Origin of the sequence: Actimicrobium sp. CCI2.3 (genome assembly GCF_035019065.1) — a bacterium.
Classification (GTDB): domain Bacteria; phylum Pseudomonadota; class Gammaproteobacteria; order Burkholderiales; family Burkholderiaceae_D; genus Actimicrobium.
On sequence record NZ_JASJWR010000023.1, the window covers coordinates 1 to 57671 of the forward strand.

Here is a 57671-nt window from a genome sequence, read left to right on the forward strand (position 1 = left end):
AAAGCGCTGGTGTGGATACCTAGAATTTTCCCACGACGATTCATGCCGTGGGTTGAAGTCCGACAAACTGCTAGGCCGCCATCACATCGATACTGGCCAATTCCGTCAGTGAAAAGGTACGCGCGACATCCAGAATGATCACGAAGTGACCGTCGATCTTGCCCATGCCTTCGATGAATTCGGACCGGACTTCAGTACCGAAGTCCGGCACCGCTTCGATTTCGGCAAGCGGGATATCGACGACTGCCGAGACCGCATCGACCAGCATGCCGATATCGTGCGATTCGCCATCATGGGTAATTTCCAGCACCACGATACAGCTGCGCTTGCCGACCCGCGCCGCCGCGCCGCCGAACCGCAATGCCAGATCGATCACCGGCACCACCGCGCCGCGCAGATTGATGACGCCGCGAATAAAGGCCGGCATCAGCGGCACGGTGGTCAACTGGCCGTACTGGATGATTTCCTTGATCACCAGTATGCCGACGGCGAACAAGTCCCGACCGAGCGAAAAGGTCAGGTACTGCCTGGCCTGAACCTTGGCGTCGTCGGCAACCTCAGGCGCGCCTTGCGACAGGGAAGTTTGCATGCGCACACCTCCGTTCAGAAACGTTTGAAATGCGATTCATCGACCAGCGCTGCCGACTTGCGTCCGGTACTGGCACCGCTCAGTTTGCGAATCGGCTCTTTCGACGCACGCTCCTTGGCGGCGCTGGCGATCTGGAAAAATTCCATCAATTGCTGCAATTGTTCGGCCTGACCGGACATCTCTTCGGCCGTCGCCGCCAACTCTTCGGAGGCGGAGGCGTTCTGTTGCGTGGCCTGATTGAGCTGGCTCATGGCGGTACTGATCTGCGACAGGCCGGTGGTCTGCTCTTCGGACGCGGCAGTGATTTCCTGAACCAGGTCGGAGGTCTTGCGAATCGATGGAATCATCGCATCGAGCAACTTGCCGGCACGCTCGGACATCGTCACGCTGGTGATGGCCAGTTCGCCGATTTCCTTTGAAGCGACCTGACTGCGCTCGGCCAGCTTGCGCACTTCGGCGGCGACAACCGCAAACCCCTTGCCGTGTTCGCCGGCACGCGCGGCTTCGATGGCCGCATTGAGTGCCAGCAGATTGGTCTGGTAAGCGATGTCGTCAATGATGCCGATCTTGGCTGCGATCTGTTTCATTGCTTCGGCCGTGCGCGTGACGGCGTCGCCACCCTCGACCGCTTCCTTGGCCGAGGTCGAGGCAATGCCGTCGGTGACCTTGGCGTTCTCGGTATTTTGTGCCACCGAGGCCGACATCTGTTCGACCGAACTGCTGGTGCGCTCCACACCGGAGGCTTGTTCGGACGCCGATTGCGACAGACTTTGCGCGGTCGAACTGACTTGCTCGGACGCCGAGGTCAAGGCATCGGCGGCATTGCGGACATCGCCGATAATGCTGGCCAGTTGCTCGCTGGTGGTGTTCGAGTATTCCTTGAGCTCACCAAAGGTGCCCGCATACTCACGGGTAATGCGCTGCGACAGATCGCCGGTCGACAGGGCCTTGAGCATGCGCACCACTTCATTGAGTCCGACTTCGCTGGTATCCATCAGCTTGTTCATGCCGCCCGCCAGCACCGCAAAAAAACCATCCTTGCCAGCAGCATCAATCCGATGCTTGAAGTTGCCCTCGGCCGCGCCTTGCACCACGTTTGCGATCTCGCCTTCGACCACCACTTCGGCAGTGCGGTCCTTCCATTCGACCACGGTACCCAACCGCTCGTTGGCGGCATTGACGATCGGACTGGCCACCAGTGCCATCGTGCGGCCGCCGATCTTGATCTCGGTATGGTAGGTGTTGCGCAAGGCGCCGAGCATGTTGCGCTGGTACGAAGGATTCTTGTGAAAACGGTCGAAACTGCCGCCAACGATTTCGCGCACACGGAACTGCGGCAAGTCCTTGCGGATATCGTTTTCGGCGCTGTTCATCATGCTGGTGACTGATTCATTCATGTAGATGATATTGCCCTCAACATTGGCGATCATCACCGAGGTCGAGCATTTGTCGAGCGCTTGCTTGATGCGGGCATTGCCCATCGATTCCGCCGCCGCAGCGATTTCTGCCGCCCGGTCTTTCCATTCGACGACGGTACCCAGACGCTCATTTTTTGTACCGATGATCGGGGTCGCGGTCAGCCCGAAGACACGACCACCGACGTTAATATCAACCCGGTGCGTACCGTGCAGATGTGCCAGCAGATTGCGCTGGTGCGAGACGTTTTTGTGGAAGCGGTCGAAGCTGCCGCCGATGATGTCGCTGGCGCGAAACTGCGGCAAGTCCTTGCGGATTTCGGTTTCGGCTTCACTGAGCAGGGCCGTCACCGAACCGTTCATGTAGACGATATCGCCATCGGCATCGGCGATCATCGTCGAGGTCGACGTCGCATCAAGCGCCATCCGGATACGTGAGTTAATCACCGAGTCACGGGCGCTCTGGCGCATCTGGTCACGTGTCAGATCGAGGGCGGCGGTGATGGTGGCTTTCTTGCCCGGCAACCGGTCCATGTCGCGCGAAAAATCGCCCTTCGCATAGGCCGTGATGATGGTGACGATCTGCATTTTCACATCGATATGCGACCGTACGAGCTGGTTGATGAGGTCGGCAATGGCTTTGTAGTTGCCGGTCAGTGTCGTGCTATCGATCTGCTCGTCAATCCATCCTTCGGCATGTTTGTTGGCCATGAGTTGCTGGCCTGACTGCAAGCGCTTGAGCGACTGTCCGACGTCATTGAGCGCCTTGCCCAGCACACCGACCGCATCCTCACCGGCGCTGGCAGTGACGGAAAAATCGCCCTGCGCGAGCGCCTGCGCCACCACGACCGATTGCTTGAGTTCGTCGCGCTGGGCGCTGTTCAACCAGGCAAACAACACGGCAGCAGCCAGCACCAGCACGATTTGCGGCACGCCGAAGGCGGCTGCGCCTGCCGCCATGAAACCCGGCGCCAGCCCGAGCACCACCAGCACCAACAATGCCACCCCTGTTTTTTCTGCCATACCGAATCGTTTGAACATCCTGTTCCCCTGTTGGATTGTGGTTCCTGACCTGCACCTGACTGCGTTGCTGCTGCTTTACTCCATGACGATTACTTCACGACGACTTCTTCATTCTTTTTGACCGCTGCCAGCTTCACCATTGCGCCCACATCAAGGATCAATGCCACTTCACCGGAACCCAGTACGGTCGAACCGCTGATGCCCCGCAGGTTCTGGAACAGCTTGCCGAGTGGCTTGATGACGGTCTGGTATTCGCCCAGCAAATGGTCGACCAGCAAACCGGAACGGCCGCTTTCGCTCTGGACGACGACGATGCTGCGCTTGGCCGAGCGCGTACCGGCAATCGAAAACACCGCACGCAAATCAAGGAAGGGAAGCACGCCGCCGCGCAGTTCAATGCGACCGGCCGCGCCATGATGGAGGTGCAAGCGCGACTCGTCGGCATCGATACACTCGACCACCGCATTGAGCGGAATGACGAACGAACTGTCACCGATGCGCACCAGAAATCCATCGATGATGGCCAATGTGAGTGGCAAGCGGATTTCGATCAGCGTGCCCTCCCCGATGACGCTGTGCAGACTGATCGAACCGCGCAGCGCCTCGATGTTCTTGCGCACCACATCCATGCCGACGCCGCGACCGGACAGGTTGGTGACGGTCTCGGCAGTCGACAAGCCGGGTGCGAAAATCAGGTTCAGCTTGTCGGCTTCGGTCAGGACCTGGCCAGGGACCACCAGACCGGACTGCAGTGCCTTGGCCAGCAGTTTTTCACCATCAAGGCCACGACCGTCGTCACTGACTCGGATCAGGATATTGCCCGACTCGTGCTGTGCCGAGAGCCGGATGGTGCCGGCGGCGGGCTTACCGGCGGCCAGTCGCACCTGCGGCAGTTCAATGCCGTGGTCCAGCGCATTGCGCACCAGATGCATGAGCGGATCGCCGATTTTTTCGACCACCGACTTGTCGAGTTCGGTCTCGGCACCGTCGATCTCCAGTTGCACCTGTTTGCCCAGTTCACCGGAGACATCACGCACGACACGCCGGTAGCGGGCAAAGGTTTCGCCGATCTGCACCATGCGCAGTGACAGCGCGCCATTGCGAATTTCTTCGACCAGACCACTCATTTGCTGGGTGGTACTGATCAGGTCGGTATCGTTCAGGTTCAGCGCCTGCAGGCTGGCGCTGGAGCCGCAAATCACCAGTTCACCCACCAGATTGATCAGTTCGTCGAGCTTGTCGGCCGGCACTCTGACAAAGCGGGCATCATCGCTGCGCGCATCACGTGACTTCGACTGCCGGCACAGCGCGGCATCGACGACTTCGGGTGCCACCTGCTGTTGCGCGATCAGGATTTCGCCAAGCGGCGCGGTTAGTCCGTACTCCTGCCGCAGCAGTGCCTCGTCGAGCGCCTGACGGGTGACGGCACCGCAATCGACGAGGATATCGCCCAACCGGCGCTCCTCCGGCAAAGCCTGAATCAGCGCGACAAAATCGGGCATGCTGCAGCCCGGCGCAATGATCCGAACCACGCAGTCGTCATGCACGAACTCAAAAGCCCCATCGATGTCGGCCCGTGATGCGCCGGAGCGCAGCGATAGTTCGAAGCCGAGATGGCAAGACTCCGGATCGAACAACGCCCACTCGGGCACGCCATTGTCGATCGTTGCGAGCGCAACGATGGACCCCAAGGTCTTCAGATACTGGATCACGGCCAGCGGATCGAAGCCGTTGCGAAAGGCGTCCTTGCCAAATCGCAGCGAAATATGCCAGTGGTGTTCAGTGAGATCCGCCTCCGTCACGAGCGCAGTGGATTCCGCCAGCGCGGCGGCACCGGGCATAAGTCCAAGATAAGCGGCGAGCTGACCGGCCAGTCCGGCAGCATCCCGATCGAGTTGTGCCAGCGCTTCGGGCGGGTGGATCGGTTGCTCGGCCTCGGCCAGCAGTGCCGCCATCATGTCGCAACTTTTAAACAGCAATTCGCTCAGCTTGCCGTCGATGTTCAGTTCATTTCTTCGCACGCGTTCGAGCACGCTTTCGACCTGATGAGTGAAGAGGACCACACGGTCCAGGCTGAATATGCCCGCCGATCCCTTGATCGTGTGGGCTGCACGAAACAGGGCATTGATAATTTCAGTATTGCCCGGTTCCTGCTCCAGGGACAGTAATGCCTCTTCGATTTGCTGCACCATTTCGCGCGCCTCATCAAAAAACAGCGTCAATGCTTCGTCATACTTCCCCGCCGTGCTCATGCTGCAACCGTCGGTGCGTACTCCGCAAACCGGCTGCCAAGACCGTATTCGCCCAGCAAATCGGCCAGAAATGGCGCGACGTAGCACAACACCAGGTCGGTACCGAGTGCGGACACCGCCTGCGAAAATGCGAGCAATAATTGCAGGCCGGCACCGTCGCACTCGGTCACGCCAGCCAGATCCAGCATCAGTTGATCGCTGCCGTCATGGTCGGTCAGTGCACGCTGCAACAACGAACGGGTCTCTGCCACCTGATAAATCGTCAGTTCACCGGCAATCGTGATCATCACGGGGTTCATCGTCGCTCCTTGGGGTCAGGGAAGAATCAGTTTGGCAACCGCGTTGAGCATTTGCGGCGGGTTGAACGGTTTGAGAATCCAGGCCTTGGCACCGGCAGAACGCCCCTGTTCTTTCATGTTGTCCTGGCCCTCGGTCGTGAGCATGATCACCGGCGTAAATTTGTAGGAGGCGTTGGCTTTGACCTGCCGGACAAACTCCAGTCCGCCCATGCGTGGCATGTTGACGTCGCTGATGATCAGGTGCACCTTCTTGCCGTTGAGCTTAGCCAGCTTGTCGAGGGCATCGAGTCCGTCCCCGGCCTCGATCACCTCGTACCCGGCACCGGTCAGCGCAATCGCCACGACTTTGCGCAAGCTGACCGAATCATCAACAATCAATATGGTCTTTGCCATTGGTTACCGCTCCGGGTCGTTACTGTTTAAAAAAAAGTTACTTCGTCATCCGTACCGGCGGCCGGTCGCCCGATCGTCCGGCGCTTGGCCGGCACGTGGCCATGCCGCTCTTCTTCCATCGTGTAAGTGCTGTCGAGTACCGCCATCCAGGCTTGCGGCGTTGGCAAGGACGTCTGGTCATCCGCGAGCGCTTGACGCATGCGCAACATGTCATCGTCGAGTACCGACAGAATCTGTGAAATACGGTCCTGGTATTGCAGGCTCACCAGCAGGTTTTCGACATCGGACCGAATGATCGTGCCCTGATAGCGCATGCTTTCAGCCGACTCGCCGAGCTTGCGGACGTGGTCGAGCACGTCCTTGATCTTGTTGCCGGCCACGGTGATGACTTGCGCATCGCTGTCGGCTGCGGCGGCAGCGCCTTGCAGGGTCTTGTCGGTGATGACGCCAATCTTGCGCACCCGGTCGCCGATACTTTTGCCGGTTTCTGCCGACATCAGCGACAGTTTGCGTACCTCGGTCGCCACCACCGCAAACCCGCGTCCGGCCGCACCGGCACGCGCTGCCTCAATGGCTGCATTAATGGCGAGCAAGTTGGTTTGGGCCGCAATCAGGCTGACTTGCTCGGCCATGTCACGCAACTGGTGGGTCTCGCTGGCCAGCGCCCGCACGCTGTTCAACAGCGTGTCCTTGCTCGCGATGATCTGCTCGAGCGTGACCACCACCGGCGCAAGTTCCTGCTCGCACACTGCCAGTAAATTGATCGTCGACGGACCACTTGCCCCCGCGTGCCGCTGGTCGCCAAAGCCAGCCTTGTCGAACTGAGTGACGATGGACGAAAAGCTATTCACCAGTTGCACCACGGCGTCTTCGGTTTGCGATTTGACTGATACCACATGGCGTTGCCAGACCGGGACGACGCAGCCGGCCAGATCGTACAAGCCGGTAGCCGATTCCTGCTCAGCATCGTATTGTTCGACGTCATTCCGGCCACTACTTGCCAGACCGTACGCGAACCAGCAACACCCGCCTGAAGTAAGCAACACACCGATGGCAGCGACAATCTGCCACGTCCCGCCTTGCTGCAACAAGGGCAAACCGGAAAAACAAACCGCAAGAAAAGATAACCCGTAGCAAGCCAGCAGCCGGTGACTGCTGGCGAGAGGGTCTTGTCGACCTGACGTGGACGACAAGTGAGAAGACAACATATCAGAATCGGCGTGGCGCATTTTTTATAATGGTGATAAAGAGGCTTCAGTGCCTGATAACGAAGAAACCAAATAAAATTGGATTGGACGTTACACCATTTCATGCGTAGAACTGCTATTAATTTTTAATAATTAATTGAACCACCAAAAAATAATAAGAATGTTTCTCTTGGAAAACTTTAGTCACAAATAATTAAAAAATATTCTCGACCAATAATCTTTTTTTATTAAAATATCATCATTCTTTTATTGCATATAATTCTATTGGGAAATTATTTTTATGGTGTTGGAATGAAGATTTCTTCAGAAAAAAAATCTGCATAAAGCTTATTTTTAAGGTTAGAAAAAAATCGCTTTTTTGTTATTGAGTTACCCAATCACTTTTTACATTTATTTTGTATAAAGTATTTCTGACATAGACATAAAGTCCATGAAGATGAGATATTAACTCTAGGTTTTTTAATAATTTAAAAAATGAGCTGATCTTCCGGATTGACGTTTAGAGCAGGGACGATGGCGTGCAGCGCCGGGACGGACGAAAATGCCAGGACGCTTAAGAAATCCAGAATCTTGAAATTTTCGTGGATTAAGGCGCAGAACTTCCATTGAGCAATATCAGTTGCTCGAGCAACATCTCCATCAACTGATCAAGTTCAGCTACCCTTGCAAGCTCCTCAGTGTTCTGGCTCGGGCTATGAAGCTCCAGGAGTTCTGCCGCAATGTCATGTATCTTCAAATGCAATGGTGCGATGGCTTTGATAACCGGTTGCATTTCATGGCGCGCAGTGGGCACGGCATCCAGCCAGGCACCAAAACGGCAGGCATGGTGATCGAGCGGCATAGGCGCTACTCGCTCGCCCCTGAGAAAACTTTCAATCGTAGCGACCCAGGCGCGATGCTCGGTGCTGGCAAAAAGTAGAGGCAAATCAGCGTGAATAACGGGGAGCAGATTATTCCACGCAGGTTCATTGCGCCAGTTGAGCACCCAGCCGGGCAGCGCTGCTGCCGGTATGGGGCGTGCGATTCCATAACCTTGCGCCAGCTCGCAACCGAGTTGCAGCAGCATTGCACCATGCGCCACTGTCTCCACGCCTTCGGCGATCACCTCACGACGAAAAGCCTGAGCCAAGCTCAGCACGCCCGTCAATATGGACAAGTCGTCCGGATCATCGAGCATATCGCGTACGAAGCTCTGGTCAATTTTGAGCCATTTGACCGGCAAGCGTTTCAGGTAAGTTAGCGATGAATAGCCCGTGCCGAAATCGTCCAGAGCAAACAAAACGCCCAATGTCCTGCATTCATCAATCACATGAGATACCCGGATCAGATCTTGTAGCGCGCTATTTTCAAGTATCTCCATTTCAAGAAAACCGGGGATAACTGTCGGGTGCGCTGCAAGCAGGCTACGCACCCGATCGACAAAACCTGCCTGTTGCAATTGACGGGCGCTGATGTTGATACTCACAGATAAGAACAGGCCATGCGCAGCCCATATTTCTATCTGCATCAGTGCGTTATCAATCACCCAGTCTCCCAGTTCCACAATCAGCGGATGGTCTTCTATCAGGGGCAAGAATTCTGCGGGCAGCAACAGTCCTTTTTCAGGATGTTGCCAGCGGATCAGCGCTTCTGCACCGATGACTACTCCCGTGCGCATATTCACTTTTGGTTGGTAATAGAGGACAAATTCGCGGTGAATGATCGCTCGCTGAATGCGTTCCAAACTAACGTGGTAACTCCGAAGGGACGTATCCAATGTAGGGTCAAAGACACAGAAGCGGTTTTTACCCGTAATTTTTGCCTGATACATCGCCTGGTCAGCCTGACGGACGAGTTGATCCGCTTGAATATCTGCCTCTTGCGGATAAATCGTCACACCCAGACTGGCCGTGACTTGGAGTACAAGATTGTCGATTTGCACGGCTTGCGCAGTTGCTGCAAGCAGGCGCTTAAGCGTCGGTTCGCAACCGGCGATGTTATCGATATCAAGCAACAGGGCAACGAACTCGTCACCGCCTATTCTTGAGAGCGTGTCCCCTTCGCGCAAGGTGGCTTTCATGCGGGAGGACAAAGTGATCAGCAATCTATCGCCTACCGCGTGGCCATGCTTGTCATTGATCGCCTTGAAGCCATCAAGATCGAGAAACACGACCGCCAGCGGTCGCTCGCGCCGCAGTGACTGGACCATGCCTTGTTGCATCCGGTCAGAGAGCAGCACACGGTTGGGCAAATTGGTCAGCGAGTCATAGTAAGCGGTATGTTCAAGGTATTTCTCATGCTCTTTCATCGCCGTGATATCGGAAAACATGCCGATATATTGCAAGACGGTGCCGTTGTTGTCGCACAGGGCGCTTATTTTTAGCATTTCGACATACATCTCGCCGTTTTTGCGGCGGTTCCAAATCTCTCCAGACCAGTGTCCTTTCTCTTTCAGATCTCCCCACAGTACAGTGAAAAATTGCTTGTCTTGGCGGCTGGTGCCGAGGATTTTTGGGTTCCTTCCCAGAACCTCCTCTCGCGTATAGCTGGTAATACGGGTGAAGGCAGCATTGACATCGACGATATTTCCGCACGCATCGGTGATCAGGATACCCTCGCTGGCATTGGTAAATACGCTCGCAGAGCGTGTGAGTTCCTGCTCTCTTTTTTTGAATTCATTGATCTCCGACAAGTCGGTCACCAATAAAAAAATAACATGGTCTACACCTTGAATGGCCGGGAAGCTGGCGGAAACTTGCGTCGGCAATTCGAGATTATCGCTGGCAACAAGGTGAAGTTCCCGGCGGCTGTTGTTACCCGCGCCCATGGCCAGCAGGGATCGAAGAATTTGTTGACTGCCTGACGCTATCCAGAGGTAGAGGGAGGTACCGATCACTTTCTCGAGTGGCACTTTCAGCATGTCGGCAAAGCGCTTGTTAGCGTAAATAATCATGCCGTCGGGGTTGACTGTCAGCGCACCTTCGCTCATGTTTTCGACCAATATCCGATAGGCTTGGTCCGCCCCTTGGAGCGTAAATATCTGTTCGCCTGCGTCGCCCATAATCACCAGGGAGTCCACTTGACCGCTGCGAATAGCGTGCAATATTTCTTCGCTGTCTTCCAATTTCACCCGAAGCGCTTCGTTTTCAGCGATCAGTGCGCTGACGGATTTGCCTGTCATTTTCGCTTCGGAAGCAGATCAAGCCCCACCAGCACCCGTTCTTCGTTCGACATATCACCGATGATGCGACGCAGCGGGAGGGGTAATTTTTTGATCAAAGTGGGCGAAGCGATGATCTGCTCGCCTTGTGTCAGTTGCGGCTGTTGATAAAGGTCGATGACTTCCAACTCGTAGCGACCTCGCAAATGTTCTTCGCAGATACTTTTGATATTGTTGATCGCGCGCACTGATTGCGGCGAGGTGCCGACAACATATAAGCGCAGAATATAGTTTTCATTCTTTGAATCTTTTTGCGCGCCCTCAAACGCTGCAGTTGAATCAATAAGATTTTTGTTCGACATGATCTTTTCCTATTGCTTGAACTTCAGGTCGAGGCCAATCAAAACGCGCTCGCTATTGGATAGGTCGCCGATAATTTTACGCACCGGTTCAGGCAGTTTCCTTACCAGTGTCGGGATGGCAAGGATCTGATCGCCGCTTGCCAGCGTCGGATTTTCCAGTAAATCGATGACTTCGATCTGGTATTTTCCCGCCAGATGTTCTTCGCAGATTTTCTTCAGATTGACAAATGCCTGCATGCATTTTGGCGTTTGTCCTGCGACATACAGCCGTAACAGATAGCACTCTGCGGGTTGGGTTAATTTATCTTCCATGGAGGCGTTTCCGTTTCATGCGAAATTGCTGTTTTTTTCTATTCGTATCTCATTAATCCGCTCCTCGACTCAGCCCCATTTCTTCGCGCTCCTGTAATAACTGTGTCGCTTGCGCCTGTTCTTGGGTAATGATTTTCATCCACCCGGCTTCCCGCACATCGAACTCGGCACGCAGCGCTGCAATTTGCGCTTCCAGCGCCCGGCGCGACGCTGTCAGCTCGATTTGCTTGCGCTCGATCTCCTGCTTGCGCGTCAATTTCAAGGCCAGTTCCTGCGCTTCTTGCGCTCTGCGAGCGGTGCCTGTCAGCACGCCGCCTGCGCCGACATAGACCTCACATAATTCCACGCCATGATCGGTCAGCAGACATTCGCGTACCTGGTTCGAGTGCGCCATGCCACGCGATTTGATAACAGACAAGCCTCGATTGCGTTCGCCACCGATTTCAATGTCACGCAGCAGCAGCCATGTGTCGATCATCGAAGAAACGGCCATGTCGACGCCCTCTTGGGCCCTGCCACTCGAAATCAACTGGGTAAACATGCTGGTGATCTGCTTCGTCTTCAGGAAATCCGCGAGCCGCGTCAGCATCGACTTCACTTCGGTTGTATTGCTCCCGATGATGAAGCCGTTCAGCGGATCGACGACCACGACCTGTGGAGCAAAGCTGACCGTTGCCTTGTGCATCATCGTTAGTTGCATTTCAAGACCGGCAAACGCGGGGCGGGTCGCCTGAAAACGCAACAGTCCCTTATTTACCCAACGCTCAAGGTCGATCCCTATCGAATGCATATTGCGCATGATCTGGCTGGGGGATTCCTCGAAAGAAAAATATAAGGCGCGCTCGCCACGGCGGCAGGCGGCGTCAACAAAATGGGCCGAAATACTACTCTTGCCAGTGCCAGCCGTGCCTGAGACAAGCACGCTGCTGCCCCGGAAAAAGCCTTTTCCGGCCAACATCGCGTCGAGGCGCGCAACGCCGGTCGGAATGCGATCGGTCGTCACGACATGTTGCAAGCCGAGCGAGGTGACGGGGAGAACAGAGATGCCGTCTTCATCGATCAGGAAGGGATACTCGTTGGTACCGTGCGTTGACCCGCGATACTTGACCACGCGCAAGCGACGTGAGGATGCTTGATCACTCACCCGATGGTCGAGAAGGATCACGCAGTCCGAGACATACTCTTCCAAGCCCTGGCGCGTCAATGTCTCGTCGCCACGTTCGCCCGTGATAACTGCTGTGACGCCTTTTTCTTTGAGCCAGCGGAACAGGCGGCGCAACTCCGCTCTCAATATGAGCGGGTTAGGCAGGCCTGCGAAAAGAGATTCAATGGTGTCAAGCACCACGCGCTTCGCGCCGACGGCATCAATCGATTGCCCGAGACGGATGAACAAGCCTTCCAGATTGTATTCGCCGGTCTCCTCGATTTCGCTGCGCTCGACATAAATAAAATCCAGCACCAGTTTTTTGTCAGCAATCAGACTATCGAGCTCAAAACCCAGCGAAGCGACGTTCAAGGTCAGGTCTTTGGTCGTTTCCTCAAAAGCCATGAACACCCCGGGCTCATCGAACTCAATTGCGCCGCGTACAAGAAACTCCATCGCCAGCAAGGTCTTGCCGCAACCGGCGCTACCGCACACCAGAGTTGGACGGCCTTTTGGCAAGCCTCCGCCGGTGATTTCATCAAGTCCCTGAATACCGGTCGGCGCTTTGAGCAATTGAGGCCGGGATAGGGGGACTGGCTTGGGTTTATTTGCTGGCCTGGGTTGAGTCATGGTGTCTCTCTGTTTGCCCGTCTGATCCTGCAATGGGTTAGTGCCGCGGTGACTGAATTCAATATTCCGGCTTCATCGTATTTATCTGTTTGAAAATGCGTCAGCCATCAAACTGGCCAGCATCGATTTCTTTCTGTAGCCACTGGAATAAACGAGCGAGGAATTTGCATTTTCTCGCCCGATCCGAGGTAAAAATTTTGTATCAAATTCCATTCCCGTACACTTTTCAAAAGAGAATAACCTTCCTATCTTTGAAACAATGAGTTAAGAACGATCTGATTACTCCAGTACTATTAGGATAACGATAAAATCACTAATAATTACAAAAACTTAACGAGTTAAATATGTGTATGAAGATAATTTCGTATCGTAAATAATGCAATCAAAGATTAAAGTTTATTATTATTAATATAAAAAAATTTGGCAATGCCAACACCTAAAAAAATCTCACCAATTATTCGACTGTGCGGGTGCTATGGTCAAGTAATTTCGGACGTAATAAGAGGCTCGCACGCTGCCATTTTGAGCCAATCTACCGAAGTTAAGAGTTGATTTGATTAATAACAAACTACGTCCACTTGCGACTTGACACCGAACATAAATAATCTACTGACAGTGCGTTTTTTATTGCGTACATTCAACTATGATTTTTTTCCACGGTTATTTCTGACTTTGCCGATTATTTGCGCGCTGGACTAGACGACCTGATCGTTACGCTGCGCCTCCCTGAACAGCTCGGTGCATGCGACTACGAGTACTGCCGTCAGGCAGTATGCGGTGCGACTTGTGCGTACCGCCACCAGTAACGACCATGTGGGTTTATTGATGACCTAATCTGTGATTAGGAGTGGGTGGTTTGACTTGTCATCACCCAGATGATTCGATTAAATTTCACCCAACAAGAAGGAAAAAATAATTAACCATTCAGAAATAATATTCTTCACGGTGACTTGTTTATTATTATTTCTGGATTCTTCTGGTAAGTTAATTTTTTCTCGGTTCAGTTTTCCGGCATATCCGGCATGCTGCATCGCGCTGTCTGCTTGCAGGCCGGATCACACCGGACTTCGCTCGACTGGCAACTCGCAGGCATACACCCCTCCGGATGATTGGCCAGTGTGCAGGTACTCACAACGGGGTGCGGAACGGTCAGGCGTTCAATCGCATCCGATTGCATCGGCAACGTGACCGTAGTCACCAGCGGGATCAACCCTCTGCCGAGCAAATCGGTATAAGTCGGATCGCGATGATTGTCCTGCATGGCGAGGTAACGGAGATAAAGCCATCCCATCCATGGGACGGTTGGCTGATATCCCTGAATGACGCGTAGCCTGATGAGGTTGGCTTCACGGAAACTTTGGCTGGACAAGCTGCGACTATCCGAGGCGTGCAATCCCCGGCCAGTGTGCGGAATCACCCGACTGCCGCCGCCGATGGTGTATTGCAAGAGCGGACTATTCCAATTCGAGAAGCTCTCCGGTGTGGGATTTTCCAGAACAATACGGGCATAACTGCGATGCGGATTGTCACCGCCATCGTTGCGACCGGTCACGACATCCTTTGCCCTGATCCTCGCAGCGATCAACTCGTCAATGCTTTGGCCACCGCCGACCAGTGGCACCAGTGCGTGGATATAGGTTTGCTGGATCGTCTCAATATTCGCGTGCGCCGATGCCCCGGCTCGGGCCGCCATGAATACCGCATGATTGAAGTGATGCCGCACAACATACAGCATGCCAAATTGCACAATCACCATGCCGAACAGGATAACGAGGACGCTGGCAAACGTGACACCGAGCAGGCCGACACCGCGCTGGCGATACGGCGACGGCGTGCTGCGTCGATGTCGCAGTGTCCGGATGGTATTTACAAGAAACAAAATCGCAGTCATGACATCAACTCATGGAAAACTCATCGTGCGAGTGATCACGATCCGGCATGCAGGAACTGCATCACGATCGGAAAAAAAAGCACGACAAACGTACATGGGAAAATGAAGGCGATCAGCGGCAACAGCAGTTTTACCGGCGCTTCGAGCGCTTTTTTTTCGGCGCGCTGAAAACGTTCCGTTCGACGCTGGTCAGCCTGTGCGCGCAGCACCGGACCCAGGTTCATCCCCATGCTTTCCGCCTGGATGACGGACGTGACGAAGCTGGTGATGCCGGGTTCGCGCAAGCGCTCGGCCATCGCACGCAACGCCTCGGCACGGGCCTTGCCGGCACGCACATCGCGCAACACGCGCTGACACTCTTCGCGAAACGCACCCGGCGGTCCCTTGTCGACCGCCTGGCTCAATGCCCCCTGCAAGTTCAGTCCGGCCTCGACGCACAAGGTGACGATGTCGAGGAAAAACGGCAGGCTCTTGAGGATTTCGCGCTGGCGCAATGCGATGCGGTCATGTAACCAGAAGCGCGGCAGGGCCCAGCCCAAAACCATGCCGGACAACGCCGCTTCGCCATAGGCGACCATGCCCAACGGTTGCGCGCCGACCCGCAGACTTGCCAGCGTGAAGAGCAACCAGCAGCACAGCGCAGCGGCAACGCTCATGGTCAACAGGCAGGCGGCAAGAAACTGGCTCGGCGTGAGCATGTAATCGAGTCCGGCGCGACGTATCCGCAACCACGACTTGTCATCGGATGAGGTGATGCCGAGCTGGACAAGGTGATGACTGACCCACTGGATCGGCCACCACACCAGCCGGAAACCCAGCGGCGGCGCATCCTTGTAGGCACGGTTTTCGGGCGGCACCTCGACCACAGACCGGCCCACCAGCCAGCCGATCAGTGCGACCGACAACCCGACGGCGAGCGCCAGCAAAAAGGTCACCGTAGAATGGGACAAGGCGGAAATCATCAGACGTCGATCGCCACGATCTTGCGGATCAGGACGATGCCCATGATTTCAAGGAAGGCAATCACGGCCAGCGTGGCCCAGCCGATCTGGCTGTGCCACAGGTAGCTCATCGACTCCGGCTCCATTTTATTGAGGATGGCCATCAATGCCAGCGGCAGCATGCCGACGACCCAGGCCTGCAGCTTGCCCTGCGCAGTCAGCGCATCGATCTTGCCCTCCATTTGCAATCGGCTGCGTACCGTCTGCGAGGTGCGCTCCAGCGCTTCGGCCAGACCACCACCAGTCTCTGCGGCAATCCGCATGGCGGATACGACGAGTGTGGTCGTCGTCGTCGGGATACGTCGACTGAGATTGGTCAGACTGTGTTCCAGCGTGACGCCGAGGCGCTGTTCGCGCAGCATCAGCGAAAATTCCTGCGCCAGCGGAGGCTGTGATTCGGCCACCAGTTGCTGGGTCGCGGCATTGAGACCGATGCCGGCGCGCAAACCGCCGGAGAGCATCAGCAGAGCATCGGGCAGCTGCGCATCAAACTGCTGTAGCCGGCGTGACCGCAACCAGCGGTAGAGCGCACGCGGCAGCAAGCCCAGTCCGAAAAATACCGGCAAAGCCAGCAAAGCGCTGCCGGTCAGCAGCCACGCAATGACACCACCCAGCAACATCACGCTGAGGTTGGCAACAAACAGTTTGGCCGGGTCAATGAACAGAAAAAATTCCCGGGCCTGAAAGCGGGTGCGATCGGTAAAGCCGGCACGATAGCGCTGCATCGCTGCGCCGCCTTCCTTCAGAAGGACCCAGCTCAGCAAAGCCGCCGCCAGACAGACCACCCCGCTGATGGCCACGACCAGCAGATTCTGACTGCCCGCCGCGCTCATGCCATATCCCGTGGTGCCGACGCCAGTGTCACGTCGGGCTTGAAAATCGACAGGTCCGGCGTGATGCCGGCGGCGCGCAACTCATCGTAAAAAGTCGGCACCAGATCGCAACCGGTAAAGTAACCGCGCACCTTGCCGGCCTTGCTGTCGACACCCTGACTGGCAAACCGGAACAATTCCTGCAACAGGATCTTGCCGCTTTCCATCCCGGTAATTTCAGTGATGCTGGTGACCATGCGGGTGCCGCAGGCAAAACGGGTCTGCTGCACGATGATGTCGACGGCCGAGCTGATTTGTTCGCGGATGGCCTGCAACGGCAAATCCATCCCCGCCATCAGCACCATGGTTTCGAGCCGGGCCAGTCCGTCGCGCGGCGTGTTGGCATGCAGCGTGGTCAGTGATCCTTCATGGCCGGTGTTCATTGCCTGCAGCATGTCGAGCGCTTCCGCACCGCGGCACTCGCCGACGACGATGCGATCCGGTCGCATCCGCAAGGTATTACGCACCAGGTCGCGGATCGTGACGGCACCCTTGCCTTCGACGTTGGCGGGCCGCGCCTCAAGGCTGATCAGGTGCGCGTGGTGCAACTTGAGTTCGGCCGCATCCTCGACCGTGATCACGCGCTCGTGGTCGGGGATGAAGTTCGAGAGGATGTTGAGTAGCGTGGTCTTGCCAGAACCGGTGCCACCGGAAACCACAATATTCTTGCGTCCGACAACACAGATGCGCAGGAACTCCGCCATCGCGGCACTGATCGATCCGGCCCGGGCCAGGTCGTCGGCCGTCAGCTTGCGACGGGCAAATTTGCGTATCGTCAGCGTGGCACCCTTGAGTGCCAGCGGCGCGATGATGGCATTGACGCGCGAGCCGTCCTTGAGCCGCGCATCGACCATCGGCGAGGACTCGTCGATACGCCGGCCGAGTGGCGCGACAATCCGTTCGATCACGCCCAGCACTGCCCGTTCGCCCGTGAAGACCAGCGGATGCCGATGCAAGCGGCCGGCCCGCTCGACGTAAATTTCATCGTAGCGGTTGACCATGATTTCGCTGACCTGATCATCAGCGAGCAAGTCCTCCAGCGGACCCAGGCCGATTGCTTCGTTGAGCACTTGCTGACGCAACAGGTCGCGATCGAGCTCGCTCGGAATATCGGCGTCGCGGGACACCATGATTTGCCGGATCAATGCATCAGTATCGTGTCGCAATTGCTGGTCGGACATCGCCGAGACATCATGGCGACGCAGATCCATCGTCTGCAACAATTCGGCATGCAGGCGACGTCGCCACTCGAACTCCAGTTCGCGCTGCGCCGGATTGGCGGTCGCATGCAACACCAGCGCACCGGCCGGCATCAGGGTGGTGCCGGTCTCGGTTGGAGAATTCTGCTCGGACGTCGCCGCGCCATTGTGTGCGGAACTGGCGGACCTGGCGGACCTGGTTGCCGCTACCGGTTCGCTGTCGGATACCAATGGCGCAACCTGCAACCGGTACGGACCGATCCCAATCAGGTCGTGCCTGTGCAGCGGACCGGCATGGACATCAATGCGTTCGCCGTTGACACTGACGCCACCGTAAGCCCCGAGACACTGGATCATGATGCCGGACGGCGTGGTCATCAAGCGTGCATGATCCTGGGCGATACGCCAGTTCGCCAGACGGATTTCATTCTGGCGCGATTTACCGATGCCGCAATCGGCAGGCGCCTCGAGCGTGCTGATGGAGCCATCCGGGTCAATAATTTTGATGTGGAGCATGATGAATCCGGGCTTAGTGGGACGACATGCCGAAGGGTGTGCTGTCCGTCGATTGCGCCGGCAATCGAGGCGACACGCCTGGCTGGATCGGTATGCGCTGAGGAGCTGGTGGTGGCTGCGGTGGCGCGGGTTCGTTCACGGATACCGGGACAATGGGCAATCCTGGCTCTACGACTCTGCCCTGCGCTGGCAAGCGAATCGTCGCTGGCGTCTCCAGATAGGGCTGCTTGCCGAGGTTATTTTTTAGCTCGCCAGTGGTGCGCTCGATGCGTTCGACCAAGGCCGGACTGCGGCTATCGACCAGAGTCGGCGTGACGAAGACAACCAGTTCGGTTTCCTTGTTTTCAAAACGCTTGGACCGGAACAAGGCACCTAGCACCGGCATGTCGCCGAGCAAGGGCACCTTGTCGATGCTGGTGCTGTTATCGGACTGCAACATGCCGGCCAGCACAATGGTGTCGCCAGCGACGACATTGAATTCGGTCTTGGTCTTGCGCGTCTGCAGCCCCGGACCGGCAACGGTACTGATTGATGCATCAATCTTGCTGACTTCGGCATCGATGGTGGCGCGAATGACGCCGTTGCGGTCAACCTTGGGCAGGATGTCGAGCTTGATGCCGTAGGGTTTGAACTGCACGGTCACCCCATTGATCGTCGCCACCGAATACGGAAATTCACCACCGGCGAGGAAACTGGCTTTGGTCCCGCTGCGCGCCGACAACTGCGGTTGGGCCAGCAAGCTGGCCTTGCCTTGTTGCGCCAGCAAATTGAGTTGCGCGTTCAGACCGAGATTGAGCGCACTGAGGACGTTGAGTCCGCCCGGCACCATCAGTGGCATACCGCTGCCTTCCGGCGACGAGATCGGCGCTCTGTTCGCACTCTCGATGTTGATCTGGTAAGGACCGTCGGTACCGCGCCGTCCCGGCGACCAGATCGCGCCTATCGCTGCCCCGCCGACACTGCCCCACTTGAGACCGATGTCCCGCAATTCGCTGGTCGGAAATTCGACGACCTTCACATCCTGCATCACCATCGGCTCCCATCCGAGCTGGTTGGTGAAGTTGATGATTTGCGGATAGCGCTTTTCAAGCATGTCGATTTTTGCCAGCTCGACATCGGACAGGTTGTCGCCCTCGATGATGACCTTGTCACCGATGATCGATGTGCGGGTGCCGGGCATCGTCTTGAGGAAGGCGGTCACTTCACGGGCAATACGCGTGGTGTCGCCCGGCACGATGCTGACCTTGACGCGCTGGTAGCGACCATCGGCATTCCAGACGAATAGCGACGAGGTACCGACGCCGTTGGCGAAGACGATCACTTCCTTTTCATCGAGTGCGGCGGCCGACATGATCTGGCCGTTACCAACGGCAATCCGTGCCACTCCGGGAGTCGGGAAGACCCGCGACTCGCCGACGAACAGTTCGATTTCCGGGATCAGGCTCTGATCGTTTTGCGGCATAATCGGTGCATACGGTTTTGTCACCGCTGACGGGCGGCGCACGGTGGGCTTGAGCTGCACGGCGTAACCGTTGCGTGGCACCGCCGCTGATGCGACGTTCGTAGCTAGCGCCGATGACGTCGTCCCATCAGGCGGCGTGCTGTCGGAGGCCGCCGTCGCCGGTACAGGATTCGGTGCCGTCGAGGGAATCGCTGGCACCGATGCCACGGACTCCGCGACCGCGCGGCTCGATGGTGCAACGGCTGTAGTCGGCACGACAGGCGTGAGCGGAACCACCCCTTGCGCATGAACCTGAAGCAACGTCAGGCCCGCACACAGGCTGAACCCGCCAGCGACGATGCGCCAGCGAGAAAACGTCACGATGTCGTGACCGGCACAAGAAGGCGACGATGCGGGGGAAAAGCGAACAGGTAACGCGCGCAGCGCGTCCCGGCCCGTGTGGAGGGAACTGGTCATGGCAGGGGATTTTTATTTGATGTGAAGACCGTCGGAAAACTGGGCTCGCAGGATGGTCGGCATGGTCAGGGGTGCGCGGGTGGCGCAATGGTCCGCGTCGCTGATGCTGCTGGTGCCGGGACTACTGGTGCAGCTGACATCGATGATGACTGCTTCATTTTCTGCAGCGTATCGAGGCCAGCCTGCATCGGATCAGCCAGCGGATTGATTTCGGCAACGGATTGCCCGCCCAACTTCAGCGATTCAGGGGCCAGCTTTCCGCCACCGCCGTACAACACGGGAATCGTGCGGTCCGGACGGAATCGCTCGGGCTGCAAACCGAGCAGCGCGGCAAGGTCGCCACGGGTGCCCGCCATCGGCGCGTGATCGGCAGGATTGCGCAGCAAGGCAGTGAGCTTGCCCGCTTCGCGCGCGACGATGACGTTTTGTGCCTGCTCGGGTGTGGTGTCGAGCGTCACGGTACTGAATTGGCGACGCTCGCCGGTACGCGGATCGTCGACCGCGCGCTGGCCGGTGGCCATCACCTGGACTGCTTGCAAGAGCGGGAACGTGATCTTTTTACCGCCGTGGTCGACCGAGACGATCAGGTCGATGCTGTCGCCGGGTTCGAGCAACCCGGAAATCGAGTTGATTTCATCGACCGGCACCGTCATCGCCCGATGACCGGCATCGACACGCGCCGAAAACGTCGGCACTTTTTTGCCTTCCATCAGTCCCCACATGACCGATTCGCCAGACTTGAGACCATAGGCAATCGGCTGGCCGTCGATACGGGGAAACTGCTCCGGCAGCACCGAGGCAGAATGGGCAAATTCCCGGGGTACCTGACGGACGGCGACGTTATCGGCGCTGAGCACGGTGCCCTTGCTCAGATCGCCCTTGGCGACGACAACCGGCACCGTCGGCCCCTTGCCGCGCGCTTCGATGCTGGCAATCTGATCACTCAAAAAACTGCGTGCCAGCAATGCTGCGCCGACGCCGATGGTCAGGGCGACGCCGAGGACTAGCCAGGTTTTTTCGGGTCTGGCGTTGCCGAAGGAAGGGAATTTCATGGTTGGGCAGAGGGAGATTGGATAATCAATTTCGGAAAGACTGCTAACGATATAAATATATAAATGACTAGTTGCGAACTACATCGTTGTCGTAAGCAGACAGCCCTTTTTTCTTTCTCCCCTGCTCGTAGGACGCGTCAGCAGCTGTTTGTGCGTCCTTGATCGCATCAGTGGCAGACTTCCCAGATAGCTCCTGCGCAATGCCCGCAGTCTGACTCCGGATCGTCTGCCCGAAGAACTGGTAAACCGCAATCGCAGCAACGGCTACAAGCGCAACGATCACAATGTACTCAGTCATTCCCTGGCCAGTTGCACGGTGGATGACGGGGGTGTGGTGGTGTTTCATCGGGTGACTCCTGACTAGTTGGATTAACAAGGAAAGATGTCAATTTACCCAACTTCCCGGACCCGCCATCAGGTAATTTTTTTTGTAGTTGTGTAGTTGCTCATGGCGAAATCTGGCAAAAAATGGCGTGAAATGGACGTCTTCCACATCCGCCATTTGCCTCATTGGCGTGCCTGTTCCTCAGAGTCACTCATGACGCAATGCGCGCTCATGGCAACACGCGTCACCTCGCTGCCAGCTGCCCTTCAAACTAAATGGGCGTTTCCATGAGCCATTTTCATAAGTCAAAGAAACTGTTTTCACGGCGACAAATTAATGTTGTAAGCAAGCGATAGTTCGATCAACAACTGGTCATTAGGAGGGAGATAAATCGGCAGGAAAAAAGGAGATGGCAGAACCGCCGCGCCAGGACATGCCCGGCGCAGGTAACGCGGGTATCCGGCGTTGCACCGGCACCCTGTCAAGAACAATTATTTGGCGAACTTGGCGGCGAGCTGGCTCAGCTTTTCAGTGTGCAGGCGGGCTGCTTCGGCGGCCAGTTGCATCGCTTCGGCGGCCAGGCGCGCTTCTGCTTCCTTGGCACGCACGGCCTTGCGCTGGTCCGCTTCTTTCTTGAAGCGTTCCTTGAGCAAGGTGGTCGCGCGCAAACGGTGTTCGTCGGTCAGCGCTTCACCGGGCTTGCCGTCCAGATCGTGACGATGCGTGGCTTTTTCTGCTGACTTCAGATACCGCAATGAGTTGGTATGCTGACCGAGCGCAATGCGCAGGATCTTGCGCGGCAGTTCGGGCTGGAGAGCGATGATCTGCTTGTCGATGCCGATGGCCAGCGGCAAACAATCACGAAAGGCGGGGAAAGTTTGCTGGAGTTCTTTCAGCAGCGCGCGCGCAGCCTGGACGGGATTGGGGACAGGTGTTGGAGAAGTCATTCGGAAAAGTGTATGGAAACAGGATAGAAAAGGAGGTGAGGATAGCACGACGTCCGCGCAGCGGACGCCCGCAACAACACGATTGCTGTCAATGTGCGCCGCCGCCATCCGCAGGCGCTGGCGATTTGGACCGCTTTGTTATCCAGACCAGGCCGATCAGTGCCAGGAACAGGATCGCCGAGATCCAGAAAATATCCGTCGCTGCGAGGGTGCTGGCCTGAACGCTCAGACTGCGTTCGAGGACCGCATACGCACCCTGCTCTGACAATCCCTGCGCGGTCAGACCCTGCACCGCTTGGGCGAAAACCGGACTTTGTGCGCTGCTATGTTCGGCCAGTTGGGCATGGTGTAATGCAGTCCGGCTATCCCAGACCGTCGAGGTGATCGAGGTACCGATGCCGCCAAACATGATCCGCACGAAATTCGATAAGCCAGCGGCAGCCGGAATCTTGTCGGGCGACAGCCCGGACAGGATGATTGAGGTCAGCGGGATAAAGAACATCGCCATTGCTGCGCCCTGAATGAACGTCGGGATGATCAGCGTAATCGGATCAACGTCGACATTGAAGCGCGATCGCATGAAGAACACCAACGCAAAAATCAGGAAACCTGTCGTAGCAACCCATCGTGCATCCACCTTGGGCATGATCTTGCCAATGAAGGGTGACATCAGGATCGCCAGCACACCCACTGGTGCCATCACTTTACCGGCTTCGGTGGCCGTGTAGGACAACTGGGTTTGCAGCCATAGCGGCAGAATGACCAGGCTACCGAAAAACAGTCCGTAGGCCACCGAGATCGCAATCACGCCGCCAGTAAAATTGCGTCCTTTGAACAGCGACAAATCGACCACCGGATGGTCTTCGCCGAGCTCCCAGATGACAAAGTAAATGAACGCCACGACGGCGGTCGCACCAAGCAGCACGATCTCGCCGGAATTGAACCAGTCGAGCTCCTTGCCCTTGTCGAGCATCAGTTGCAGGCTGCCGACCCAGAGCACCAGCAGGAACAGACCCAGCTTGTCGATCGGCAGGCGGCGGATGGCGCTTTCGCGCTTGTGATAAATCGACCAGGTCGCCCAGGCGGCAAATAATCCGATCGGGATGTTGATATAAAAAATCCACGGCCACGTGTAGTTATCGGAAATCCATCCGCCCAGCAGTGGCCCCATGATCGGTGCGACCAGCGTGGTCATCCCCCAGAACGCCAGCGCCATGCCGCTTTTGGCGGGCGGATAGCTCGACAGCAGCAGTGCTTGCGACAGCGGAATCATCGGGCCAGCGACCGCGCCCTGCAATACGCGTGCCGCGATCAGCAGTTCGATGCTCGGTGCCAGCCCGCACAGGATGGAAGCGATCACGAACAACAGGATCGACGTGACAAACAATTTGACCTGACCCACGCGCATCGTCAGCCAGCCGGTGAGCGGAACCGAGATGGCATTGGCCACCGCGAACGAGGTGATGACCCAGGTGCCCTGTTGCGGCGAGACGCCGAGGTCGCCCGAGATGGCCGGAATGGACACGTTGGCGATCGACGAATCGAGCACATTCATGAATACCGCCAGCGACAAGGCGATGGTGCCGACCACAAGCTGACTGCCTTGCAGCGGCGGTAATGACGGTCGTGCAGGTGCGTTCATGGTCGCCATCAGGATGTCCGGTTACATAAGATCATGGCGCTGCTCAGCGAGAAGCAGGTAGGACTTTTTCGGGGGCGCGCTTGTCGGCAGCTTTGTCGGCAACTTTGTCAGCACTGTTTTCCGCGATGATGCGACTGATCAGCAGGTGCCCATCGCTGCCAGCCTTGTCGAAGGCGGCCGTCTGATAAACCGGCTCGGTGCGCGTGGCCGCTGCCGAGGTCAGCGACGTTCCGGCATGATCGGCAATATCGACCTCGACCTGCATCGAGAGGCCGAGTCGTAGCGGCCGCTCTGCCAGCTCAGCGGGATCAAGCGAAATACGAACCGGGATACGCTGGACGATCTTGATCCAGTTACCACTGGCATTTTGCGCCGGCAACAACGCAAAGGCCGAACCGGTGCCGGCCGACAGACCAACGACCTTGCCGTGGTAGTTGAATTTTGATCCGTACACATCCGAATGCAGTGTGACCGGTTGGCCGATGCGCATTCTGGCGATCTGGACTTCCTTGAAATTGGCATCGATCCACAGGCTGTCCAGCGGCACGATCGACAGCAGCGGCATGCCGGCGGCAACGCGCTGACCGACTTGCACCGAGCGTTTTGCAATGTAGCCGGTAATCGGTGCCGGCAACGACGTACGTGCCACGGCCAGATACGCGGACTGCACCTGCGCTGCCGCACGCAGTACGGTCGGATGTTGCGCGACCGAGGTGTGGTCGGTCAGAACACGGTTCGAGGCGAGCTGTTCGCGCGCGGCGACGGCGGCAGACTCGGCGCTTTGCAACGCGGTGCGGGCATGAGCGAGTTCTTCTTTCGAGACGGCACCAGAGGCGATCAGTTCCTGCCGCCGTGCCAGGTCAGTGCGGGCCCGTTCAAGCTCGCTGTTACGCGATGTGATGTTGGCATTGAGCGCGCCATTGTTGACGAAGAGCGTGCGGACTTCGCGCACCGCTTGCGCCAGCTGTGCCGTGGCCTGATCCAGCGCGACGTTGGCGTCAGACGGATCGAGCAGTACCAGCGCGCTGCCGGCTTCGACCCGCTGGGTGTCGTCGGCATTGATGGCGACGACGGTGCCGCCGATCTGCGGCGTGACCTGCACCACGTTGCCAGCCACATAGGCGTCATCCGTACTCTCGAAATGACTCGCAAAAATCAGCCACCAGATGCCATAAGCAATGAGCAGCAGGATCAGTACGCCGGTCGTGACCAGCAACAGAAAACGGCGCTTGCCGCGCGGCGGTGCGGCAACAACAGGAGCGGCAGGTGGATTGGTGACAGGTGTATTCATGATGCCGCTTTGACGGTAGGTGAAATTTCGGAAGACGGTGAAACGGGCACGGCCAACCCGCTGGCGGTGGCATCAAAGCCACCCCCGAGCGCTTTGATCAGACTGACGCGCAGATCGCTCAGGCGCACACTGGCATCGAGCTCGGTGCGGCGTTGTTGCAGCAAGGCGGCTTCGGAAGCCAATACCTGCAACTGGTTGGCGGTACCAACCCGCTGGCGCTGTTCGGACAGTTGCAGCACCGTGCTGGCGGCTTGCACTGCCAGGCGCTGGTGCTCTTGCTGTTGTGCCGCGCTGCGCAGCGACTGAACCTGGTCAGCCACGTCATGCAGGGCATCGGTCAGCGTCTGGTTGTAAGTGGCGACGGCGCTGTCGTAACCGGCCACCTTGCCCTTGAGACGCGCGCGCAGCGCACCGCCTTCAAAAATCGGCAGACGGATGGCCGGACCGATGCCGGCGATAGCGCTGCCGCTGTTGATGAGGTTAGGCAAGCCAAGGCTGGACAAGCCGGCAAAAGCAGCCAGATTGATGTTCGGATAAAAATCGATCCGGGCCGACTCGATCTCGCCCTGCAATGCTTCAACATGCCAGCGTGCGGCCACGATGTCGGCGCGACGACCGAGCAGGGCAAGCGGCAATGCATCCGGCAGCGGCAGTGCGGCCAGCGGTGCCACCTCCGGCAGGGCAATCGACAAACCACGATCCGGCCCCTGTCCCAGCAAGGCGGCTAGCTGGTTGCGGCTTAGCGCCAGCGCTTCCTGCCATTGGGCTTGCTCGGTCCGCAGGTTTTGCAACTGGAGTTGCGCCATCTGGTTATCGCTCTGGTTATCGAGACCGGCGGCGATACGACGTGCCGTCAAGTCATTGAGCTGGAGGCGCACGGCCTGTTGCCGCGCAATCAGCGCGAGTTGCTGCACCTGGCGATGCATCTGCATCCAGCTGTGCGCCACCGCACTGGCCAGCATCAGGCGCGCGCTGTATTGCTCGGCTTCGACAGCCTTTCCCTGCGCCAGCACGGCACGTAACTCGGCAGCATGGCGGCCCCAAAAATCGAGGTCATATGAAACGCTCAGCGCCAGCTGGTTGTCGGAGCGCATTGCCCCCGCCAGCGGCGGCGGAATGATGCCATTTTCGGTATAGCGCTGATACGTGCTGGTAAAACTGCCGCCGACCGTTGGCCCGGCGGCAGCACGCGTGGCGTCCGCCAGCGCTTGCGCAGCAGCAATCCGGGCGGCACTCATTTGCAAGGTTGGATTGGTCGCCAGCGCTTCATCGACGAGCAACTGCAAGGCGGGGCCGCCAAGACTGGTCGGCCAGTCGATCGCCGGCCATTGTCCGCCCTGCCCCGGCAACGTGATGCGACTGGCGAGATCCTCAGGAGAGCGGGTTTGTGCCGTACTGCGAATATCACCAGAACTGACACAGGCGGACAATCCTGCAGCAAGCAGGCCCACGCTGAGCAGCGTCCTGGCAAAGTCCAGCAAGGTAGAAGGAACACGGGGAACAATGGGCATCATGGCAATTTTATTGTTTGATCAGGCAAATTATTATTCAGCGATTTTATGGCCAGGAATGCTATCTGGACGACTCCGCAGCTTCGCCGTTGAGCAATACCCGACGTAACAGCGAACGCAAAAAACCCATCTCTTCACTACTCAGACCGGCAAAGTTGCGTTCGCGGGCCGCCAGATAAATGGCGGGCAGTTGTTGCGCCAGCGCGCTACCTTCACTAGTCAGTTGCAGCATCAATGTCCGGCGATCGGCACCGTTGGACAGACGAATGACCAGTGCTCGTTTCACCAGCCGATCAACCATCCGCGTCATGGCAGCTGCGTCGATATACAACTCGCGAGCCAGTTGCGACGCGGTGTCAAAGTGTCCGGACATCAACATGAGCAAGATACTGCCCTGCGCATGAGTGATGCCATGCGACGTCAGCGCGTCGTCGAGCGATTTGGCGAGTTGCGCTCGCGTGCGACCGAGCAGATAGCCAATGCTTTCTTCGACAATGTACGGTGCAGGAATGGATGCGGTAGACACGTTAATTAATGGCAATTAGTTGACTGAGCAAGAATATACGCGAGTTCTGCTGACTGCGTATCCAGGGTACAAAAACGGAAATCCTGTGCTTGAACTACAGGAATCAGGCCATCCAACAATAAAAATCCATGAACTGCATACCGGATATGCCATTTTCGCCAGGTTAATGACCTCACGCGAGGTACCGGAAACAGGAATGACGTCCTTTTGATTCAGTCACAGGCACACGACCTGAAACCGTTCGTCAAATTATCAAGATGACTTTGGTTAATATGATTACACTACTCCTTTGATTAACCCGGTCAGTCACTCAATGCCAACCACCGACGTATGTACGACCCGCCATGCAGCAAAAATCCTCGGTATCTCGGTGACCTCGGTACAGCAACTGGTTGAATCCGGTGCCTTGTCCGCATGGAAAACGACAGGTGGACACAGGCGCATACCGCTCGATGCGGTGAATGCGTACAAGCGCTCCCGCGCTACCGCGAACGGCGGCGCTGGCGATATCGATGGTCAGGCATCCGGCCACGTGACGAAAACCTCGATTCTGATTGTTCAGGACGAACAGCAAAAACGCACGTTTTATGAAGAGCAAATTGCATCCTGGAACCTCAACACCAGCACGGCATTTTGTAGCAATGGCTATCAGGCGCTCATCGAGATCGCCAAACACAAACCCGATATCTTGCTGGCCGACATGGCCATGGACACGATTGCCGGCAATGAACTGATCAATGCGATCCTGACCTACCCTGACCTGTCAGACATGCACATGGCTGTGCTCTCAAGCACGGAACGGGATTCGCAGACCTTGTCCGACGACTTGACGGATGGTGTGGTGTTTTTCAGCAATCCGGTGAATCTGGATGAGTTGCGTGGCTACCTGCGCGGATGCTGTGCAGGGCAAGAACGCGCGCGGCGCACTGCTGGTAAATAAGCACCGGAGACGGACGCACTTACCGTAGCGCGTTAGTCCTGTTCAAGCCAAGCCCGGTTTTCTTCCATCTCGCCCAGGCTGCAATGAGTCGGTCAGTGGCAGTCCTGGACAGGGTGCGCCCATGCCGGGCGCACCCAAAAAAAAGGACTTGAGCGCGAAGCCAAGTCCTCTATTTCAAATCTGATTCTGGTGGGCGGTGCGGGTTTCGAACCTGCGACCCCTGCCGTGTGAAGGCAGTGCTCTACCCCTGAGCTAACCGCCCTGTGCGGGTCGAATTATTACACGAATGGCCGGTAAAAAACACCCTTCGCCTGCAATCAATTTTCCACCATGCGCCAGATTGACGTGCCCCGCATTTCCTTGTCGAGCGCCGTCAATGCCAACTCGTGTTCGGCCAGTTCATCCGCACTAGCTGGCAGCACCAGAATGCTGGCCAACGGCACCAACTCCACCTGCGCGCCTTGCTGATCGGCTTGCGCGTCATCCTCCAAATCCATACTGAGGCTGTTCTGACCGCGCGTCATGGCCAGGTAGACCTCTGCCAGCAATTCGGCATCCAGTAACGCGCCGTGCAATGTACGGTGTGCATTCGATACGCCATACCGGTCGCAGAGTGAGTCGAGCGAATTGCGCTTTCCGGGATGCAGCTCCTTGGCCTGCACCAGCGTATCGATGACGCCGCTGACCTGGGCATTGAAGAGGGGGAGATCGAGCCGCTTGAATTCCGCATCGAGAAAACCGACGTCAAACGGTGCATTGTGAATGATGACCTCGGCACCGCTGATGTAGTCACGCAGTTCGGCAACAATAGCGGCGAACTTGGGTTTGTCACGCAGGAAGTCGGTCGTCAATCCGTGCACGGCCAGCGCACCTTCTTCGGAATCGCGCTCCGGATCGAGATAACAATGAAAATTCTTGCCCGTCAGCCGGCGATTCATCAGTTCGACGCAGCCGATTTCAATGATGCGGTCGCCGGAACGGGGATTGAGGCCGGTGGTCTCGGTATCTAAAACAATTTGTCGCATGAAGATAGTGTCCTGAATAATTAGCTGCAGAGTGCTGCCCGGTTAGCGGATCGAATCGACACCGCGATTGGCCAGTACGTCAGCGCGCTCGTTGCCGACATGTCCGGAATGGCCACGCACCCAGCGCCATTGAATCTGGTGCATTTGCTGCGCCTGGTCGAGCGCTTGCCACAAGTCGACATTTTTGACGGGTTCACGCGCGGCGGTTTTCCAGCCGCGTTTTTTCCAGCCATGAATCCATTCGCTGATCCCCTTTTGCACGTACTGGCTATCGGTATGCACGATCACGTCGCAGGGACGTCGCAGCGCCGTCAGTGCTTCGATGACCGCTTTTAATTCCATCCTGTTATTGGTGGTGTCGCGCTCGCCGCCAAACAATTCTTTTTCATTGCTGCCGGCAACCAGCCAGGCTCCCCAGCCACCGCGGCCAGGATTGCCCTTGCAGGCACCATCCGTATATATTTCAACTTTTTCCATGATCACTTTGATTGTGTGTTTTGTTGGTGGCAGGCACCGTGCGGGCCGATCGGGCGCTTGGTTGCCGCCACGCCGGACCGATCAGCCGCATGCCTTTGACCCGCTTGATCGCGTGCACGACATAGACGGCACCAAAATACGGCCACCAGCGCTGGCCGATTTTTTCCATGAAAGAAAAACGCTCCAGCCATTTTTCGGAACGACATGGTGGGGCATAACAGCCGAAATGGCCGTGCCCGACCTCCATGTTGAGCAGTTCGAGCCAGTCTTTCAGGCGAGGCATGCTGATAAATTCGCCGTCACGCGGCAAGAAAGCCGATCCACTCAGACGTCCGGCCAGTTGCCGCGCACCCCACATGCTGGCCGAATTGAAGCCGCAAATAATCAACTGACCTTCTGGCCGCAACACCCTTTCAACTTCGCGCAATACCTGATGGGGCTCGCGAGAAAATTCCAGGACGTGCGGCAGCACTACCAGGTCCAGGCTTTGTGACGCAAAGGGCAATTCGGCCAGGTCATGAGCAATCGCTACAGCAGGTCGGACACCGGATGCAGGATCACCGTGTGCATCGGCTAGCCACTTGTTGGGCATGCGGTTGGCAGCAAGCGCATTAATTTGTGGCATGCCGATCTGCATGGCATTGAAGCCAAAAATATCGGCGGTCAATGTGTCCAGGCAACGCTGCTCCCAGGCCAGCACATAAGCCCCTGGTGCGCTATCGAGCCAGGGGCCGAGCGCTATAATAGATTTTTCTGAAAGGCGATGATCCATGGCGACGTTACAAGTTTTGACGATTCCTGCGTTTGATGACAATTATCTGTGGCTCATTCATGACGGCGTGCATGCCGCCGTGGTTGACCCGGGCGATGCCCGACCAGTCCTGGCGGCACTGGCACTCCACCAGTTGACGCTGACCGCTATTCTACTGACTCACCACCATGCTGACCATGTTGGCGGCGTGCCCGAACTGTTAAAGCACGCCAGCGTGCCGGTTTATGGCCCCCGGAACGAATCCATTGCGACCGTGACTCACCCGCTGGCGCAGGGTGACACCGTCGTACTCCCCGAACTGCAATGGCAGCTCGATGTGCTCGATGTTCCCGGCCATACGAGCGGCCATATCGCCTACTACGCGGCAATCGAAGAATGGCTGTTTTGCGGCGACACGCTGTTTGCCGGTGGCTGCGGAAGACTGTTCGAAGGAACACCCGAACAAATGGACGCTTCCCTGCAGAAGCTCGCCGCCCTGCCCGGCCAGACCAGCGTCTTTTGTGCTCACGAATACACGATGGCCAATTTACGCTTTGCGCAAGCCGTTGAGCCCGGCAACATGGCATTGCAGCAGCGCATTGTGCGCGAGCAAGACAAACGCGATCGCCACGTGCCGACCGTGCCCTCAACCATTGCGCTGGAGCGCGAAACCAATCCGTTCCTCAGATGGCGTGGTGCCGAAATCAGTCACAGCCTGCAACAGGCTGGCAAGCTCGGCGACGATGCGGGCATTGCCGGCTTTGCCGCGCTGCGCGCCTGGAAAAACAGTTATCGCTGATCTGGCACAAGCCGTTGTCGCCCCTAATCTGTAACGATGGTTGACGACCCAAATAGCCATTACGTACACTGGCTACTTGAGTCGGCATTTCGGCTGCATCGAGTCCCAAAAAAAACAAGGAAAGACCCATGCAGCAAAAACACCTTTACACCCTTGCCCTCACCGTATTCCTGCTAGCGGCAGCGCCGTTTTCAAGCCACGCCAACGACCTCAGCATCTCTCCTACCATCAACACTTATGACCCGAGTGACCCTGCCACCCAGGTGCTGGCGATGGAAGAGCTTGATGTGTGGGGACGCATCCGTAACGGCTTCGGCATCCCCGACCTGGATAATCCGCTCGTAGCAAGCCAGACCAACTGGTACAGCGCTCGCCCCGAATACATCCAGCGCACCACGCTGCGGGCTTCACGCTATCTGTTCCATGTCTTGCAGGAACTCGAAAAGCGCGACATGCCAACCGAACTCGCCTTGCTGCCGTTCATTGAGTCGGCCTTCAACCCGGAGGCCTACTCGTCAGCCAAGGCATCCGGCATGTGGCAGTTCATTCCGTCAACCGGACTCGACTTCAATCTGAAGCAGAACATGTTCAAGGATGAACGGCGCGATGTGCTCGCCTCGACCGATGCTGCACTGACCTATTTGCAAAAGCTGCATGGCATGTTCGGCGACTGGCAACTGGCGCTGGCAGCCTACAACTGGGGCGAAGGATCGGTACAGCGTGCCATCAAGAAAAATGAAGCGGCCGGTTTGCCGACCGATTTCAATAGCCTGTCGGCACTGATGCCCGCCGAGACCCGCAATTACGTCCCCAAGCTTCAAGCGGTCAAGAACATCATTGCCACCCCGGAGGCGTTTGGCATCACCCTGCCAAAGGCAGAGAATCAACCTTATTTCGTCACCATCGGCAAAACGCGCGATATCGATCTGAAAGTCGCGGCACAGTTAGCAGAATTAACGCTCGACGAATTCAAGGCACTCAATCCGCAATTCAACCGGCCTGTCATCACCGGGAGCACCAGCACCAAAATACTGCTGCCCCAGCAAAACGCCGAGCGCTTCAAGACCAATCTGGCGCAATGGAATCGCCCACTGTCCTCCTGGATGGCCCACACGGTCACGAAGCGCGAACGCATCGAAGCCATTGCCACGCTGTTTGATACAGAGCCGCAATTGCTGCGCGATGTCAATCACATCCCGCCCAATATGCGTTTGAAGGCCGGTTCGACGATCCTGGTCCCGAAGACGGCAAAGGCCGCCGAAACCGACATCACTGCCGAAGTCGCTGATAACGCGGTCATGTCGGTGGAGCCCGACGTTCCGGATTTCCGCCGTGTCGCCGTGCGTGTCGGCAAACACGACAACCTCGCATCGATCGCACAGCGCTACAAGGTCACCGTGGCGCAAGTCAAAAGCTGGAACGACTTGCAGCGCGACAATCTCCGAAGCGGCCAAACGCTGCAGGTTCAAATTCCGTTTCAAGCCCGTGCCAGAACCGCGCGCAGCACGGCGCGTGCAACCGCATCCCGACAACATCCGAAGGTCGCCAGGTCTGATAAAAAAGTGCGGAGCGGACCGATGCTTGTCTCGGCGCGCTGAACGAGCAACCGGTCCGGTTGCGGGCTTGCCCCAAGCGCGGCAAGCCCCTACAATCTCGGACGATCTGCCTGCATAGGCTACGACCCATCTCATTATCCCGATCGACAACCGCACTGACGCTGGCCTTCTTCACAGGATGCTCGCGCATGCACTGTGATCCCACCAGGAGTTCTGCATGGCTTTTTTGCAAGGCAAAAAAATCCTCATCACCGGCCTGCTATCGAATCGTTCGATCGCTTATGGCATCGCCACCGCCTGCAAACGTGAAGGTGCCGAACTGGCATTCACCTATGTCGGAGAACGATTCAAGGAACGGACCATCGAGTTTGCACGCGAGTTCGACAGCGAGCTTATTTTTGATTGCGACGTCGGCAGCGATGAACAGATAGCGGCATTGTTCGCTGACCTCGCAAAATCATGGGATCAGCTCGACGGTCTGGTCCATGCGATCGGCTTCGCACCGCGCGAGGCCATCGCCGGCGATTTCCTGGAAGGGCTGTCACGGGAAGGCTTCAAGATCGCCCACGACATTTCGTCTTACAGCTTCCCGGCCATGGCCAAGGCGGCCTTACCAATGCTGCGTCCGAATGCGGCATTGCTGACGCTGACCTATCTCGGCGCGATGCGCTCCCTGCCAAACTACAACACGATGGGCTTGGCCAAAGCATCGCTTGAAGCCAGCGTGCGCTACATGGCGGAGTCGCTGGGTCCGAAGGGCGTGCGCGTGAACGGCATTTCAGCGGGACCGATCAAGACACTGGCCGCCAGTGGCATCAAGGATTTCAGCAAGATTCTCAACTTTGTCAAAACCCATTCGCCATTGCGGCGCAATGTCACGCAAGACGACGTCGGCAATGCCGCCGCGTTCCTGCTGTCGGACCTGGCAGCGGGCATCACCGGTGAAATTACTTATGTTGATGGCGGCTTTTCGCATGTCGTGGGTGGTATTGCCGAGTAAACCAGCATGCGGCAAAAATACGGGCAGCCTTACCGATCGAGGCTGTCCGTACTCCCTTGCGTCGAATTCCGAAATTCGCCGCGGTGCAATAAATCATTAGACACACGCCATCGTTCCCCTGTACACTTTGCCTCGTTCATTGCATTCAGCAATATTCACCGTAGCACCGCAAACCCTTCGCATTAACGATAAGCCCCCCGCCTCTTGGTGTTGATATTCAAACACCGTCCCGGCGCAAAGCTTTATGTGCCGAAATTTTCCTGAGTTTTCTAGCCGTTGTTATTTGGTTGCTACTTGGCTGTTTCGTTGGTTGGCGTTGCATTTTTATTGCGCTTTCGCATGCACTTTACCGAGTGCCGCGCAGCGCTGAGTTCACGAAAGATAAAAAATGACTTTTGAAGCCCTTGGCCTCCACACGTCCGTAATTAAAGCACTAACCGAATCCGGCTATATCAAGCCAACAAGCGTCCAGGAGCAAGCTATTCCTGCCGCCATCGAAGGCCGCGATCTGCTGGTTTCCTCGCAGACCGGTTCCGGCAAGACTGCAGCATTCATGCTGCCTGCATTGCACAAATTTGCTACCGCCGCCGATCTGCAACTGGCCGACAGTAGCAAAACCCCGAATCAAGAAAAACAATCCGCTCTGGCCCGTGGCGAGCGTCCGCGTTTCAAGGCTGCCCAGCCTAAAATGCTGGTCCTGACCCCAACTCGCGAACTCGCTTTGCAAGTAACGACCGCGACCGACAAGTACGGTTCACAGATGCGTCGCATCAAGGCCGTATCGATCCTGGGCGGCATGCCTTACCCTAAGCAGATGCAATTGCTGGCAAAAAATCCGGAAATCCTGGTTGCCACGCCAGGTCGTCTGATCGACCACATGGAGTCCGGCAAGATCGATTTCTCGCAACTCGAAATTCTGGTTCTCGATGAAGCAGACCGCATGCTGGACATGGGCTTCATTGACGATATCGAAAAAATCGTCGCTGCCACACCGGAATCACGCCAGACCATGCTGTTCTCGGCAACGCTTGACGGCGTCGTTGGCAACATGGCCAAGCGCATCACCAAGAACCCGATGATCATCCAGATCGCCGGTTCGGCAACCAAGCATGAAAACATCAGCCAGCGCGTGCACTTCGTCGACGATCTGTCGCACAAGAATCGCCTGCTTGATCACCTGCTGCGCGACGAAACGATGGACCAGGCTGTTGTGTTCACCGCAACCAAGCGTGACGCTGACACCATTGCAGACCGTTTGAACATCGCCGGTTTCGCTGCTGCTGCACTGCATGGCGACATGCATCAGGGTGCGCGTAACCGTACCCTCGATGGCATGCGTCGCGGTCAAGTTCGCGTACTGGTTGCCACCGACGTCGCTGCCCGCGGTATCGATGTGCCAGCAATCACGCACGTATTCAACTACGATCTGCCAAAATTCCCTGAAGACTACGTCCACCGTATCGGTCGTACAGGTCGCGCCGGTCGTAACGGTGTTGCTGTCTCACTGGTCAACCATGCCGAAGGCATCAATGTCAAACGCATTGAGCGCTTCACCAAGCAGCTGATTCCCGTGGAAGTCATCGAAGGCTTCGAGCCTAAGAAAACAGCGTCGGCTCCACGCGCCGGTCAAAAGCCAGGCGGCTGGAAACCAGGCGACAACCGTAGTGCGGCCAAGCCAGGGCAGCGCACGTTCAGCAAGCCATCGGCACCACGCAAAGATGGCAGCAGCTTCAGCAAGGGTCCACGCACCGGCGACGCCGGCGGCGCAGCCCGTCGTCCATACGGCGATCGTTAATCGATCACTGCAAGGATTCCCGGGGCAACCCGGGAGCACATAAAAAAACCCGCGACGCCTCGGCAGTCGCGGGTTTTTTATTACCTGTCAGATCGCGCAAGTACGAAACCCGACAAACATGTCGCTACGTTGCGGCAAATAGAAATTGCGGTAATGCACTGAGCGCAGCCGACCCGGTGTCGCGAACGAGGCACCCCGCACCGACTGATGCGAATCAAACCATGGTGCCGAATATTCCTGATAGCCATCGGCCGAAAATTCCGCATAAGGCGTGAACGGCGAGCAAGTCCATTCCCACAGGTCACCCCAGTGGAAACCGGGTTGACCGGAACTGGCAGCGCCTTCCCACTCCGCTTCGGTTGGCAGTCGGCGGCCTGCCCACACGCAATACGCTTGCGCCTCAAACAGGCTGACATGCCGTACCGGTTCGTTCATCGGCAGCATCAGCATGTCGCCAAAGCGACGGCAACGCCATTGCCGTCCATCGCGCACCCAATCCAGCGGTGCCGAACGCTCTTGCTGCATCAACCAGTCCCTGCCACCGGCGGTCCAGTACTGCGGCTTCTGATAGCCGCCATCAATAATGAATTCACTGAATTGCGCGTAACTGACTAGCGTCGCATCCATGCTGTATGCATCGAGCTGGCATCCATGCTGCCATTTTTCGTTATCAAACACGAAGCCGTGACCGGCACTGCTTCCCAGTTGAACCGTCCCTCCCGGAAAGCGGATTTCGCGCTGCACCGCGCCAGGTGTCTGCGGCAGGGCTAACGCATCCGACAGCGCGACGCCCAATGTGTTGAGCGTTGCCAGTAATGCTTCGCCATGCATGTCTTCATGCGCTAATGCCAGCCGGTATGGATAGAGCGCAGCGTCGTCGGAGTCGGCACGCGACAGTTTGTCGATACTCCGGTCAAGCACTTCATGGCAGTAGGTTTTGAGTGCTCCGGTACTCGGCAAGCCCAGTGTCCAGCGTGCCCGGTGCGGCACCGTGTTGGAGTCGAACCAGTCATCTCCCTTGGTCAGCAACGACGTTCGCAGCGCCGAATCAGGCGCACTGGTCTGCGCGCCCCGCAGCAAATACCATTCGGCGAACCAGGCCAGATGACCGAGTTCCCACAAAGGCGGATTAAGGATGGACAACCTGGGTACGTTCACTGGATCATCCAGCCCGACCGACTGAAAACAGTCGAACAGGGCCAGCGTATAATTTCTGGCCTGGTACAAGGCATCAGCAAGATCGCCGGGTGCCAACTGGCGAAAAGAAGCAACAGCAGCATTCATGGTTAATCATCAACTTCAAAAAAATCAGGTTCACAGGAAAGGTGTCTTGGCTAAACCACTCGTACTCATTATCAGTCCCGCGCTGGCAAAAGCCAATAATGGCAACTGGCAGACTGCCGCGCGCTGGTCACGCTTCCTGCGCGACCGCCATACCGTCATTTGTGCGGCAAGCGACTCCGGACTGAGCGCCACGTTGCAACCGGATGTCCTCATTGCGCTGCATGCGCGCCGTTCGGCAGAAGCCCTGCTGGAATTCGAGCACCGCTGCCCTTCCATTCTGGTGCTTACCGGCACCGATCTCTATCGTGACATCCGCACTGACCCGGTCGCACAGCATTCATTGGTCATTGCCACGCGTCTGGTGGTGCTGCAAGCTGCCGGCCTCGATGAACTTCCCGTGCCACTGCTTGAAAAAACCCGCGTCATCCACCAGTCGGCACGCACGCTGAAAGCCATCAAGCGTCATCGTGCTGCGCTCAAGGTCATCATGATAGGCCACCTGCGCGCCGAAAAAGATCCGGCCACGTTTTTGCGCGCCTGCATGGATCTGGAGCACGAGGACATCGACTTCCTGCATGTTGGCGGTGCACTCGATGCATCAATGGAAATGCTGGCCAGATCGACCGCCGAACGGCAGCCACGCTACCGCTGGATTGGCAACCAGCCCCATGCAGCCACCCGCCAGCGGCTTAAAAACAGCGATCTGATGGTCATCAGCTCGATCATGGAAGGCGGTGCCAATGTCATCATCGAAGCCATTACCAGCGGCGTGGCCGTCATTGCCAGCGATATCTCAGGCAATCGTGGCTTGCTCGGCGACGACTATGCGGGCTACTTTCCGGTTGGTGATGCTACCGCACTGTCAGCATTGATGCGGCGGTGCGCAAGCGACCCTCTTTTCCTCGCCCACTTGCAGGCACAATGCAACCTGCGCCGTCCTCTGTTTGCACCGGAGCGCGAATGCGCAGCGGTGCGGCAGTTGGTGGATAATTGCCTGCACATTTACGGTCAGGCACCACGCTGCCCTCCTACTCCTACTCCCGCCCTCGAAGGATTTCCATGAACACTCCCATCAATGCGCCTGTTAGTGCGACTATTAGTGCGCCCGTCAAACTCACCTCTTTTTCCCATGGTGGCGGTTGCGGCTGCAAGATCGCACCGGGAGTACTGGCACAAATCCTGAAAAATTCAACCGGTTTTCCGGTGCCAAAAGAACTCCTGGTCGGAATCGAGACCGCCGACGATGCCGCGGTCTATCAGCTCAATGACGAGCAAGCACTGATTGCCACGACCGACTTCTTCATGCCGATCGTCGATGATCCGTTTGACTTCGGCCGCATTGCCGCGACCAATGCCATTTCGGACGTCTATGCAATGGGCGGTACGCCGATCATGGCGCTGGCGCTGGTCGGCATGCCGATCAACAAATTGCCGGTCGAGGTCATCGGCCAGATCATCAAGGGTGGCGAGACAATCTGCGCGGAAGCTGGCATTCCGATTGCCGGCGGACACACGATCGACTCGGTCGAACCGATCTATGGCCTGGTCGTGCTGGGTCTGATTCACCCCTCCAAGGTCAAGCGCAATGCGGATGCGAAAGTGGGCGACCAGCTCATCCTTGGCAAACCGATCGGCGTCGGGATTCTGTCGGCTGCATTGAAAAAGGAAGTCCTCGACGCCGAAGGTTACAAGGCAATGATCGAGAACGCGACCAAGCTCAACAAGCCAGGTAAAGCCTTGTCCGAACTGCCGGGTGTCCACGCCCTGACCGATGTGACCGGTTTCGGCCTGCTCGGCCATACGCTGGAACTGGCACGGGGTGCCAAGCTGACGGCGCAACTCCGGATGAAACAGATACCGCTGTTGCCCAACGTACAGGCACTGGCCGAGGCGGGTTGCGTGACCGGGGCATCCGGACGCAACTGGGATGGTTACGGCATGGACGTGGTGCTCGATGCCTCGATCACGATGACGCAACAAATGCTGCTGACTGATCCGCAAACATCGGGCGGCTTGCTGGTGTCCTGTGACGCCGGCAGCGTCGATGCCGTTCTGGAGATTTTTCGCCAGGGTGGATTTGAACACGCCGCCGTCATCGGAGAAATGATCAGCGGTACGGGTTGCGTCAACGTCTCGCAGTAATTTTTCGCAGCTCCTGGCCAGTGCGCTCACCGCACTGGCCAGGTGCAGGGCGGTTACTCGTCCTTGGCACCGTCGATACCCAGTTCCTGTATCTTGCGCGTGATTGTATTGCGTCCAATTCCAAGACGAATCGCTGCATCGTTTTTACGACCGTGCGTGTGCTTGAGCGCAGTCTTGATCAATGCGGACTCGAACAGTCGGCCTAACGCATCCATCACTTCGGGCTGACCGGCAGCCAGCATTCTGGCCGCTTCTGCTTCCAGCAAATCCACCCAGGTTTCACTATCGACAGCCGCGACAACCGGCATACTGGCAGCGGTCGGCACGGTCGCGTGTCCGGACAATTCCGGTGGCGCGGGAGTCGTTGCCACACTCGATTGCGGAGTCGCAATCGCAGCAAAACTTCCACCGTCAATCAGGTCACGCGGTAAATCCTTGACCTCGACACTTTGTCCGGGTGCCATCACCGTAATCCAGTTGCAGAGGTTTTCGAGCTGACGCACATTCCCGGGCAAATCCAGTCCCGTCAGAAACTGCATCGCCCCATCGGTCATCCGCTTGGGATCCCCACCGAGCTGCTTGGCGCTCTGCGCGAGGAAATAACGGGTCAGGATAGGGATATCCTCACGCCGTTCACGCAGGCTTGGCAAGCGCAGACGGATGACATTGAGACGGTGATAAAGATCTTCGCGAAACAGTCCTTCACGCACACGCTGCTCAAGATTCTGATGCGTCGCGGCGATCACGCGCACGTTGGCTTTCATTGGCTGATGACCACCCACACGATAAAAATGGCCATCGGACAGCACACGCAACAAGCGCGTCTGCAAGTCGAACGGCATGTCACCGATCTCATCGAGAAACAAGGTGCCGTTTTCGGCTTGTTCAAAGCGGCCACGCCGGCTGGCCTGGGCACCGGTAAAGGCACCGCGTTCGTGACCAAACAATTCGGACTCGAGCAAGTCCTTGGGAATTGCCGCCGTATTCAAGGCAATAAAAGGTTGCGACGCACGTGGACTGTGCTTGTGCAAGGCCCGTGCAACCAGTTCCTTGCCGGTACCCGATTCTCCGGTAATGAGCACGGTCACATTCGATTGCGACAAGCGACCGATCGCGCGAAACACATCCTGCATCGCTGGTGCCTGACCGAGTATCTCCGGCGTTTCTGCGGGCGCTTGCTCAACGCTGGCTTCACGCAAGCTTTCATCAAGGGCACGCCGAATTAACTCGACGGCTTTTTCGAGATCAAATGGTTTGGCCAGATATTCAAAAGCGCCGCCCTGAAATGCGGCAACAGCAGAATCCAGATCCGAAAAGGCGGTGATGATAATCACCGGCAGACCAGGATGCTTGGTCTTGACTGTCTGCAGCAATTCGAGGCCAGAACCGCCAGGCATCCGGATGTCAGACACCAAGACTTGCGGCGTATCGTGCTGCAACGCATCGTTGGCATCGCGTGCGTTGGAAAAACTACGGGTCGCCAGATTTTCACGCGCCAGTGCTTTTTCAAGCACCCATCGTATTGATTCGTCGTCGTCTACAATCCAGATTGGTTTCATGATTTCTTTGGTGTCCACGTCAAGTAGCCGCACCCTCAGTGCTGGCTACGATCCGTACCCTGGGTCTCAAGGTAGCGGTATCAATATCCTGAAATCCGTGCATCCCGGCCGACTTTCGCATTCGATCACACCGGAATGCTGCTGAATGAAAGTCTGGGCCAGTGTCAACCCTAATCCGCTACCGCCCTCTCTGCCTGACACCAGCGGAAAGAAAATACGGTCGCGAATCTCGGTCGGGATGCCGGGGCCATTGTCGAGGATATGCAAGTCTAGTGCCAGCCGATAGCGCACCTTCGCCAGCGTCACTTGCCGCGCCACGCGCGTCTGCAATGTCAGCACTGCATCGCCCTGCCGAATCCGTTCGGACAGCGCATACGAGGCATTGTGGGCGATGTTCAGGACCACCTGGATCAGCTGCTCCTTGTCTCCGCGAAAATCCGGTAACGACAGGTCGTAGTCACGCCGAATTTCCAGGCCACTCGGAAACTCGGCCAGGATCAGGCTCCGTACGCGTTCGCAGACTTCATGGATATTGACATCACCGACGATGTGCGGACGCCGGTGTGGTGCCAGCAAGCGGTCAACCAGTGTCTGCAACCGGTCGGCTTCCTTGATGATGACTTGCGTATATTCGCGCAATTCTTTCAGGTGCCGCTCCGGCAACTCGAGTTCGAGCAATTGGGCCGCGCCACGAATGCCGCCCAGCGGATTCTTGATTTCGTGCGCGAGGTTGCGGATTAGCTCCTTGTTGGCCAGGCTCTGATCCAGTAGTCGCTCTTCGCGGTCAAGCTTGAGTTGCTGGACGTTTTCACGCATCTCGATGAGGACCGGTGAATCGGGATTGTCCAGTGCGGTGACCACCACATGGACCTGTAATGATTCTCGCCCGATGCGTTGCAGCGTCAGGTCTTGCCGCTTTTCGGCGAACTCATGGGCAACCGCTTGCCTGAACACGGTTTCAAGTTTGTCGCCGTTGACGAACAGCTCAAACAACAGATGCTGCTCCAACAAGCGAAAGGAGCTTTCCAGCATATTTTCAGCAGCGGCATTGGCGTAAGAAATACGCCCTTCGGCATCGAGAATGACAACAGCCGAGGCGAGCAAGTCGAGACCTGCAACAGAACTAAAGGGAATTTTCACGATGATCCAGACAGGCAGGCCACGTTACGCAGCCTGGTTGATACACGCTACGGCATCACTTGAGATTGCCGAGCTCGCGTTTGAGGGCTTCGATATTTTTTTCGGTGCGGCCGATTTCTTCCTTCATGCCAGCCACGCGTGCCAGATACTTGGCGTAATTGCTTTCGTCACCCAGGCGTTCTGGCTCGCCGCCGCTATAGTCTTTCTTCAGTACGGTCAGTTTGCCTTCTTCAGACTTCAGTTCATCAAGCAGTATCTGACGGCGATCACTATCGCGCGCTTTCTGGGTTCCGCTATCTATTTTCGGAAAATCGCCCGAGTCGCTCCTGGCGGTCGCGCCGGAAACAGCCACAGGCGCACGCTTCGGTGTCGCAATGATCGTCATGCCTGGCAATTCGATTTTTTTGCAGCCTCTGGTGATGCCGGTGTTCTTGTATTCCTTGTTGCCACGCTCGTCGACACACAGGAATACCTCACTCTGTGCCTGCGCCTGATGCATGCACAGCGAAAAAAGGATGAGGCTTAAGACAGGGAGTTTCATAAATTTCATTTGAGGAACTGATGACACGGACTCTCAGTTTAGGACAAGAGGCTGACCAATACAAACGATGTTCGAGACACCACGCCGGCATACGACACAGACACCGTAAAAGTAAAGATGGGCGAGAATATCTCGCCCATCTTTGTACTGCACGTCAGCCAGTCAACGTATTACATCGAATAGTACATATCGAATTCGACCGGATGCGTCGTCATGCGGAAGCGTGTGACTTCCTGCATTTTCAATTCGATGTAGGCATCGATCATGCTGTCGCTGAAGACGCCACCGCGCGTGAGGAATTCACGGTCGCTGTTGAGGTTCTCGAGTGCTTGCTCAAGCGATGAGCAGACTGTCGGGATCAATGCGTCTTCTTCTGGCGGCAAGTGATACAAATCTTTCGAGGCAGCTTCGCCTGGATGGATCTTGTTTTGCACGCCATCCAGACCGGCCATCATCAGCGCGGAGAAGCACAGGTACGGATTGGCCAGAGGGTCCGGGAACCGTGTTTCGATGCGACGGCCTTTAGGATTCGGCACATGCGGAATACGGATCGAGGCCGAACGGTTGCGGGCCGAATAAGCCAGCTTGACCGGTGCTTCAAAACCAGGCACGAGACGCTTGTACGAATTCGTACCTGGGTTGGTGATCGCATTGAGCGCCCGGGCGTGCTTGATGATGCCGCCGATGTAATACAACGCAAACTCGGAAAGCCCGGCATAACCATCACCAGCGAACAGGTTCTTGCCATCTTTCCAGATCGATTGATGGACGTGCATCCCCGAGCCATTGTCACCAACGATAGGCTTAGGCATGAAGGTTGCCGTCTTGCCGTAGGTGTGGGCAACATTCCAGACTACGTATTTCAGGTTCTGGGTCCAGTCAGCGCGCTCGACGAGTGTCGAGAAACGGGTGCCGAGTTCATTTTGTCCTGCACCAGCGACTTCGTGGTGATGCACTTCAACCGGGATACCCATGCCTTCGAGGATCAGCGACATTTCCGAACGCATGTCTTGCATGCTGTCGACCGGAGGAACCGGAAAGTAACCGCCTTTGACTGCTGGACGATGGCCCGTGTTGCCGCCTTCAAACTTTTCGCCCGAGCTCCATGATGCTTCTTCAGAATCGATCTTGACGAAGCAACCGTCCATGCCGATCTTCCAGCGCACGCTGTCAAAGATGAAGAATTCTGGCTCAGGACCGAAATAGGCGGTGTCGCCGAGGCCGGAGGATTTCAGATAGGCTTCAGCGCGCTTGGCGATCGAGCGCGGATCACGGTCGTAACCCTTGCCATCCGATGGCTCGATGACATCGCACTGCATGAACATCGTTGTTTCTTCCATGAATGGATCGATGTTTGCGGTATTAGGATCCGGCATCAGGATCATGTCCGAGGACTCGATACCTTTCCAGCCAGCGATGGAGGAGCCGTCAAATGCATGCCCCGACTCAAACTTGTCCATATCAAAATGGGAAACCGGAACCGTTACGTGCTGTTCTTTGCCGCGCGTATCGGCGAAGCGGAAGTCAACGAATTTAACTTCGTTGTCTTTGGCCATTTTCAGTACTTCTGCTGCCGTCATTGCCATGCGTATCTCCTCTGATAGATCAATAAATTCAAAAATATGCGAGATGGTCGTGAACCGAATGATTGCATGCGAAAGTAGTCAACAGCAAGCTACGAACGTCCCAAAACTCAGCGTGAAATAATAGCAGATTCCGTAGCAGGTTCCATGCCACCGCGAGTACGAATTACGTCCCACCTGATTCTGGCAGAACCCGGCAAGATGAGGAGGCATCCGGCAATTTCTTTACTTTTCGGTTGCAGCCGACCCGAAGAGCGGTACCACAATGGTGCCAAAATCATGCCAAATTTTTATATTGGTGCACTTATGTTTTATTCCTCGAAAAATGCACCAACATAAACAGGCTTAATAGACATTCCCCTCAACCTCTCATGATTGGATTTCAGAGATGACATCACCCGAAAAAATATTGATCAACGCCCGGGAGCGAGGTCAACACCATACCTTGCCCTATGCCGGGGCTGTGACACCGGTTGAAGCGTTCGAATTGCTGAAAGCGAACCCAGACGTCCGACTGGTGGATGTAAGGACCCATGCCGAACGTGACTGGGTTGGCAAGGTCAGCATTGCAGAACACCAGCACCTGTCCGTGCAATGGAGCTTGTACCCGGGATCGGTTCCGAATCCCGACTTCATGGACGAACTCCGTGTCGCGACCACCGAGGAAACCCTCATTGTGTTCCTGTGTCGCTCCGGTGTGCGCTCGCGCCACGCAGCGAAACTGGCGACCGAATCCGGCTATCTGCATTGCTTTGATATATTGGAGGGCTTCGAAGGCGACCGCGATGCGGACGGACATCGCAAGATGGTCGCTGGCTGGTGCAAGGCAGGCTTGCCGTGGATAGGTGCTTAACGATTTGCTGTAAGTCGACAATGCGGGTTCGCACAAAGTGACGATGACTACGCAAACCGTATAACTCTTCGGCGCAGGATAGCGGGATCGAAATCTGATTGGCCTTTTCTTCAATCTGGTTGAGCCGGCCGATCTGGCTGGCATACACCTCCTGGCGCTGGAGTGGTGCGACCTCTTCGATGGCCTGCGCCACGGCTCGCAACTGGCCGTCCCGGCGAAACCGCCGTGACCGGACTCTCCCTGCGTACAACGATGGCACGATCCGTGAAAGAGGAATGCAGAGTGCACCGACGGCGACGTCGACAACCCGCATGCACTCCATGAAGCCGGACAACCAGAACGGAAAGTCATTCTGCAGGAATAGGGGTCCCGCTTTATAGAACCTTGATGCAGCGGCCGCGACCGGAACCTCCGTGAAATTAGCCGCCGGAAACTCATTGCGTTTTTAAAACCAGCCAGCGCGACCATGAATAGTCGTCGCCGCCTCAATGAACAATCGACCAGCGCCGGATGAATCGATGCACGCGCAACCAGGGTTGCGGTGGGCGCGATGAGCGGGTAATCACGGGAGGGCAAGTCGCGTCCCAGAGAGCATCAACTCGTAGCGGCACTTTCACCGGAAATCACTGCGGTCAATTGCACCGGCGACGACATGCCCCGTCGCGACCTGTATTTTTCACCGTCTTCCGTCAGAAAGCGTGTCCCCAACGCAAACCAGTCCTCCCTGGTGAGCACCTCCCCAACCAGAGACATCAATGAATTCTCTTCCTTGACCAGTCGCTGATGCATGCTTTCGCAATAGCGTTCGGCGGTCAAAAAGAAAGGCTGGTGGTCGCCACTACTGACGCACCGGTGCACATAGTGTTGCAGCGTCGACAAACTCCGCCAGGCCGAAAGACTGAGCATCTCAAGCTCCTCGACCAGCGAGTCGGCCTCGTCGGTCGAGCAGCAGAGAACGGGGATAACATGCCTCTCGATCTTGCGTGCATGGAGGTACTGATCGAAGTGCTGTAACTGGTTGATCATTGACACCAGCGTCGGCTGATCAACGCACTCTTTCCGGCACTGGATTGACTCCAAATAGCGCCGGAGGCGGGCAAGTATCGTGCACGCATTTTTTTGCTCAAACCGGATGGCAAGCAACGAATAGGTAGCAGTGAGCATGACGACTCCTGAAGCCTGCCACTCGCTTGACGGTGGCACAAGTTTGAATAGGTAAATTCTCACCAGCGACAGATACTTCCCTACTGCGTGTCGATCACGGGCACACAAGTATAGGAAAAATACGCGACAAACCGATTGATATAAATCAGATCAAGGAAACACTGCAAAAAACATTTTTTGATTTTAGTGTACTGAATCGTTATTTTATTCCAGCTTGACGGCGTGTTCGCGCGTGGCATGAAAAGTCAATAATGGCCAGCGCTCCTGGGTGTGCCTGAGATTGACGCCTGAGGTCGCCAGATACGCCATATTTCCAGCAGCATCGTAAGCAACATTGTGACCGGCAGCCGATTTCTCGAAGTCAGCAATGGCACGCTTGTCTTCGCCCGTGACCCAGCGCGCACTGCTGATACTGGTGCCTTCGAATACAGCGTCGACGCCATACTCATTGAGCAAGCGACTGGCCACCACTTCAAACTGCAGCACACCAACCGCACCCAGAATCAGCTCTCCGGTATGAACCGGCTTGAAGACCTGCACCGCGCCTTCTTCACCAAGCTGCTGCAAACCTTTATGCAATTGCTTGATCTTTAGCGGATTGCGGATCCGTACCGAGCGGAAAAAGTCTGGCGCAAAATAGGGAATCCCGGTGAACTGCAACAGTTCGCCCTCTGAGAAACTATCCCCAATCTGCATGTTGCCGTGATTCGGCAAACCGATGATGTCCCCGGCATAGGCTTCCTCGACTTGCTCGCGGCTCGCAGCCATGAAAGTCACGACGTTCGACACTTTAATTTCACGGTTCAATCGCAGGTGCTTGATCTTCATGCCGCGCTCGAAACGCCCTGAGCAAACGCGCAGGAACGCAATCCTGTCGCGGTGCGCCGGGTCCATGTTGGCCTGAATCTTGAACACGAACCCCGAAAAAGGCGTTTCGCCCGGTTCGACCGAACGCACGCTCGCATCGCGCGGACGCGGCGCAGGTGCCCAATCCAGAAGGGCATTGAGGATTTCCCGAACGCCAAAATTATTGATCGCCGAACCAAAGAAAACCGGCGTCTGCGTACCCGCCAGAAATGCAGTCAGGTCGAATGGATGGGACGCGCCATGCACCAGCTCGACCTCCATTTTCAGTTGTTCTATCTCACGCGGAAACATCTCGGCAAGGCGAGGATTATCAATGCCCTTGATGACTTCGAATTCCTGGTCGGCGCGCGCGTCGCCCGGCGCGAACAGCAAAATCTCGTCACGCAACAGATGATAGACACCACGAAACGCCTTGCCCATACCGATCGGCCAGGTTACCGGTGCACACTGGATATCGAGTACAGACTCCAGTTCATCGAGCAACTCAAGCGGATCGCGCGTCTCCCGGTCCATCTTGTTCATGAAAGTGATGATCGGTGTACTGCGCATGCGGCAGACATTGAGCAGCTTGATGGTTTGCGTCTCGACACCTTTGGCCGCATCAATCACCATCAGCGCCGAATCCACGGCGGTCAGCACCCGATAGGTATCTTCAGAAAAATCCTGGTGACCCGGCGTATCGAGCAAATTCACGACATGGTCGCGATACTCGAACTGCATGACGGAACTGGCGACCGAAATGCCGCGCTGCTTTTCAATTTCCATCCAGTCGGACGTGGCATGGCGACCGCTCTTGCGTGCCTTGACGGTACCAGCAAGCTGAATCGCGCCTGAAAATAGCAATAATTTTTCGGTTAGCGTGGTCTTGCCGGCATCGGGATGAGAAATGATGCCAAAAGTGCGCCGACGCCCGCCTTCCCTGCGAATCAGTTCAGCAGGTACGTTGCGTGCTGCTGCAGGAGACGGTTCAGCCGTGGCATCTGCATCGGTGTAAGGTAAATCGTGATTGCTGGCCATGGGACGTTCCTGCGGAAAAGGGGAAGAGTCTACCGGCTATGGTCCGCGAAGTCGAATCCGCCGATCAAAACAACCATGCGGCTAAAGCCAATAGTTGAAAAACCCGTGCAACTTGCGTGCACGGGTTTTTCCGGGATACCAATTTACAGTGCTTTAGTTACGAGGATTTAACGATACGCGGAGCCGGAGACGTTCGCCTGGATCGTAGGGCATCACGCTGGTGTAGGTGCGACCGTTGTATTCATAAGTGACGGCATACCCATTGGTGCGTGACTGCCAGTTATCGACGGTACGGCATTGGCGCACCACTTGTTCCGACGGTTGCTGGTTGGTGTTCTCAACCCGGTCACCGACGATGGCACCGGCAATTGCACCGGCCGCCGTTGCTGCAGTCCTGCCGCTACCGCCACCAACCTGATTACCCAGTAAGCCACCTGCCAGCCCGCCAAGGATGGAGCCGCCGATATTGCGCTCCTGACGTTGGCCCTGTACGTACTCATTGTGGCACTCTTGCTGCGGTTGATTAAATTGCTCGACTTGCGGAACAACCCGTACTACACGGGCTGTGTCTTCGAAATCAGCTGCAAACACTGTGCCGGAAAACGCACCGGCAAGTAAAAAAGCAACCGTGGTCTTTAATGATGTTTTCATGACTTCCCCATTGTTTTTGATGTGATCAGTTTAAGTTGGCATTGCCGGACCGATGTTGCCGCCGAGGGGGATATTGTAATGACTTGTGTCGAAAAACGCCTGGTCCGGGATTTTTTGCAACGAGCGACTAAGCCTTCACGCCTTTCATTTCATGTTCGACGCTGTTGGAGCTGTCACCGAGTTTGCTGGCCCAGGCTTTTTCAAAATAACCTTTTTCCGCATCGCTCGGCTGCAATAGCCAAATCACCAGCAGAGTTCCTTTGTGGTCATGGATTTGCCAGATTTTGGTAATGAAGTCAGTATTCTGAAAATAATCGGCAAGTCCAACCACATAGCCATAAACCCGGTTGAGTCGTTCGATACGATCAGGCTCGGTACTGGCACTCGTTGCGGTAATGGTGGGGTGATCCAGAAACATGCGGTCTCTCCTGATAAAGCCGACTGCGGAAACAGTCAGACGGGCGTGTTGAAAAGTATAAGCGGATCATCCGTTGCATGGCTATGTGCATCGATCGCTATGAGCCGAAATGAGACTGTGCAATCCAGTCAGCCCGCGTGAATGGACGTTCATGCCCTGACAACTTCAGCGCGAACTCGGTCAACATTTCCTGGGTCGGTGCTGGCTCGGCAAATGACACCCAGAATAATCCGATCAGCGACAGCACGACGACCCAGCCATTAATGGCCGGCAGTATGAGCGATGAGGTACTCCGCAAGAATATCCAGCTGATTGCCGTACCGAGCAAGGCACCGCTAGCGGCTTCAGAAACAGAGTGTGCATCAACGATGACGCGGGATACGGAGATCAGCAGGGCGATACTTAGTCCGACAGCGAAGCCTGCCAACCTGCCCCATTGACGACTGCCGTTGAAAGCCAGACATCCGATGATGGGCAATACCGCCGTGGCACGCATTGCATGTCCGCTAATACCGGTGAAATCGATGGCAGCGATGCCAGCACCCCAACCGATAAATGCGATCTTGGTCGCGACAACGAGTGTCATTCCGGCACCGAACAGGACTATCCACCACCCTGCCAGACGCCAGGCCCGACCAGAGATCAACCAGAGAATAATCGCGGCAGCCGCGGGAATAGTCACGATGGAATCACCGAAGCTGGTCAGACGCAGCCATCCGGTCATGGGAATAAGATAAAGCAAAAGATTTCCTTATAGAAATAACTCGACAGGAGTTTATCGCACACTGGGTTTCATTGAACACACCATCGGCAAACATAAGGGCCCGGTGCAGTGATGCATCGGGCCCTTGTTGGCTCACGCTGACGAATAGATTGTCCCGTCAATCAGCGACGATATTCGTCACGTCCGCGCCAATCGTCGCCATGGCGCCAGTTGCGTTCATGGCGGTCCTCGCGCCATTCATGACGCTCGCGCCACTCGTTACCGCGATAGGACGGCTGCACATAAACCGTTGCAGGTGCCACGTAGACGGGGGCTGGCTGGTAGTAATTCGGCTGTGTCTGGTAGTACGTCGGATTGGCCTGGTAATAAGTTGGCTGAGGCTGGTAATACGTCGCTTGAGGCTGGTAGTAAGTCGGAGCGGGCTGGTAATACGAGCCACGTCCCTGATAATAATTATTGTTGGCACTGGCACCCACTGCGGCACCGAGCACGCCACCAACGATCGCCCCATCACGTCCACCGACCGAACTACCAATGGCGGCACCAAAGATGGCACCCACTGCCGTGTCGACACCACGGTCACCGGCATGTGCCGTCGCGCTGATAGCAGCGAATGTGACCAGCAACACTGAAACATATTTTCGAATCAACATAAGGACCTCCTCGAACCCCGTGTGACTGCCAGATATGGCAGCGTTGGCACGCAGGGTATGGTTTTCAATATAACGACCGATCCGACAAATGCAGGGCAGCGACATAGACTATTACAACTGTAAAACCTGAAGTGGCCTCCGTCCTGGCACCGTCCGATCTGTTTCCGGATCATCGCACGCCAGGCTCAAGGTGTGAATTCCCGTTTCTCCAAGGTACAACATCATTGCAAAATTTGCTGGGCAGTTGCCACTCCCCTGCACGTCCAAGTAGACTTCGCGCAGTATTATCCGCTCCAGACCACTCTCACCAAGCTAACCATCATGATATTTTTGACCGTACCATTTGCTGAAAAAGACCAGGCCAAAGCACTGGGGGCGCGCTGGAATGCAGCGCAAAAGAAGTGGTACGTGCCGGACGGTGCTAACAGCGCATTATTTGAAAAATGGCATCCGCAAGCCGCGGCCGGCAACACCGGCAACACCGGCAGCAGCGTCGCGAAAGGACCCTCAATGATGGAGGTCGGATTGACGATTACCGGAGAAAAATATGTGGCACGGGATCATGACTGCATTCCCTGGGAGCCTTGCGCCCACTGCGACGACGCCATTGCCTTGCACAAGCCGCATTTCGCGAACAAGTAGTACTGCGCGAATAACCGCCAGGCAGAACAAAAAAAAAGTAAAAAAAAACGCCTATCGACGATAAGCGTTTTTCTGCGGAGACCGCGAATTACTTGTTGACGGCGTCTTTGAATGCTTTGCCAGCAGAAAACTTGACCGTTTTCGCAGCAGCAATCTTGATCTCTTCGCCAGTACGCGGATTGCGGCCTGTGCGCTCTGCGCGGCTACCGGAAGCAAAAGCGCCAAAACCGATCAGCTGTACCGAATCACCATTGACGACGGCCTGAATCACATTCGACAAGATGGATTCGAGTGCGCGCTGGGCAACAGTTTTAGGAAGATCGCAATCAGCTGCGATGGCATCGATCAGTTCAGTTTTATTCATGAGGACTCCAAGGGAAGATAAGCGCGGATTTTAGCATCAGCGCTTGATGAAAAGGTGCGGTTTTCTGCATGGTAATCGTGTTGCAGTGCAACGCACGACAAACCCGACAACGCCATGACCTTGCAGGAACCAGGTTCGCAATCCGCTGGTGGTCGACCAGCATCAGCATCCGAAATTACATCAAACATCGCGGCTGGCCAGAATTTGCCCGCCACCATAGCTTGTCTGCGCCGTGATAATACCCCCAAGCCGCATCCGGATTGCACAATACTTGAACTCCGGGATTTTTCCAAATGGATCGAGGGCCGAATTGGTCAGCTTGTTGATCGCCGCTTCGTAAAAGCAGAACGGCACGAAGATCGCGCCACGTGGCGAACTGTCATCGGCCCGCGCGTACAACGTCACCTGCCCGCGCCGCGATTCCAGCGTAATCACATCGCCCGGTTCGCCGCCCAGGGCGGCCAAATCAAGCGGATGGATCTGCGCGACAGGATCAGGCTCCAGCGCATCAAGGACCGCCGCACGACGCGTCATGCTGCCAGTATGCCAGTGCTCCAGCTGGCGACCGGTGATGAGCACGTAAGGGTAAGCAGCATCGGGACGTTCATTGGCCGGAATGATGTCGGCCGGAACAAAGCGCGCCTTGCCGCTCGCGGTTGGAAAATGCTCGGTGAACACCACCGGCTCGCCAGGATCGCCTTCGTTTTCGCACGGATACGTAATGGCTTGCTCGCGCTCGAGGCGCTCCCAGCGCATGCCGCCAATACTTGGCATGCAGCTGCGCATTTCCTCGAAGACGTCGGCCACGCTGTCGTACTGCCAGTCCAGTCCCATCCGTGCGGCAATCTGCTGGATGATCCACAAATCCTGACGTGCCTGTCCCGGCGCATCGAGCGCCTGACGACCCATCTGCACCAGCCGATCGGTATTGGTAAAGCTGCCGGTTTTTTCCGGAAAAGCCGTGGCTGGCAAAATCACATCGGCCAGATAAGCTGTCTCGGTCAGAAAAATATCCTGCACCACCAGATGATCGAGTGCCGCCAGCGCTTCGCGCGCATGGTTCGCATCCGGGTCCGACATGGCCGGATTTTCACCCATGATGTACATGCCGCGCACGCCGCCGGTCTTGATCGCATTCATCACTTCGACCACGGTCAGTCCCGGTTGCGGGTCGAGCGGCACACCCCACATTTTTTCAAACTTGGCGATGGCTGCCGGATTGTCAACCCGCTGGTAATCCGGATACATCATCGGGATCAAGCCGGCGTCCGACGCGCCCTGCACGTTGTTCTGACCACGCAGCGGATGCAGGCCGGTGCCGGGTCGGCCGATCTGCCCGGTCATCAGTGCCAGCGCGATCAGGCAGCGTGCGTTGTCGGTGCCATGCACATGCTGGGATATCCCCATACCCCACAGTATCATCGAGCCTTTCGAGGTCGCATACAGCCTGGCGACGTAGCGGATCGTCTCGGCCTCGACACCGCAAATCGGGGCCATCAGCTCGGGACTGTAGCCTTCGACATTCGCCTTCAATTCTTCGTAGCCGATGGTCCGGCCAGCAATGAATTCCTGATCGACCAGTCCTTCATGCACGATCACATGCATCATCGCATTGAGCAACGCGACATCGGTGTCGGGCTTGAACTGGAGGAAACGATGGGCCAGCCGCGACAACTCCGAGCGCCGCGGATCCATCATGATTAGCCGGGTACCGTTGCGCACCGCATTCTTGATCCAGGTCGCGGCAACCGGATGGTTCACGGTCGGATTGGCACCGATGACGATGACGACGTCCGCCTTGGTCACATCCATCACCGGGTTCGATACCGCCCCCGAACCGATTCCTTCGAGCAGCGCCACCACCGACGAGGCATGACACAAGCGCGTGCAATGGTCGACGTTGTTCGAGCCGAAACCGGTGCGTATCAGCTTCTGGAACAGGTAGGCCTCTTCGTTGCTGCACTTGGCCGAACCGAAACCGGCCAGCGACTTCTTGCCGTGCGTGTCGCGCAGGGTGACAAACTGACGGGCCACGAGGTCGAGCGCTTCTTCCCAGCTCGCTTCGCGGAACACCTCGTCCACCCGATCCGGGTCCATCGAAAAATCACCGTGCTTGGGTGCATCGGCGCGGCGGATCAGCGGTACCGTCAAGCGCTGCGCATGTTGCGCGTAATCGAAACCGTAGCGCCCCTTGACACACAAGCGCTTGTGATTGGCCGGACCATCGCGTCCTTCGACATGCAAAATCTTGTTGTCCTTGACGTGATACGTAAGCTGGCAACCCACCCCGCAATACGGACAGACCGAATCCACCTGCTTGTCGGGCACGGCAAGCGCCGCCTCGCGTGCCGGCATCAGCGCACCGGTCGGGCAAGCCTGCACGCATTCGCCGCACGCTACGCAGGTCGAGGCACCCATCGGGTCGCCCATGTCGAAAACGATTTCGGCATGACTGCCGCGAAAGGCCAGTCCGATCACATCATTGACCTGCTCGTCACGACAGGCACGCACGCAGCGGGTGCACTGGATACAGGCATCGAGATTGACCGTCATGGCCGGATGCGAATGATCGGGCCGCACGGCCTCGCGCGGTGCAAAGCGCGGTTTGCCGACCGCCAGTTTGAGCGCCCACTGATCGACTTCGTTATGCCGCGTGTAAGCCGTTTCGGGCATGTCGGACTGCAGCATCTCGAACACCATCTGCTGCGCTTTCAGCGCCCGCGTGCTATCGGTGGTGACAATCATGCCAGCCTTGGGTGCGCGACAGCACGAGGGTGCCAGCACCCGCTCGCCATCGATCTCGACCATGCAGGCGCGGCAATTACCCACTGCGTCAAGGCCCGGCTTGTAGCACAGGCGCGGCACCTCGATGCCTTCGCGGTCAGCCACCTCGATCAGCGTGGCATTGCTGCGCGCACTGACCAGCCGACCATTCATCGTGAATTCGACCATCGGCACATCGATGGCCGACAAATCCTGACGGGTAATCGCATTCATGTTGCTACTCCACGAGTGAGTTCCTGCGGAAAATACCGCACCACGCAATCAATCGGATTCGGCGCGGCCTGCCCCAAACCGCAAATCGACGCATCCCGCATGACGCTCGACAAGTCAGCCAGCAAATCGATATCCCATTGCGGTTGTTCGATCAACGCCAATGCCTTGGCCGTACCGACACGGCACGGCGTGCACTGCCCACAGGACTCTTCCTTGAAAAAACGCATCAGGTTGCGCGCCGCATTGACGGCCGTATCGTGCTGCGACAGCACCACGATGGCCGCCGACCCGATGAAGCAGCCATGCTCCTGCAAGGTATCGAAATCTAACGGAATGGTATTCAGGGATGCTGGCAGGATGCCGCCCGAAGCCCCGCCCGGCAAATACGCGTACAGCTGGTGGCCTTCCTGCATGCCGCCGCAATGTTCATCAATCAGTTCCTGGATCGTGATCCCGGCAGGCGCAAGATGCACGCCCGGCAGCCGGACCCGGCCCGATACCGAAAACGAGCGCAAGCCCTTGCGACCATGACGGCCGTGGCCGGCGAACCAGTCGGCACCTTCTTCGACGATGCGGCGCACCCAGTACAGCGTCTCGAAATTGTGCTCCAGCGTGGGCCGACCGAACAGGCCGACCTGCGCCACATACGGTGGGCGCAAACGTGGCAAACCGCGCTTGCCCTCAATCGATTCGATCATTGCGGATTCTTCGCCGCAAATGTAGGCACCGGCACCCCGCCGCAAATGGATCACCGGCAAATTGGCCATCGGCGGATCGGCGCGCAACCGCGCCAGTTCGGTTTCCAGCAGCGCACGACAAGCATGGTATTCGTCACGCAAATAAATGTAGATGTCGTCAATGCCGACAGCCCACGCAGCGATCAGCATGCCCTCCAGAAAACGGTGCGGATCGCGTTCCAGATACGTTCTATCCTTGAACGTACCCGGTTCGCCTTCATCGATATTGATCGCCATCAAGCGCGGACCCGCTTCGGCACCAACAATGCGCCATTTGCGACCTGCTGGAAAACCGGCACCACCGAGACCGCGCAGCCCCGAATCTTCCATCGTCTTGATGACCGATTCCAGCGTACGCGCACCACTGATGCAGTCCGCCAGCAAACGGTATCCGCCATGGGCACGATAGGCGGTCAGATCGATGTAAGGCGCAGGCGCATGCACCACCGTCCCGGCCTGCACGGCTGCAACGACCTGGTCGGTATCGGCATGAACCAGCGGCAACTGGCCGACCACCACGACAGGTGCCTGCTCGCAGCGCCCGACGCAAGGTGCCGGGATCACACGGATCGTGGTGCCCAGCATGGCCGGCAAGCGTGCCAGCAGATCACGTGCTCCAGCCATCTCGCACGACAATCCATCACACACCCGCACCGTGATCGCCGGTGCCGTCGCGATCTGGCCGTCGCTATCTTCACGCACAACGGCAAAGTGATGATAGAAGGTCGCGACCTCATAGACGGCCGCTTGCGACAGGCGCATTTCCTGCGCCAATGCCGCCAGATGCGGCGTGCCAAGCTGTCCGAAGTGATCGTTAATCAGATGCAAATGCTCGATCAGCAAATCGGGCTGACGGGAGGCGTCGCCCAGCAAGGCCTGTACCTCGACCAGTGCTTGTGGCTGAACGCGTCGCCCTTTCGGTGCTTCACGTTTGCGTTGCCTGGTCGCGGCAACGGCGATGGGGATGATGGTGTGTTTCACTGCGACCTCGTTCTAACGGTGACTTGATTACTTGAAGAAAATGGCGGCTTTCTGAAGCGTGATACCGACCCCCACAGCGAGCGGAATACCGACTGCCGCCCATGCCAGTCCAACCATCACGGGGCTGTTGACGTCGCTGTTAGCGCTGGCACCGCCGACACTGACGGCAACTGCACGGTCATGCGCCAGACGGCGTTCTACTGCCAGTTCAGCCTCGGTCATGAAATCTTTTTCCGCGACGGGACGAACCATCAGGTTACAAAGAAACCCCAGCACCAGCATGCCCGACAAGATGTACATCGTCACATCGTAGGCCTGGGCTTTCGGCACGCCATTGGCGATCTGGTACTCGCGGATGTAGTTCACCAGCACCGGACCGAGTACGCCAGCGGTGGCCCAGGCCGTGAGCAAGCGACCATGAATTGCACCGACCATCTGGGTGCCAAACATATCGGCCAGATATGCCGGAATCGTGGCAAAGCCGCCGCCGTACATCGACAGGATCAGGCAGAACGCCAGCACAAACAGGCCCAGCAAGCCGGCATGCGCCGCCGACGGAATCGATGCATACAGCACAAACCCGAGCGCAAAAAAGAGTAGATAAGTCGACTTGCGGCCGATGTAATCCGACAGCGACGCCCAGAAAAAACGGCCACCAATATTGAACAGCGACAGCAGTCCGGTAAAACCGGCAGCGATCGCAGCGATCTGGCCTTTCTGCGTACCCGACAGTTCATTGAACGACAGGGCAACACCAATGAGGCGACCGCCGAACACTTCCTGCAACAGCGGCGACGCCATGCCGATGATGCCGATACCCGCCGACACATTGAGCATCAGCACCGCCCACAACAACCAGAAGGTGCGGGTTGTGCTGGCTACCGACAGATGCACATGCCGGTTGGTGATCATCACATTGCTGGTCTGCGACTTTGCGGCATTCCAGCCAGCCGGTTTCCAGCCCGATGGCGGCACCCGATACGCGAATGCACCACCGAGCATGAACACAAAATAAATCGCTGCCAGCGTCAGGAAGGTTTCCCACACTCCGACCGACATCGGCGTCGCGTAAAACTTCATCAGCATGTCGGCCAGTGGTGCACCAATCATCGCCCCGCCACCGAAACCCATGATGGCCATGCCGGTGGCCATGCCGCGCCGATCCGGAAACCACTTGATCAGCGTCGACACCGGCGAAATGTAGCCAAGACCGAGACCGATACCGCCGATCACGCCAGACCCCAGCCACATCAGCCAGATCTGATGGGTATAAATCCCCAGCGCCGAAATGACCAGGCCGCCGCACCAGCACAGCGCTGATACGACACCGGCCTTGCGCGGACCGGCATGTTCGAGCCAGCCACCAAAGACGGCTGCCGACGACCCGAGAAAAACGAAAAACAAGGTGTACATCCAGCCCAGCATGGAAATTTTCCAGTCGCAGGTAGTGGCAAACAGCTCGGCAAAAAAACTCATTTCTTTGGCGCACACCATCGGGTCTTTGATGCCAATAGCCTTCGACAACGGCAACCAGAACACCGAAAAACCATAGGC

The 57671-nt window shown here is 56.9% G+C and carries 49 protein-coding genes and 1 tRNA gene (1 of these 50 running past the window's edge); 9 read left to right on the forward strand and 41 right to left on the reverse strand.

Going from position 1 to position 57671, the window contains the following annotated elements:
• Window positions 1-70: 70 nt before the first annotated feature.
• The 22 genes from QN370_RS13430 to QN370_RS13535 form a co-directional block, all read right to left on the reverse strand.
• Complete coding sequence (locus QN370_RS13430) at window positions 71-589, reverse strand: chemotaxis protein CheW (protein ID WP_322128184.1); 519 nt, start codon at window positions 587-589, stop codon at window positions 71-73.
• A 14-nt stretch (window positions 590-603) separates the two neighbouring features.
• The gene (locus QN370_RS13435; protein ID WP_323581735.1) at window positions 604-3045 is read right to left on the reverse strand and encodes a methyl-accepting chemotaxis protein; all 2442 of its coding nucleotides are present in this window, start codon (window positions 3043-3045) and stop codon (window positions 604-606) included.
• A 71-nt stretch (window positions 3046-3116) separates the two neighbouring features.
• Window positions 3117-5279, reverse strand: a complete 2163-nt coding sequence (locus QN370_RS13440; RefSeq protein WP_322128186.1) for a chemotaxis protein CheA — start codon at window positions 5277-5279, stop codon at window positions 3117-3119.
• Window positions 5276-5578, reverse strand: coding sequence for an STAS domain-containing protein (locus QN370_RS13445; protein WP_322128187.1), 303 nt, complete (start codon window positions 5576-5578; stop codon window positions 5276-5278). The genes QN370_RS13440 and QN370_RS13445 overlap by 4 nt, the downstream gene beginning before the upstream one ends.
• A gap of 15 nt (window positions 5579-5593) precedes the next feature.
• On the reverse strand, window positions 5594-5971 hold the full coding sequence (locus tag QN370_RS13450; protein WP_322128188.1) for a response regulator: 378 nt from the start codon (window positions 5969-5971) through the stop codon (window positions 5594-5596).
• Between the two features lie 26 nt (window positions 5972-5997).
• The gene (locus tag QN370_RS13455) at window positions 5998-7179 is read right to left on the reverse strand and encodes a methyl-accepting chemotaxis protein (RefSeq protein ID WP_322128189.1); all 1182 of its coding nucleotides are present in this window, start codon (window positions 7177-7179) and stop codon (window positions 5998-6000) included.
• A 586-nt stretch (window positions 7180-7765) separates the two neighbouring features.
• Entirely contained in the window at window positions 7766-10339 is a 2574-nt protein-coding gene (locus tag QN370_RS13460) for an EAL domain-containing protein (RefSeq protein ID WP_322128190.1), read from the reverse strand.
• Window positions 10336-10680 (reverse strand): circadian clock protein KaiB, encoded by a 345-nt coding sequence (gene kaiB, locus QN370_RS13465; RefSeq protein WP_322128191.1) that lies wholly within the window; start codon window positions 10678-10680, stop codon window positions 10336-10338. Before kaiB (QN370_RS13465) ends, QN370_RS13460 begins: the two co-directional genes overlap by 4 nt.
• A gap of 9 nt (window positions 10681-10689) precedes the next feature.
• A complete protein-coding gene (kaiB, locus tag QN370_RS13470; RefSeq protein ID WP_322128192.1) occupies window positions 10690-10992 on the reverse strand; it encodes a circadian clock protein KaiB in 303 nt (100 codons plus the stop codon).
• Between the two features lie 52 nt (window positions 10993-11044).
• Window positions 11045-12709, reverse strand: coding sequence for a circadian clock protein KaiC (gene kaiC, locus QN370_RS13475; RefSeq protein WP_322128193.1), 1665 nt, complete (start codon window positions 12707-12709; stop codon window positions 11045-11047).
• A gap of 1057 nt (window positions 12710-13766) precedes the next feature.
• A complete protein-coding gene (locus tag QN370_RS13480; protein WP_322128194.1) occupies window positions 13767-14657 on the reverse strand; it encodes a hypothetical protein in 891 nt (296 codons plus the stop codon).
• 35 nt (window positions 14658-14692) lie between these two features.
• Window positions 14693-15607 (reverse strand): type II secretion system F family protein, encoded by a 915-nt coding sequence (locus QN370_RS13485; protein ID WP_322128195.1) that lies wholly within the window; start codon window positions 15605-15607, stop codon window positions 14693-14695.
• A gap of 11 nt (window positions 15608-15618) precedes the next feature.
• Window positions 15619-16491 carry a type II secretion system F family protein gene (locus QN370_RS13490; RefSeq protein ID WP_322128196.1) on the reverse strand — a complete coding sequence of 291 codons (873 nt, stop codon included), beginning with the start codon at window positions 16489-16491 and terminating at the stop codon, window positions 15619-15621.
• The gene (locus QN370_RS13495) at window positions 16488-18245 is read right to left on the reverse strand and encodes an ATPase, T2SS/T4P/T4SS family (RefSeq protein ID WP_322128197.1); all 1758 of its coding nucleotides are present in this window, start codon (window positions 18243-18245) and stop codon (window positions 16488-16490) included. The genes QN370_RS13490 and QN370_RS13495 overlap by 4 nt, the downstream gene beginning before the upstream one ends.
• A 13-nt stretch (window positions 18246-18258) precedes the next feature.
• The gene (locus QN370_RS13500) at window positions 18259-20163 is read right to left on the reverse strand and encodes a type II and III secretion system protein family protein (protein ID WP_322128198.1); all 1905 of its coding nucleotides are present in this window, start codon (window positions 20161-20163) and stop codon (window positions 18259-18261) included.
• A 65-nt stretch (window positions 20164-20228) separates the two neighbouring features.
• Window positions 20229-21215 carry a Flp pilus assembly protein CpaB gene (gene cpaB, locus QN370_RS13505; protein WP_322128199.1) on the reverse strand — a complete coding sequence of 329 codons (987 nt, stop codon included), beginning with the start codon at window positions 21213-21215 and terminating at the stop codon, window positions 20229-20231.
• Window positions 21216-21282: 67 nt separating this feature from the next.
• Entirely contained in the window at window positions 21283-21561 is a 279-nt protein-coding gene (locus tag QN370_RS13510; RefSeq protein ID WP_322128200.1) for a hypothetical protein, read from the reverse strand.
• A 470-nt stretch (window positions 21562-22031) separates the two neighbouring features.
• On the reverse strand, window positions 22032-22487 hold the full coding sequence (locus QN370_RS13515; RefSeq protein ID WP_322128201.1) for a ProQ/FinO family protein: 456 nt from the start codon (window positions 22485-22487) through the stop codon (window positions 22032-22034).
• A gap of 88 nt (window positions 22488-22575) precedes the next feature.
• Window positions 22576-24129 carry a DHA2 family efflux MFS transporter permease subunit gene (locus QN370_RS13520; RefSeq protein WP_416172179.1) on the reverse strand — a complete coding sequence of 518 codons (1554 nt, stop codon included), beginning with the start codon at window positions 24127-24129 and terminating at the stop codon, window positions 22576-22578.
• 43 nt (window positions 24130-24172) lie between these two features.
• Entirely contained in the window at window positions 24173-25420 is a 1248-nt protein-coding gene (locus QN370_RS13525; RefSeq protein ID WP_322128203.1) for an HlyD family efflux transporter periplasmic adaptor subunit, read from the reverse strand.
• Window positions 25417-26934, reverse strand: coding sequence for an efflux transporter outer membrane subunit (locus tag QN370_RS13530; RefSeq protein ID WP_322128204.1), 1518 nt, complete (start codon window positions 26932-26934; stop codon window positions 25417-25419). Before QN370_RS13530 ends, QN370_RS13525 begins: the two co-directional genes overlap by 4 nt.
• 58 nt (window positions 26935-26992) lie before the next feature.
• The gene (locus QN370_RS13535) at window positions 26993-27457 is read right to left on the reverse strand and encodes a MarR family transcriptional regulator (protein ID WP_322128205.1); all 465 of its coding nucleotides are present in this window, start codon (window positions 27455-27457) and stop codon (window positions 26993-26995) included.
• Between the two features lie 313 nt (window positions 27458-27770).
• On the opposite strand from QN370_RS13535, the gene QN370_RS13540 reads away from it, so the two are divergent.
• The gene (locus QN370_RS13540; RefSeq protein ID WP_322128206.1) at window positions 27771-28397 is read left to right on the forward strand and encodes an excisionase family DNA-binding protein; all 627 of its coding nucleotides are present in this window, start codon (window positions 27771-27773) and stop codon (window positions 28395-28397) included.
• A 187-nt stretch (window positions 28398-28584) separates the two neighbouring features.
• Here the strand turns inward: QN370_RS13540 and QN370_RS13545 are convergent.
• From QN370_RS13545 to QN370_RS13560, 4 genes are all read right to left on the reverse strand, one after another.
• A tRNA-Val gene (locus QN370_RS13545) sits at window positions 28585-28659 on the reverse strand.
• Window positions 28660-28714: 55 nt separating this feature from the next.
• A complete protein-coding gene (dnaQ, locus tag QN370_RS13550) occupies window positions 28715-29422 on the reverse strand; it encodes a DNA polymerase III subunit epsilon (protein WP_322128207.1) in 708 nt (235 codons plus the stop codon).
• Between the two features lie 42 nt (window positions 29423-29464).
• Window positions 29465-29899, reverse strand: coding sequence for a ribonuclease HI (gene rnhA / locus QN370_RS13555; RefSeq protein WP_322128208.1), 435 nt, complete (start codon window positions 29897-29899; stop codon window positions 29465-29467).
• Complete coding sequence (locus tag QN370_RS13560) at window positions 29886-30671, reverse strand: class I SAM-dependent methyltransferase (RefSeq protein ID WP_322128209.1); 786 nt, start codon at window positions 30669-30671, stop codon at window positions 29886-29888. Before QN370_RS13560 ends, rnhA begins: the two co-directional genes overlap by 14 nt.
• On the opposite strand from QN370_RS13560, the gene gloB reads away from it, so the two are divergent.
• From gloB to QN370_RS13580, 4 genes are all read left to right on the forward strand, one after another.
• The gene (gloB, locus tag QN370_RS13565) at window positions 30670-31449 is read left to right on the forward strand and encodes a hydroxyacylglutathione hydrolase (protein WP_322128210.1); all 780 of its coding nucleotides are present in this window, start codon (window positions 30670-30672) and stop codon (window positions 31447-31449) included. The two genes, QN370_RS13560 and gloB, sit on opposite strands and share 2 nt — an antisense overlap.
• A 128-nt stretch (window positions 31450-31577) precedes the next feature.
• Window positions 31578-33047, forward strand: a complete 1470-nt coding sequence (locus tag QN370_RS13570; RefSeq protein ID WP_322128211.1) for a transglycosylase SLT domain-containing protein — start codon at window positions 31578-31580, stop codon at window positions 33045-33047.
• 175 nt (window positions 33048-33222) lie between these two features.
• Window positions 33223-34005 carry an enoyl-ACP reductase FabI gene (gene fabI, locus QN370_RS13575; RefSeq protein ID WP_322128212.1) on the forward strand — a complete coding sequence of 261 codons (783 nt, stop codon included), beginning with the start codon at window positions 33223-33225 and terminating at the stop codon, window positions 34003-34005.
• A 388-nt stretch (window positions 34006-34393) separates the two neighbouring features.
• Complete coding sequence (locus tag QN370_RS13580) at window positions 34394-35800, forward strand: DEAD/DEAH box helicase (protein ID WP_322128213.1); 1407 nt, start codon at window positions 34394-34396, stop codon at window positions 35798-35800.
• An 87-nt stretch (window positions 35801-35887) separates the two neighbouring features.
• Here the strand turns inward: QN370_RS13580 and senA are convergent, their stop codons facing one another.
• Window positions 35888-37084: a selenoneine synthase SenA gene (senA, locus tag QN370_RS13585; RefSeq protein ID WP_322128214.1), complete on the reverse strand. Its 1197-nt coding sequence runs from the start codon at window positions 37082-37084 to the stop codon at window positions 35888-35890.
• A 46-nt stretch (window positions 37085-37130) separates the two neighbouring features.
• Here senA and senB point away from each other — a divergent pair, with 46 nt between their 5' ends.
• Entirely contained in the window at window positions 37131-38147 is a 1017-nt protein-coding gene (gene senB, locus QN370_RS13590; protein WP_322128215.1) for a selenoneine biosynthesis selenosugar synthase SenB, read from the forward strand.
• Window positions 38144-39226 carry a selenide, water dikinase SelD gene (gene selD / locus QN370_RS13595; RefSeq protein WP_322128216.1) on the forward strand — a complete coding sequence of 361 codons (1083 nt, stop codon included), beginning with the start codon at window positions 38144-38146 and terminating at the stop codon, window positions 39224-39226. The genes senB and selD overlap by 4 nt, the downstream gene beginning before the upstream one ends.
• A 53-nt stretch (window positions 39227-39279) precedes the next feature.
• On the opposite strand, the gene ntrC is transcribed toward selD, so the two are convergent.
• The 4 genes from ntrC to glnA form a co-directional block, all read right to left on the reverse strand.
• Window positions 39280-40785, reverse strand: coding sequence for a nitrogen regulation protein NR(I) (gene ntrC, locus QN370_RS13600; RefSeq protein ID WP_322128217.1), 1506 nt, complete (start codon window positions 40783-40785; stop codon window positions 39280-39282).
• Window positions 40786-40851: 66 nt separating this feature from the next.
• The gene (gene glnL / locus QN370_RS13605) at window positions 40852-41925 is read right to left on the reverse strand and encodes a nitrogen regulation protein NR(II) (protein WP_322128218.1); all 1074 of its coding nucleotides are present in this window, start codon (window positions 41923-41925) and stop codon (window positions 40852-40854) included.
• A gap of 55 nt (window positions 41926-41980) precedes the next feature.
• Window positions 41981-42466, reverse strand: a complete 486-nt coding sequence (locus tag QN370_RS13610; RefSeq protein WP_322128219.1) for a DUF4124 domain-containing protein — start codon at window positions 42464-42466, stop codon at window positions 41981-41983.
• A gap of 170 nt (window positions 42467-42636) precedes the next feature.
• Window positions 42637-44052: a type I glutamate--ammonia ligase gene (gene glnA, locus QN370_RS13615; RefSeq protein ID WP_322128220.1), complete on the reverse strand. Its 1416-nt coding sequence runs from the start codon at window positions 44050-44052 to the stop codon at window positions 42637-42639.
• A gap of 385 nt (window positions 44053-44437) precedes the next feature.
• Here glnA and QN370_RS13620 point away from each other — a divergent pair, with 385 nt between their 5' ends.
• Window positions 44438-44902 (forward strand): rhodanese-like domain-containing protein, encoded by a 465-nt coding sequence (locus QN370_RS13620; protein ID WP_322128221.1) that lies wholly within the window; start codon window positions 44438-44440, stop codon window positions 44900-44902.
• 594 nt (window positions 44903-45496) lie between these two features.
• On the opposite strand, the gene QN370_RS13625 is transcribed toward QN370_RS13620, so the two are convergent.
• The 6 genes from QN370_RS13625 to QN370_RS13650 all read right to left on the reverse strand — a co-directional run bounded on the left by QN370_RS13625 (window position 45497) and on the right by QN370_RS13650 (window position 50396).
• Window positions 45497-46066, reverse strand: a complete 570-nt coding sequence (locus tag QN370_RS13625) for a hypothetical protein (RefSeq protein WP_323581736.1) — start codon at window positions 46064-46066, stop codon at window positions 45497-45499.
• A 204-nt stretch (window positions 46067-46270) separates the two neighbouring features.
• The gene (locus QN370_RS13630) at window positions 46271-47950 is read right to left on the reverse strand and encodes a peptide chain release factor 3 (RefSeq protein WP_322128223.1); all 1680 of its coding nucleotides are present in this window, start codon (window positions 47948-47950) and stop codon (window positions 46271-46273) included.
• Between the two features lie 153 nt (window positions 47951-48103).
• Window positions 48104-48601: a glycine zipper 2TM domain-containing protein gene (locus QN370_RS13635; RefSeq protein ID WP_322128224.1), complete on the reverse strand. Its 498-nt coding sequence runs from the start codon at window positions 48599-48601 to the stop codon at window positions 48104-48106.
• Window positions 48602-48728: 127 nt separating this feature from the next.
• A complete protein-coding gene (locus tag QN370_RS13640) occupies window positions 48729-49019 on the reverse strand; it encodes a hypothetical protein (RefSeq protein WP_322128225.1) in 291 nt (96 codons plus the stop codon).
• Between the two features lie 97 nt (window positions 49020-49116).
• Window positions 49117-49761, reverse strand: a complete 645-nt coding sequence (locus tag QN370_RS13645) for a phosphatase PAP2 family protein (protein ID WP_322128226.1) — start codon at window positions 49759-49761, stop codon at window positions 49117-49119.
• Between the two features lie 143 nt (window positions 49762-49904).
• Entirely contained in the window at window positions 49905-50396 is a 492-nt protein-coding gene (locus QN370_RS13650; protein ID WP_322128227.1) for a glycine zipper 2TM domain-containing protein, read from the reverse strand.
• Window positions 50397-50588: 192 nt separating this feature from the next.
• Between QN370_RS13650 and QN370_RS13655 the strand changes: the two genes are divergently transcribed.
• On the forward strand, window positions 50589-51038 hold the full coding sequence (locus QN370_RS13655) for a DUF5710 domain-containing protein (protein WP_322128228.1): 450 nt from the start codon (window positions 50589-50591) through the stop codon (window positions 51036-51038).
• 88 nt (window positions 51039-51126) lie between these two features.
• Here QN370_RS13655 and QN370_RS13660 read toward each other — a convergent pair whose 3' ends face one another.
• The 4 genes from QN370_RS13660 to QN370_RS13675 form a co-directional block, all read right to left on the reverse strand.
• Entirely contained in the window at window positions 51127-51402 is a 276-nt protein-coding gene (locus QN370_RS13660; RefSeq protein WP_009665054.1) for an HU family DNA-binding protein, read from the reverse strand.
• A 180-nt stretch (window positions 51403-51582) separates the two neighbouring features.
• A complete protein-coding gene (gene fdhF, locus QN370_RS13665) occupies window positions 51583-54399 on the reverse strand; it encodes a formate dehydrogenase subunit alpha (protein ID WP_322128229.1) in 2817 nt (938 codons plus the stop codon).
• Window positions 54396-56117, reverse strand: a complete 1722-nt coding sequence (locus QN370_RS13670; RefSeq protein WP_322128230.1) for an NADH-ubiquinone oxidoreductase-F iron-sulfur binding region domain-containing protein — start codon at window positions 56115-56117, stop codon at window positions 54396-54398. The genes fdhF and QN370_RS13670 overlap by 4 nt, the downstream gene beginning before the upstream one ends.
• Window positions 56118-56144: 27 nt before the next feature.
• A protein-coding gene (locus QN370_RS13675) for an OFA family MFS transporter (protein ID WP_322128231.1) crosses the window boundary here: on the reverse strand, window positions 56145-57671 show its 3' portion. 102 nt of this gene lie beyond the right edge of the window; the window shows 1527 of its 1629 coding nt (coding positions 103-1629); its start codon lies beyond the right edge, outside the window; the stop codon is at window positions 56145-56147.

Coding starts and splice junctions, on each gene's coding strand:
- fabI (WP_322128212.1), top strand. CDS start 33,223: ATGGCTTTTTTGCAAGGCAAAAAAATCCTCATCACCGGCCTGCTATCG.
- QN370_RS13500 (WP_322128198.1), bottom strand. CDS start 20,163: ATGACCAGTTCCCTCCACACGGGCCGGGACGCGCTGCGCGCGTTACCT.
- gloB (WP_322128210.1), top strand. CDS start 30,670: ATGGCGACGTTACAAGTTTTGACGATTCCTGCGTTTGATGACAATTAT.
- QN370_RS13445 (WP_322128187.1), bottom strand. CDS start 5,578: ATGAACCCCGTGATGATCACGATTGCCGGTGAACTGACGATTTATCAG.
- selD (WP_322128216.1), top strand. CDS start 38,144: ATGAACACTCCCATCAATGCGCCTGTTAGTGCGACTATTAGTGCGCCC.
- QN370_RS13660 (WP_009665054.1), bottom strand. CDS start 51,402: ATGAATAAAACTGAACTGATCGATGCCATCGCAGCTGATTGCGATCTT.
- QN370_RS13450 (WP_322128188.1), bottom strand. CDS start 5,971: ATGGCAAAGACCATATTGATTGTTGATGATTCGGTCAGCTTGCGCAAA.
- kaiB (WP_322128192.1), bottom strand. CDS start 10,992: ATGGAAGATAAATTAACCCAACCCGCAGAGTGCTATCTGTTACGGCTG.
- glnA (WP_322128220.1), bottom strand. CDS start 44,052: ATGGCAATGACGGCAGCAGAAGTACTGAAAATGGCCAAAGACAACGAA.
- QN370_RS13430 (WP_322128184.1), bottom strand. CDS start 589: ATGCAAACTTCCCTGTCGCAAGGCGCGCCTGAGGTTGCCGACGACGCC.
- QN370_RS13570 (WP_322128211.1), top strand. CDS start 31,578: ATGCAGCAAAAACACCTTTACACCCTTGCCCTCACCGTATTCCTGCTA.
- QN370_RS13440 (WP_322128186.1), bottom strand. CDS start 5,279: ATGAGCACGGCGGGGAAGTATGACGAAGCATTGACGCTGTTTTTTGAT.
- rnhA (WP_322128208.1), bottom strand. CDS start 29,899: ATGGAAAAAGTTGAAATATATACGGATGGTGCCTGCAAGGGCAATCCT.
- QN370_RS13460 (WP_322128190.1), bottom strand. CDS start 10,339: ATGACAGGCAAATCCGTCAGCGCACTGATCGCTGAAAACGAAGCGCTT.
- QN370_RS13580 (WP_322128213.1), top strand. CDS start 34,394: ATGACTTTTGAAGCCCTTGGCCTCCACACGTCCGTAATTAAAGCACTA.
- QN370_RS13650 (WP_322128227.1), bottom strand. CDS start 50,396: ATGTTGATTCGAAAATATGTTTCAGTGTTGCTGGTCACATTCGCTGCT.
- QN370_RS13620 (WP_322128221.1), top strand. CDS start 44,438: ATGACATCACCCGAAAAAATATTGATCAACGCCCGGGAGCGAGGTCAA.
- QN370_RS13455 (WP_322128189.1), bottom strand. CDS start 7,179: ATGTTGTCTTCTCACTTGTCGTCCACGTCAGGTCGACAAGACCCTCTC.
- QN370_RS13490 (WP_322128196.1), bottom strand. CDS start 16,491: ATGAGCGCGGCGGGCAGTCAGAATCTGCTGGTCGTGGCCATCAGCGGG.
- QN370_RS13510 (WP_322128200.1), bottom strand. CDS start 21,561: ATGAAACACCACCACACCCCCGTCATCCACCGTGCAACTGGCCAGGGA.
- QN370_RS13495 (WP_322128197.1), bottom strand. CDS start 18,245: ATGCTCCACATCAAAATTATTGACCCGGATGGCTCCATCAGCACGCTC.
- QN370_RS13560 (WP_322128209.1), bottom strand. CDS start 30,671: ATGGATCATCGCCTTTCAGAAAAATCTATTATAGCGCTCGGCCCCTGG.
- fdhF (WP_322128229.1), bottom strand. CDS start 54,399: ATGAATGCGATTACCCGTCAGGATTTGTCGGCCATCGATGTGCCGATG.
- senA (WP_322128214.1), bottom strand. CDS start 37,084: ATGAATGCTGCTGTTGCTTCTTTTCGCCAGTTGGCACCCGGCGATCTT.
- QN370_RS13530 (WP_322128204.1), bottom strand. CDS start 26,934: ATGATGCCCATTGTTCCCCGTGTTCCTTCTACCTTGCTGGACTTTGCC.
- QN370_RS13435 (WP_323581735.1), bottom strand. CDS start 3,045: ATGTTCAAACGATTCGGTATGGCAGAAAAAACAGGGGTGGCATTGTTG.
- QN370_RS13515 (WP_322128201.1), bottom strand. CDS start 22,487: ATGACTTCTCCAACACCTGTCCCCAATCCCGTCCAGGCTGCGCGCGCG.
- QN370_RS13525 (WP_322128203.1), bottom strand. CDS start 25,420: ATGAATACACCTGTCACCAATCCACCTGCCGCTCCTGTTGTTGCCGCA.
- QN370_RS13480 (WP_322128194.1), bottom strand. CDS start 14,657: ATGACTGCGATTTTGTTTCTTGTAAATACCATCCGGACACTGCGACAT.
- dnaQ (WP_322128207.1), bottom strand. CDS start 29,422: ATGCGACAAATTGTTTTAGATACCGAGACCACCGGCCTCAATCCCCGT.
- ntrC (WP_322128217.1), bottom strand. CDS start 40,785: ATGAAACCAATCTGGATTGTAGACGACGACGAATCAATACGATGGGTG.
- QN370_RS13635 (WP_322128224.1), bottom strand. CDS start 48,601: ATGAAAACATCATTAAAGACCACGGTTGCTTTTTTACTTGCCGGTGCG.
- QN370_RS13630 (WP_322128223.1), bottom strand. CDS start 47,950: ATGGCCAGCAATCACGATTTACCTTACACCGATGCAGATGCCACGGCT.
- cpaB (WP_322128199.1), bottom strand. CDS start 21,215: ATGAAATTCCCTTCCTTCGGCAACGCCAGACCCGAAAAAACCTGGCTA.
- kaiB (WP_322128191.1), bottom strand. CDS start 10,680: ATGTCGAACAAAAATCTTATTGATTCAACTGCAGCGTTTGAGGGCGCG.
- QN370_RS13540 (WP_322128206.1), top strand. CDS start 27,771: ATGCCAACCACCGACGTATGTACGACCCGCCATGCAGCAAAAATCCTC.
- QN370_RS13520 (WP_416172179.1), bottom strand. CDS start 24,129: ATGAACGCACCTGCACGACCGTCATTACCGCCGCTGCAAGGCAGTCAG.
- QN370_RS13625 (WP_323581736.1), bottom strand. CDS start 46,066: ATGCTCACTGCTACCTATTCGTTGCTTGCCATCCGGTTTGAGCAAAAA.
- QN370_RS13610 (WP_322128219.1), bottom strand. CDS start 42,466: ATGAAACTCCCTGTCTTAAGCCTCATCCTTTTTTCGCTGTGCATGCAT.
- QN370_RS13640 (WP_322128225.1), bottom strand. CDS start 49,019: ATGTTTCTGGATCACCCCACCATTACCGCAACGAGTGCCAGTACCGAG.